The organism is Lysobacter yangpyeongensis (assembly GCF_042655745.1).
Classification (GTDB): domain Bacteria; phylum Pseudomonadota; class Gammaproteobacteria; order Xanthomonadales; family Xanthomonadaceae; genus Agrilutibacter; species Agrilutibacter yangpyeongensis.
In genome coordinates this window covers 112505-169504 of sequence record NZ_JBHSNM010000003.1, presented here as the reverse complement: position 1 = coordinate 169504, position 57000 = coordinate 112505, and the positions used below count along the sequence as shown (strand labels likewise).

Here is a 57000-nt window from a genome sequence, read left to right as displayed (position 1 = left end):
GCCCGTGCAACAGCAGCAGCGCCGGGTACACCACCACGATGTGGAAGGCGCAGGCCGCGTACAGCGCGATCACGAAACTGCCCAGCGGCTTGAGCTGCTCGAAGCCGTAGCCGCCGACCAGCGCCGCGATCAGGCCGAACGTGCCCAGCGGCGTGAACTCCAGCACGAAGCGGGTGACCTGGATCATGGTCTCGCTGGCTTCGCCGACTAGCTTGCGCAGGTTCGCGGTCTTCTCGCCGAGCTTCACCAGCGCAAAACCGATCAGCCCGGCGAAGAAGATCACCTGCAGCACCGTGCCGTTGCGCGGCACCAGCACCTTCATGCCGTCGGCCGTCTTCGCGACGTCGGCGCCCGCCATCGCACCGATCGGATTGGACGGCACGATGTTGAACAGCACGTCGATCAGGCGCGGCGGGGTCTTGGGCACGTAATCCGAGGCGACCTGCAGCGTGCCGACATCGACGCCCGCGCCGGGCTTCACCACCCACCCGGTGAGGAGGCCGACGCCCACCGCCAGCAGGGCGGTGATCGCGAACCACAGGAACGTGCGGCCGCCGAGTGCGGCGATCGACTTCTGCCCGTGCAGGGCGCTGACCGCGTTGATCACCGCGAAGAACACCAGCGGCACCGCGATCATCTTGATCAGGTTGACGTAGACGTCGCCCAGCGGGCCGAACCAGGTTTCCGCGTCCTTGCCGAACAGCCAGCCCGCCAGCGCACCCAGCGCGAAGCCGAGCACGACACGCTGCCAGAACGGGATCCGCAACCAGCCGGAAACCAGCTTCATCATCCGCAAATTCTCCATCGCGCGGGACCGGACCGGTCCGTTACGGAAGCCCGCACCATAGCCGAGCCGATGCGCACGTGGGAGTCCAGGGGCGCAATCCGTTGTTCCAAACGGCAATGTATGCGGCGCAAGTCGGCAAAGTCCGGACGCGGCGGTTCACGGCTCCGGCGCGCGTTTCCGCCATCCGCGCTTGGCATAATCCGGCCCTTTCGAGCCCTCCGGCAGGTCACCATGCACTCATTGCGCATCATCGGCATCGCGCTGGCTTCCACCCTGATTGGCGGCTGCGCGAGCACGGCCGCGCGTCCGTCCGGCGCAACGGCGCCCGCATTCACGGTCGACGTACCGGCGATCGCGCGTCCCGATGGCGAAACGCCCGCATGGTGGTTCCGCGACGGTGCCGCGCAAGCCGCCGCACGCGGTGCGATGGCCGGCCATGCGAAGAACGTGATCCTGTTCGTCGGCGACGGCATGAGCCTGCCCACCGTGGCCGCGGCGCGCATCCTCGAGGGCCAGCGCAAGGGCGGCCCGGGCGAGGAGAACCGCCTGGGCTGGGAGAACTTTCCCGCCACCGCGCTGAGCCGGACCTACAACACCGATTCGCAGACGCCGGATTCGGCCGGCACGATGTCGGCGATGGCCACGGGCGTGAAGACGCGCTTCGGCGTGCTGAGCATCGGCCAGGAGGCGCGACTGGGCGACTGCTCCGCTGGCCTGAAGACGCCGATGCTCACGCTGTGGGAGCTGGCCGCGAGCAGCGGTCTCGCCACCGGCGTGGTCACGACCACGCGCGTGACGCACGCGACGCCGGGCGCCACGTTCTCCCATTCCGCCCACCGTGGCTGGGAAAACGACACCGATCTCGAAGCGAAGGACACGCAGGCCGGTTGCATCGACATCGCGCGGCAGATCGTCGAATCGCCGTTCGGACACGGGCCCGACGTGCTGATGGGCGGCGGCCGCGGAAACTTCATGACCGCCGCGCAACGCGATCCGGAACAGACCGACAGGGCCGGCCAGCGCCGGGATGGCCGCGATCTGATCGCGGAATGGAAGCAGCGTCATCCGGGCGGTGCCTATGTCTGGAACGCCACGCAGCTCGCGCAGGCGCCGGCGGACCAGCCGCTGCTGGGCCTGTTCGACTACGGCCACATGAACTTCGAGCACGAGCGCGCGCAGGACATCGGCGGCGAGCCGTCGCTGGCGGAGATGACGCGCGCCGCCATCGCCCGCCTGCAGCACAACGACAAGGGCTACGTGCTGCTGGTCGAAGGCGGCCGCATCGATCACGCGCACCACGACGGCAACGCCTATCGCGCACTGGACGAAGCGATCGCATTGAGCGATGCAGTGCGCGCGGCCGACGAGATGACCTCGGACCGCGACACGCTGATCCTCGTCACCGCCGACCATTCGCACACGCTCAGCTTCGTCGGCTATCCCGCGCGCGGCAATCCGATCCTGGGCAAGGTGCGCGGCCGCAGCGGCGAGGGATCGGGCGACGGCAGCTACGCGCACGACGCGCTCGGCCTGCCCTACACCACGCTCAACTACAGCAACGGTCCGGGCTATGTCGGCGCGTCATCGACGCAGCCCGAGGGCCCCAAGACGTTCCCGCACCAGGCGAGCGGCATCCAGCAGGCCCGGCACGGCCGACCGGACCTGACGAAGGTGGATACCGAGGCGCCCGACTACATGCAGGAAGTGCTGGTGCCCACGAGCGACGAAACCCACGGCGGCGACGATGTCGGCATCTGGGCGCGCGGCCCCGGGAGCAGCGCGGTGCGCGGCAGTGTCGAGCAGAACGCGATCTTCCATTTCATGCTGCAGGCGATGCCGGCGCTGCGCGCGGCGTTGTGCGCGAAGGGCAACTGCGATGGCAACGGCGTGCCGGTGGAATTGCCGAAGCCGGCGGACTTCAAAACAGCGCGATAAGGCTGCGCTCGTCATCCGGACTGCGTTCGACGTGCCGACCAGAAGTCGTCATCCCGGCGCAAGCCGGGATCCATTTTGACTTTGCTGTTGCGCGTGACCGACGGAAACAAAAGCACGGCAAACTGGATCCCTGCCTTCGCAGGGATGACGATCAAGAGCAGGGAAGTCCGCGGCCTTTAGAACGGCTTCGCCAGCACCAGATACACGATCGCAATCAGCAGGAACACCGGCAGCTCGTTGAACCAGCGCAGCGTGCGCGACGACGGCAACGCGCGACCGGCTTCGACACTTTTCAGCCAGCGTCCGCCGACGATGTAGTGGGCCAGCATCACGGCCACGAGTCCCAGTTTGGCGTGCAGCCAGCCGGGCCGGCCTCCAACCACATCCGGCAGCGCCGTCGAAGCGTGATGACCGAGCCACAACGTCAATCCAAGCAGGAACGCCAACCCGAACATGATGTGGCCGAAGCGATACAGACGCTTCCCCATCAGCACCAGGCGTGCGCGCACGGCGGCATCGTCGCCGGCTTCGGCGAGGTTGACCAGGATCCGCGGGAGGTAGAACACGCCACCCATCCAGGCCATGACGAACACGAGGTGGGCGGTCTTGGTCACGAAGTAGGCTTGCATTGCGGGCTCCGCGAGGGACTCGCGATAGCATGACATGAACGCGTCGGGCTTCGTCCCTTTCCCAACAAGCCGTGCGGGCGACCACGCCGCGGCGCCGACGTCCCCTTCTTTCGTCACGATCCGGTTTTCGTCACCGATTCCTGCCATCGTCATCCCGGCGCAGGCCGGGATCCATTTTGACTTTGTTGTTGCGCTTGGCCGAAGGGAACAAAGCAAAGGCAAAATGGATCCCTGCTTCCGCAGGGATGACGATTTGAATGATCCCTGCTTCCGCAGGGATGACGATTGAATGGCGAAGCCGGGCGAAAGCGACAACACCCAGGTTCCACACCGAAGATCAAAACGAAGTTCCGGCAACCAGGTTCCCAATGACCAAGCATTACGATCAGCACTACTTCGACACCTGGTATCGCCAGCGCGGCATCGGCGACACCGCGCGCCTCGCGCGCAAGGTCGCGATGGCCGTCGCGACAGCGGAGTACCACCTCGAGCGCCCGCTGCGCACCGTGCTCGACATCGGCTGCGGCGAAGGCGTGTGGCGCGCGCCGCTGCTGAAGCTGCGACCCAAGGCGAAGTACCTCGGTTTCGACAGCAGCGAATACGCGATCCGCCGCTTCGGCGCGCGTCGCAATCTGCATCACGCCAGCTTCGGCGACTTCGCGCTGCTGCGCCCCTGCCCGCCCGTGGACCTGCTGGTGTGCAGCGACGTGATGCATTACCTCGATGCGCGCGAACTCGACCGCGGCCTGCCCGGCCTGGCCGAACTGTGCGGCGGCGTGGCCTTCCTCGAGACCTTCGCCCGCGAGGACGGTGCCGAGGGCGACGAGCACGAGTTCCGCAATCGCCCGGCCAGCTTCTACCGTCAGCGCTTCGAGAAGCTCGGCTTCCGGCGCATCGGTTCGCACCTGTGGCTGTCGCCCGCGCTGCGCGACCACGCCACGGCACTCGAAGTCGGACGCTGAAGCCGGGCGCACAAGCGCGGTCCGGGCACCGCAGGGCGCGTTCCGCGACCCGTTTCACAAACCCGCCGGCCCCATCGGCTATGCTGCGGCGCGTCATCTGCGCCTAGCCAGGCGCGCAATGGGGAACAGGGGCCCCGATTGCCCATGCTGCTTTACCACCTGCACGAACTCGGCCGCGCCTGGATGCAGCCGTGGAACTACTGGGCCGAGGCCAACGCGCGCATGTTCGGCGCGCAGGGCAGCTGGCTGTCGTCGCTCCCCGGCGCATCGCGCCTCGCCGCCGGTTACGAGCTCATGTACCGCATCGGCAAGGATTACGAGAAGCCCGAGTTCGGCATCCATGCGATCGAGAAGGACGGCCGGAGTTTTCCCGTCGTCGAGCGCGAAGTGCTGAACAAGCCCTTCTGCCGCCTGCTGCGCTTCAAGCGCTTCGCCGACGATGCCGGCAGCATCACCGAACTCAAGGACGATCCGTCCGTGCTGGTCGTCGCGCCGCTGTCCGGCCACCACGCCACGCTGCTGCGCGACACGGTCAGGACCCTGCTGCAGGACCACAAGGTCTACATCACCGACTGGGTCGATGCGCGCATGGTCCCGCTCGAGGAAGGCGCGTTCCATCTCGACGACTATGTCGCGTACATCGAGGAATTCATCCGCACGATCGGCGCCGACAACCTGCACGTGATCAGCGTGTGCCAGCCCACCGTGCCCACGCTGGCCGCGGTGTCGCTGATGGCGGCGCGCGGCGAGAAGACACCGCGCTCGATGGTGATGTTCGGCGGCCCGATCGACACGCGCGAGAATCCGACCAGGGTCAACGACCTCGCCACGGAGAAGCCGCTGTGGTGGTTCGAGGCCAACCTCGTGCACGCGGTGCCGCCGAACTATCCGGGTCACAACCGCCGCGTGTATCCGGGCTTCCTGCAGCACGGCGGCTTCGTGGCGATGAATCCGGAACGCCACTTCCAGTCGCACTGGGACTTCTACCAGGACCTGGTGAAGGGCGACCTCGACGACGCCGACGCGCACCGCCGCTTCTATGACGAATACAACGCCGTGCTGGACATGCCGGCGGAGTACTACCTGGAAACCGTGGACGTGGTCTTCCAGCGCCACCTGCTGCCCAGGGGCGAGTGGGTGGTGCGCGGTGAACAGGTGAACCCCGCGGCGATCACGGACACGGCGATCATGACGATCGAGGGCGAACTCGACGACATTTCCGGCCAGGGCCAGACGCGTGCGGCGCACAAGCTGTGCACCGGCATCGCCGAAGCGAACCATCGCCACCTTACCGTCGACGGCGCCGGACACTACGGCATCTTCAGCGGCCGCCGCTGGCGCACGCAGGTGTATCCGCAGGTGCGGGAGTTCATTGCGAAGTATTCGGTGGCGTAGGCAGAAGCAAAAGCGCCCCTCATCAGCCCCCGATTAAAGCATTCGGGGGCAGGCTCTTCGGGCCGCTTCTCCCCGCGAGCGGGGAGAAGCGAACAGCCTTTCCTTCATCTGCCCGCTCGCGGAAAGCGGCGACTTCCGCCTTTTCTTCTCCCGCGTTCGCGGAGAAGCCAACAGCCTCTTTGATCTGCCCGCTCGCGGAAAGCGGCGACGTCGCCCTTTCCTTCTCCTCGCATCGCGGGGAGAAGGTGCCGCAGGCGGATGAGGGCGCGAGTGCAGCGAGCACTGCCTGGTTCGCCGAAACCAAAAAGAGCCGGCATTCGCCGGCTCTTCCATCTTCTGCACCGAGTGGCCTCAGTCGTACTGCGACGTCTTCACCAGCATGTGTTTGGCCAGCTGGCCGTGCAGGTAACCGACGCCGCGCGCGATGTGCAGGGTCACGAACAGCAGCGCCACGCCCACGGCGAAGCACAGCGGCAGCGCCCACCAGCCATCGAGACCGATGACGTTGACGTCGTCGATCCAGATCCCGCCCACGTCGCCGCCGAACAGGGCCACGAAAGGCGCGGCGATCAGGCCCAGCGAGGTCGCCAGCCCCGTGACCGCAACCGTGAAGTAGGCGATGCCCAGCGGCAGCATCAACAGGAAATACAGCTGCGTGGCCCAGGTGCGCGGATCGGTGAACAACTCCTTGATCCGCTCCATCAGCGGCTTGCCGCGCGTGGAGTACAGCGGCCGGCGCGGCATGCGCTCGCCGAGCATGGTCTCCACGATGCGGCCTTCGACCAGCGACAGGATCCGCACCGAACCGAAATACAGGATCACGAACGGCACGCCGATGATCAGCACCGCCAGACCGCCCGACAGCGACACGCCGGTGACGACCCAGGTGAAGTAGAAGATGCCCGTCGCCAGCGCCAGCAGCATGTAGAACAGCGACGCGTACGTGCGCGGCTCGGCGATGACGCCGAAAAAGCGCGACGCCCACGAGCGCTGGATCGCCTGCGGACGCGTGGTCGGCGTGCGCAGCGCGCTCTGCACCTTCACCTCGGTGTCGCGGTAGATGTCGGCCACCTCGTCCGGCGCGCCGTAGCTGCCGGCTACCGAGGCGATGACCTCGGCCTCGGATTTGCCCGGGTTCTCGGCCAGTTCCGAGCGCAGGTATTCCTCCGCGTCGTACAGGGCGTCCTGGACCAGTGCCGGGTCGGCGCCGGCCAGCGAACGTCGCAATTGTTCGAGGTACGCGGGAATGGTGGTGGGCAGGACGGTGGCGTTCATTTGGCTTCCCCAGGCAGATGCGGGGCATAGGCGCCCTGCAGGACGGCGTCGACGGAATCGCGGGTGGCGCGCCAGGCGGCGGACCATTCGCGCAGCGCGTCGCGCCCGGTATCGGTGATGCGGTAGTAACGGCGCGGCGGGCCGGCGACGGACGGCTCGACGAAGCTGTCGAGCAGGCCGCCGCCTTCCAGGTTGCGCAGGACGGGGTAAAGGGCGCTCTGCTTGCCGCTGAGCACGCCCTCGCCTTCCTGCTCCAGGCGCTTGGCGATCTGGTAGCCGTACATCGGTTCGGCGGCCGCACCCAGGACGGCGAGCAGGGCCAGCGAAACCGTGCCGGCACTGAGCTCCTTCTGGAACTTGCGCAGGTGGCTGTCGAGGTCGGTCATGGGGGGCGTCCGGTAGCTTGAAGCAAACACTACTGCGAACTTCGCTATACCGGCTCTGCCATTAGTCACGGGAGGCCGTTGGTCATGGCCGACCGCCCAACGGCCGCTGTCGCTCCGCGTCCACCGGGCCGCTGTTAAAGCGACCGTACGCCGCCCCGGTCGGCGGCGGGAGAACATCCATGCCCCGTGGAGACAAGTCCGCCTATTCCAGCAAGCAGAAGCGGCAGGCCGAACACATCGAGGAGAGCGTGCGCGAGCGCGGCGGCTCGGAGGAGGACGCCGAACGCATCGGCTGGGCGACGGTGAACAAGCGCACGGGTGGCGCGCGCGGACGCAAGAAGTCGACGAAGAAGAGCGCACGCAAGTCGTCGTCGCGCAAGTCGCCTGCAAAGAAGACCGCTCGCAAATCGACACGCAAATCCCCGGCGAAGAAGACCGCCCGAAAATCGACACGCAAATCCCCGGCGAAGAAGACTGCCCGAAAATCGACGCGGAAATCGCCGGCGAAGAAGACGGCCCGCAAATCCACGCGCAAATCGCCGGCGAAGAAGAGTGCTCGCAAGTCCACGCGCAAATCGCCGGCGAAGAAGGCGGCCCGCAAGTCCACGCGCAAGTCGCCCGCGAAGAAGACGGCTCGCAAGTCGACACGCAAGTCTTCGTCGAAAAAGACCGCACGCAAATCCGGCGTGCGGAAGTCGTCGCGATAACGCCACCCTCTTCGCTCTTCGCAGCGTGGAGAACGCGTCTGGAGAACCTGCCGCTGCATGCAGTTGGCGGAGAGGCAGATGGCTTGCCGCTCGCTGCGATCACCTCCCCTCACCCTGCATCGCTTCGCAACGCGGTCTCTCGCTCTGCCCCCAGCCCTCGCGCGTGGCGCGAGGGCGTTCAGTGGGACATGCGCCAGTGGCGCATAAACGTCCGCCTTCACCCCGCAAGCGGGGGGTGCAACTCGCCGCGCCTTTGACGTCCTCTTCTCCCCGCATCGCGGGGAGAAGATGCCCGAAGGGCAGATGAGGGGCGGCGAGCGCAGCGAGCTGCCTTTTCCCGCATACGCAGCAGAACACAGCAGCTCGCAGCGCACGCGCGCTTCACCCCTTTGGCAGCTGACGCCGCCTGGTCGCCCCGATACGAGCAGCCCCTTCGCCCATTCGCGCCGCAGCAACCACCAGCCGCTTTCGCTATCCTCGGCCTCCCGTCAGACGGAAGCCTTCCATGGACATGCCACGTCCCGGCGCCGCGCATGAGCGCCTGTTCTCGCGCCTGCAGGGCCGCTGGTTCGGCGACGAACAACTCGCGCCCTCGCCGTGGGGCGAAGGCGGCACCGCCATTGGCCGCACGCACTGCCGCGTCTCGCTCGACGGCATGGCGCTGATCCAGGAATACGAGGAGGAGAAGGACGATCGCATCTGTTTCCGCGGCCACGGCGTCTTCCTGGTCGAAGCGGACAGCGGCGACGTGCTGTGGTGGTGGTTCGACAGCATGGGTTTTCCGCCGGATCCCGCGCGCGGTCGCTGGGAGGGCGAGACGCTGCTGTTCGAGAAGAAGACGCCGCGCGGCGAAGCGCGCTACCGCTACGAATTTACCGGCGACGATCGCTACCGCTTCGTCATCGAGAACCGCTTTCCCGGCCAGGCCGACTTCACCGAATTCATGCGCGGCGATTACCGGCGCGAATGAAACCCGCGCGTGCCCTTCAACGGCACCGCCTGCATCCCAGAGGAGACTCCATGCACGTCCATCGCGTATTCCTGCTCTCCGCCCTGCTGGGGCTGGCCTGCTCGGCGCAGGCAGCCAAGCCGCATGCGAAGAAGCCTGCCGCGAAACCCACGGCGAAGACCGCCGCGCACAAGGCGGCGGCCAGCCCGGCCCGGAGCGAAGCGGCGAAACCCCGCTCCATGCAGGAAATCCTCGACGCGACGACCCCCGCCGACTGGCGCAAGCTCGATCCGGCCAACACGCTCTATCTCGATCTCGCTTCCGGCCGCGTGGTGATCGAACTCGCACCTGGCTTCGCGCCCGCGCATGTCGGCAACATCCGCACGCTCGCGAAGGAGGGCTACTGGAACGGGCTAAGCATCAACCGCTCGCAGGACAACTTCGTCGTGCAATGGGGCGATGCCGCCGAGGACGAGAAGCAGCGCAAGCCGTTGGGCAGTGCGCAGGCGAAGCTGCCGGCCGAGTTCGAACGCGCCAGCAAGGGCGTGCAGTTCAGCCGCCTGCCCGACCGCGACGGCTGGGCGCCGCAGGTCGGCTTCGCCGACGGTTTTCCGGCCGCGCGCGATCCGCAGGCGGACAAGGCATGGCTCGCGCACTGCTACGGCGCGGTGGGCGCCGGCCGCGATGTCGCGGCCGATTCCAGCAACGGCACCGAGCTCTACGTGGTGACCGGCCAGTCGCCGCGCCAGCTCGATCGCAACATCACCGTCGTCGGCCGCGTCGTGCAGGGCATGGAATATCTATCCGTGTTGCCGCGCGGCACCGGCCCGCTGGGCTTCTATGAGAAGCCCGAGCAGCGCACGCCGATCAAGGCGATCCGCCTAGCCTCCGAAGTGCCGGAAAACGACCGCGTGCCGCTGGAGCTGCTGCGCACGGATTCGACCGCCTTCACCGAACTGGTCGAAGCGCGCCGCAATCGCCGCGACGAGTGGTACAAGCGTCCCGCCGGCCATATCGACCTGTGCAACGTGCCACTGCCGGTGCGCACGCCGAAGTAGCCACGCGTCGCCGTACACGACATCGCAGGCATGCAGCGAGGCCGCCTCCGGGCGGCCTTCGCTTTCTCCCGGCCGCATCGCCGTCACATGCTCTTGCGGCGCCTCCGCCTAGCCTGAACCGGCCCAAGGCGGAGGCCGTTCCATGCCCCAACTGCGTATGCGGATCACTGGTAGCGACGACGATGCACGCGCGATCAGCAACCTGCTGGCGAGCATCGAAGGCATCGAGCATGTCGAGGAAGTGGCCGACCTGATGGACCACCTCGACGATGACGATTCCAGCTCCGCGGGCCTGCCCGACGACCAGGGACCGGGCATGCACGAGATCGAGATCGACGCGCCCAACGACGCCACCGCGCGCAAGGTGCGCACGGCGGTGGAAGCGCTGGCATTCGAACTGGACGTGATCGTCGAGTTCGAGTCCGACGAGGAATGGGGCGAATAGGATCGCGGCGATGCGATGGCGGGTCGCGGCGGCACGCTTCCTCCTCTGCGCCCTTCCGGCCACGACGATGGCCGCGCCGCGCGCGACGCAATGCCAGGACATTCCGGTCGTCGGCATGGAAGGCGACACTTCGTTCGCCAACGTGCAGACGCGCGCGCCGATTCCGCTGCGCGACGCGCAACCGGTGGCGCGCTACGAGATCGGCGCGCGCCTGGATCCGGCGACGCGCACCGTCCGCGGCAAGTTGCGTCTGCACTGGCGCAACCGCAGCGCGGCCACGGTATGCGCGCTGTACCTGCACCAGGATTTCAATGCCTTCGAAAACCGCGGCACGGCCTACATGGCGCGGCTGCGCGAGCGCGGCGTGGAGCCGCGGGTGGCGCGCGGCGAATGGGGTTACGCGCAGATCAGCGGCGTGCGCCAGGACGGACTGGCGGCATCGTGGACGTATGCGGCGACCGGCGACAGTGGGTTGACCGATCGCAGCGTCGTCCGCATCGACCTGCCGGAACCCGTCGCCGCCGGCGGGACTGCCACGCTCGACATGGATTTCCTCGCGCGCCTGCCGGGGACCTGGGCCGCATCGGGACAGGCGGGCGGCTTCCACTTCGCCGGACGCTGGTTCCCGCAGGTCGCATTGCTGCAGTTGCCGGGCGAACGCGGCGCACCGGCGCTGCGCTGGAACGCGCCGGCATTCGCGGGCGATCCGGTCGAGCGCGAACGCGCCGATTTCGACGTGCACCTGGAAGTGCCCTACGGCTACGTGGCGGTTTCCAGCGGCGAAACGCGCGACGTCGCCCGCACGCGCAATGGCCGGCGCAATTTCCATTTCGTGCAGGACGATGCCACCACGCTGGCGTGGGCCGCCGATCCGCACTTCTTCGCGCAGCCGCTCGAATACGTGTACGTGCCGGGAGAAGGCGAGCCGGTGAAGCTGCGCGTGTACTACGGACCGGGCGACACGGCCGTCGCGGTGCGGGTGCTCGGCGCGATGAGCGAAGCGCTCGCCGGCTACGGTACGGCACTGGGCGCGGCGCGCGTGCCGGCGCTGACCGCAGTGGTCGGCGAGCGCAGCGCGGGCCGCTTCGCGGTGGAACCTGTGGCGGGCCTGTTTGCGGTCGGCGCGGATCCTGCCGCGGACACCGCGACACCCGAACAGCAGGTGCTCGCCGCGATCGGCGCGGCCTATTTGCCCGAGGGCACCAGCGGCCCGTTCCGTGCCGGCGTGCAGCGCTACTGGAGCGAACGCTTCCTGCCTGCCCGCAACGACGCGCCGGAGACACGCGGCTGGCTGCGGCGGCTGCTCGCGCCGTGGCGCCTGGCCTTTGCCGCCGTGCGCGAACGCTGGCGCACGCGCGCGGATGCGGACGCCACGCGCGCTGCGCACGTCGCGCGCGTGCTGCGCGATCTCGAAGCCCGCATCGGCGCGCCCGCCGTCGATCGCGCCTTCCGCGCCTGGCGCCGCAGCGCGCGCGCCGGCTATCCCGATACCGGTCAGGTGCGCTGGCTGATGGCGGATGCGAGCGGCGATGCCGAAGTGTTCCAGCGCGCGTTCGCCATCATCGACGCAGGCCTGCCCGTCGACGACCGCATCGTCCGCTTCACCAGCGAGGAACTGCTGCCGCAGCCGGGCTACGTGCTGCGCGGCGAGGCCCGCGTCGAAATGAGCGCGGCCGACGTGCGCCGCGCGGTGCGCGAGCGACGACGCCAGTGGATGCAGTCCACCCACGGCAGCGGCAGCCCCTTCGGCTATCGCACCGAAGTGATCGTGCAACGCGACGGCGCGCTGCTGCCGCAGACGCTGACCGTGACGTTCGCCGATGGCAGCACCCGGCAACTGGCGTGGGACGACACGCGCAATCCCGTGCGCTTCGCTTGGACGACGAAGGCGCCGGCGACGACCGCGCAACTCGACCCGGCGCAACGCGGGCAACTGGAGCGCAACCGCCTCGACGACGGCCGCACCGTGCACGCGGACCTGCAGCCGGTCGCGGACTGGAGCGGGGAAGTCGCGACGTTCGTGCAGTTCGCCACTGCATGGCTGGTGCAGCTGTGAACGTGCAGACCGCGCCACGCACGCCGGCCGGCCTGTCGCCGCGGGTGCATCCCGCCGTCACGCCGCCGCGCCCGACCGAAGCGGTGGCTGCGCGCAGCGGCTGGCTCGCACTGTTCGTCGGCTTGCGCCGCGGCTTGCATCCGCCGCTGCTGCTGGCGTGGATGGTGCTGCTGTGGCTGCCCGCGGCCGTGGCGGCATTGCCTGCCGCGCTATGGCTCTACCTCGAGATCGGTCATGCACCGCCGGCCACGGGCACGGCCGCGACGACATCGGTCGCCTTCCTGGCGCAGGCGGTGGACGCGATGCGCACCGACGGCGTCCTGCTCGCGGCCTGCGCCGGTTTCGCGATGCTGCTTTCCGCGCTGCTCTCGCCGTGGCTGGCTGGAATGGTCGTGGCGCAGATCCGCACCGGGCAGCGACCGGGATTCGGCGCGACCTTGCGCGCGGGACTGCGCGAATACCCGCGCCTGCTGCGCATGCTGGGCTGGTCGCTGCTGCTGGTAGCAGTCGCTGCCAGTGCCGGCGTTGCGGCAAAGCTGTCGTTCGAAAGCTTCGCGCTGCGCTACGTGACCGACGAAGCAGCATCGCTGGCCGCGCCGCTCGGTTGGTTCGTGCCGTTGCTGTGCGTGCTGTTCGTCCACGTCACCGTCGAAGCCGGGCGCGCCTGGCTGGGCGCGGACCCGGCGCTGAAATCGGTGCTCGTCGCGTGGCGGCGCGGCCTGCAACTGCTGCGGCAACGGCCCGGTCCAACACTCCTGGTCTATGCCGGCGCCAGCCTCGCCGGTGGCGGGCTGGCTCTGGCGTGCCTGCGCCTGCGCACGCTGGCGGAACTGGATGGCTGGCCGGCCTGGGGACTGGACCTGGCGTGCGCACAACTGGCAGTGCTGTCGCTGGCTTGGGCACGCAGCGCGCGACTTCACGCCCTGGCCGATCTCGCAGCGCATGCGCAGGGTCCTGCGCGCGTGGCCCGGGTCCCGCATCGACCGCATCGCGAAGCCGCGCAGGACACCGCCTGACTTTGCCGCTCGTGTCCTGCTTCGCGCGGCGTGCAGAGGGCGATCCATCCGGGACCAACGGCCCGCGCATCGCGGCGGGCATGGCGATATCCTCGGGAAATCGCGGCTCTGCCGCCCCTCCGAGATGCACACTTCCCATGCGCCTGCGTCCGATTCCTTCCGCCCTCGCCCTCGCCCTCCTCATCGCCACGTCCGCCTGCCAGAAGCAGGAAACCGCATCGCCCGCAGGCACGCCGGCCGCCACGCAGGCCGCCAGCGCCGAAGCGGACGCAAAATTCGCCGACCTGTCCAAGCGCTGGCTCGACGGCTGGCTGGAACTGCAACCGGTCAGCGCCACGCAGACCGGCCGGCACGACTTCGACGACCGCGTCGACGACCTGAGCGCCGCGGGCCGCCAGGCCTTCGTCGACTTCAGCAAGAAGATGCTGGCCGAAGTCGATGCATTCGATGCGGGCAAGCTCTCGCGCGAGAACCAGGTCGACCTCGCCATCCTGCGCAACCAGATTCGCTACGACATCTGGCAGATGGAAACGCTGCAGAGCTGGGCGTGGGATCCGCAGGTCTACAACAGCCTGGCCGGCGGCGCGCTGTACACGCTGATGGCGCGCGAGTTCGCGCCGATGCCGCAGCGCCTGAAGGCCGCGACCGCGCGCATGGAGAAGATCCCGACGCTGCTCGCGCAGATGCGCGAAAACCTCGACCCCGCGCGCGTGCCGAAGATCCACGCCGAGACCGTGGCCAAGCAGAACGCCGGCATCACCAGTATCGTCGACGGCATGATCCTGCCGCATGCGGGCGAACTGAGCGGCGATGACCGCAAGCGCCTGGAAGCCGCCGCCGACGCGCTGAAGAAGGCCGTCGCCGAAAACCAGACCTGGCTCGACAAGACCCTGGTGCCGAACGCCAGGGGCGACTTCCGCCTCGGCCAGAAGCTGTACGACGAAAAGCTCGCGTTTGCGCTGAATTCGCCCCTCACGCGCCAGGAAATCCGTACCCGCGCCGAAGCCGCGATCAAGCAGACCCGCGCCGAGATGTACGACATCGCGCGCAAGGTGCTGGCCGACAAAGCGGATGCGCCGAAGGAAATGCCCGACGCGCCCAGCGACGAACAGCAGCAGAAGACCATCGAGGCCGCGCTCGAACTCGCCTATGCCGATCGTCCCGCGCGCGACAAGGTCGTCGAACTCGCCAAGGCTTCCACCGCGCAGGCGACCGCGTTCGTGAAGGAGAAGCAACTGGTGTCCGTGCCGGATGCGCCGGTGCAGATCATCCTGATGCCGGAATTCCAGCGCGGCGTCGCCGTCGCCTACTGCGACTCGCCGGGTCCTCTCGACAAGGGCCTGGACACCTTCTACGCCGTGTCGCCGATCCCGGACGACTGGAGCAAGGAACAGGTCGACTCGTTCCTGCGCGAATACAACACGCGCTCGATCCACGAGCTGAGCATCCACGAGGCGATGCCGGGCCACTACCTGCAGCTGTGGCATTCCAACAAGTACCCGTCGACGCTGCGCGCGGTGCTTGGCTCCGGCTCGTTCATCGAAGGCTGGGCGATGTACGGCGAGAAGGTCATGGCCGACGCCGGCTACATGGACAACGATCCGCTGATGCAACTGATCCAGCGCAAGTGGGCGCTGCGCGCGATGGCCAATGCGATCCTCGACCAGGCCATCCACGTCGACGGCATGAGCCGCGACGACGCGATGAAGCTGATGACCGTCACCACCTTCCAGCAGGAGCGCGAAGCCGCCGGCAAGTGGGTGCGCGCGCAGCTCACCTCGGCGCAGCTGCCGAGCTACTTCGTCGGCTACAGCGAGCATCTGGACCTGCGCAACGAAGTGCAGAAGCGCGAAGGCGACAAGTTCAACCTCAAGGCCTACCACGACAAGCTGCTGTCGTTCGGTTCGCCCCCGGGCCGCTTCGCCCGCGAACTGATGCTGGACGAACCGATCCAGTGACGCACCGGTCCGGGCGCGACATCGCGCCCGGACCTCGCTGCGGCGCTGTGTGCGCACAGCGACTGGCTCGCTACATGCGGTTGATGATTGTTGCTCCGGGGCGCCCAGGTCGCGCCCTTGTCGTTCACGGACAGCGTGTCCGCGGCCCGCTTCGACCACGCTTGCCCGGCGCGGACCGGCTTGTGCGTTCTCACGGATGACGGCCTCGGCCGGTTACGATCGGCAACCCCCTCCCGACGCCCCCGCATGAGCCGCAAAGCCGCCCTCCCCGACACCTGGTCCGGTTCCTCGGTGCCTGCCATCGACGGCATCCGCGTGGGCATCGGCGGCTGGACCTTCGCGCCGTGGCGCGACAACTTCTACCCGGCCGGCCTGGTGCAGCGGCGCGAGCTGGAATACGCCTCGCGCCACCTGAGCGCGATCGAGATCAACGGCACCTACTACGGCGCGCAGAAGCCGGCGACGTATGCGAAGTGGGCGGCGGAAACGCCGGAGGGTTTCGTGTTCTCGCTCAAGGCGCCGATGCGGATCATGCAATCGCGCGTGCTGGCGAAGACCGGCACGCAGATCGAGGATTTCCTCGGCGGCATCGTCGCGATGGGCGACCGGCTCGGCCCGGTGGTGTGGCAGTTCGACATCGGCCGCAAGCTGGAGCGCGAGGATTTCACCGCCTTCCTCGATCTGTTGCCGGACGAAGTCGAGGGCCGCCGGATGCGCCACGTGCTCGACGTGCGCGATTCCGCCTTCGTCGACGGACGCTTCATCGCGCTGATGCGCGAACGCAACCTCGGCACGGTGTTCACCGACTCGCGCGAATACCCGTCGTTCGCCGACATCACCACCGATTTCGTCTACGCGCGGCTGATGCGCTCGCGCAGCGAGATCGACAGCGGCTACTCGACGGAAGAGTTGCAGCACTGGGCGCAGCGTGCGCACCAGTGGGCGCGCGGCCAGCATCCCGGCGACCTGCCGTACATCACCCCCAACGGCACGCCGCCGGCGGAGCGCCGCGACGTCTATGTGTTCTTCATCAGCGCGGCGAAGGAGCGCAATCCCGCCGCGGCGATGGCGATGATCCGGCAGCTGGGCGGGCAGTAGCCGGGCATCACGCGAGACTGCAGCGCCGTGTGTGGGCGCGCTGGACCTTATGGCCACGAAGCGCTTTCGCACGGCTTCGCATCAAACGCGGCGTGAAGCCGCATCCGGTGCCCGCCGAACGTGTCCCGCTGCTCGATGCGGCTCAGCGCCGCAGCGACGCCAATCGTTGCGCCAGCTTCTTCGGCGACACGCCGCCGCGCGCGCCCAGTTCCTGGGCGAACAGCGACACGCGCAGTTCTTCCAGGTCCCAGCGCAACGCCTGCCATTCGGGCTGACCGGCGACGCCTTCCGCCTCCGCTTCGGCCAGTGCATCCGCGAACGGCCCCAGTTCGAGCATGCGCGACTGGTCGCGCGTGGGATCGCGCAAGGCGCGTTCCCCGCGCAGCGAGAGCGCCTTGAGGTAGCGCGGGTACTCGCGCAGCGCATCGGCCGGCACATCGCGCAGGAAGCCCGGCGGCGTCAGCGCGGCCAGATGTGCGCGCATGTCGTCGAGGTTGCCGCTGGCCCAGCCCATCAGCGGCGATTCGAGCTTCGCCCGCACCTCGGCCACCGCGGCGAGGATGACCTCGGCCTGGCGCAGGCGCTCCATCGCTTCGGGGAACAGCTGCTTTGCCACCGCATCGCGGCGCGCGGCGAAGGCGGCGGCCTCGCGGATCTCTTCCACGCCATCGCGGGTGAGCGCGTCGAAGGCGCCGTCCACGAGATCGGCACGCAGGCGGTCGCCGTCCTTCAAACCGTCCGCGCGCGGCGCTGCCGATTCGATCGCGGCATACAACAGCCCGGTCTTCGGCGCGACCGGCAGCTGCTTGCGCGCCTGCTTGAGCTTGTCGGCGAGCGCGATGGCGAGCAGGCGGCGCACGCCGCGCGGGTGTTCGCGCCGGGCGACGTCGCGTTCGGCATGCACGCGCAGCGATGCGCTGTCGCCATCGTCGTGCAGGGCCGGATAGGCGGGCACGCCGCCCGCACCGGCGACCGAAGCGGGAATCGGCGTCTCCGGGAAAGCAGTAAGGCCGGTCTGTGCGAGGCCATCGGCGGCCTTCGCCGCGAACGCCGCCGCCGCGCGCTCGCCGAAACGGCGGCGCAGTTCGTCCAGATCGCGGGATTCGGCCAGCACGGTGCGCGCATCACCATTCTTCGCCGCGGCATCGAGCAGGCGCAGGTTCATGCGCAGATGCGGCTCGAGCGTCGATTCGTCGAAGTCGGTGGCCGCCACGTCCACGCCACCGAGCTTGCGCAGGAAACGCGCGAGCTCGCCGGTGATGGAATCGGCCGACGGCTGCGGATGCGCCTCGTGGAAGGCGCGGGCGAAATCCGGCGCGGGCACGAAATTGCGTCGCAACGTCTTCGGCAAGGACCTGATCAGCGCCGCCGCCTTGTCGGCGACGAAGCCGGGCGCCAGCCACGACAGGCGTGCCGCATCGAGCGCATTGAGCAGGTGCAGCGGCACCACGACGGTCATGCCGTCGTCGGGTGCACCCGGTTCGAAGCGGTACTTCACCGCCAGCTTCGCGTTGCCGAGCGTGAGATAAGGCGGGAAACGCGCGGCCTCGGTCTCGCCGCCGACCATCAGGTCGTCGAAGGACCATTCCAGTTTCACCTTCTCCGCCGGCGGCAGCTTGCCGTACCAGGCATCCAGCGCCTGCGCGTTGTGCACGTGCGGCGGCAGGCGGTCGAGGTACCACTGCGCCATCCATTCCTCGTCGACGACGAGGCCGGCACGACGCTGCTTGGCTTCCTCTTCCTTCGCCTTCGCCAGCGTGGCGAGGTTGCGCGGCAGGAACGCGCAGCGCGTGTTGATCTCGCCGGTCACCAGCGCATCGCGCGCGAAGATGACGCGGCTCTCCTCAGGAAAGAGCGCGCCGTAATGCACGGGACGTTTCGGCGCGAGCACCAGGCCGAACAGGCTGATCTGCTCGCTGCCGACGACGCGTCCCTGCGAACGCGCCCAATGCGGATCGTGGTGGCGACGCGAGAGCAGGTGCGGCAGTTCGCTGATCGCCCAGTCCGGTTCGATCGCCGCGTTGGTGAGCGACCACACGCGCTCGGTGTCGAGCAGGGTCGCGGCGAGCACCCACGGCGGCGGCTTCCTGGCCAGCGGCGAACCCGGGAACAGCTGGAACTTGCGCCCGCGCGGACCGTCGTAGAAGCCCTTGTCGCCGCGCTGGCCGAGCTGGGTGGGCAGGCCGGCGAGCAGGGCGCGGTGCAGCGTCGCGTACGACTTCGCATCGACGCTTTCGTGGGACTGCGCCTGGCCCACCGGCGGCGATCCGGCGCGTGCGGATGGCGGGTCGACATCCACCCGGCGCATCACCGCTTCGTTCTGCTTCCAGCCCAGCTCGTCGCACAACACCTTCAACTGCCGGTGCAGTTCGCGCCATTCGCGCATGCGCAGGAAGCCGAGGAAGTGTCTGTCGCACCACGCGTGCAACTTCGATTGGGTCAGCTCTTCATGCGCGGCCTGGTGGGCATCCCACAGCCGCAGGATGCCCACGAATTCCGAACGCGGATCGGCGAACAGCGCGTGCGCATTGTCGGCCGCGGCCCGCTGGTCCGCCGGACGCTCGCGCGGGTCCTGGATGCCCAGGAACGCGGCGATCGCCAGCATCTCGCGCAGGCAACCGTGCGTGTTGGCGGCGACGAGCATGCGCGCCAGCTTCACGTCGACCGGCAGGCGCGCCATCAGCTTGCCGGTCGGCGTCATGCGGCGCTGCTCGTCGATCGCGCCCAGTTCGGTCAGCTGCTGCCAGCCATCGGCGATCGCGCGCGGATCGGGCGGCTCGAGGAACGGAAAATCCTCGATGCGTCCCAGTCCCAGCGACAGCATGCGCAGGATCACGCCGGCGAGCGCGGCGCGGCGGATTTCCGGATCGGTGTAGCGCGGGCGCGCTTCGAAGTCGGCTTCCGAATACAGGCGATAGCACGTGCCTTCCGCGATGCGGCCGCAGCGGCCCTTGCGCTGGTCGGCGCTGGCCTGCGAGATGTCCTCGATGTGCAGGCGATCGAGCTTGCCGCGCGGGCTGTAGCGTTTCACCCGTGCCAGGCCGGGATCCACCACGTAGCGGATCCGCGGCACCGTCAGCGAGGTCTCGGCGACGTTGGTCGCCAGCACGATGCGGCGCTTCGGCCCGGGATTGAACACGCGGTCCTGGTCACGCACCGACAGGCGCGCGTACAGCGGCAGCACTTCGGTCTCGCGGTACTTGCGGCGCTCCAGCGCCTGGTGCGCGTCGCGGATCTCGCGTTCGCCCGGCAGGAAGATCAGCACGTCGCCGCGCGGATCCTCGCGGGTGATCTCGTCGCAGGCGCCGACGATGCCGTCGTTGATGGTGCGGTCGCCGTCGTCTTCGCCCTCACCTTCCAGCGGCCGGTAGCGCACATGCACCGGATAGCTGCGGCCTTCCACGTTCACCACCGGCGCGTCGCCGAAGTGCGCGGCGAAGCGTTCGGTGTCGATCGTCGCCGAGGTGACGATGACCTTGAGATCACGGCGCTTCTGCAGCAGCTGTCTCAGATAGCCGAGCAGGAAGTCGATGTTGAGGCTGCGCTCGTGCGCCTCGTCGATCAGGATCGTGTCGTACTGCGACAGCCAGCGGTCGGACTGGATCTCGGCCAGCAGGATGCCGTCGGTCATGAACTTCACCGCGGTCTGCTCGCCGACGTTCTCGGTGAAGCGCACCTGGTAGCCGACCGCGCCGCCCAGCGTCGTGTTCAGTTCCTCCGCCACGCGTCGCGCCACCGCGCGCGCGGCGATGCGGCGCGGCTGGGTGCAGCCGATTATGCCGGCAGCGCCGCGTCCGGCGGCCAGGCACAGCTTGGGCAGCTGCGTGGTCTTGCCCGATCCGGTTTCGCCCGCGATCACCACCACCGGATGCCGGCGGATCAGTTCGACGATGCGCTCGGCCTCGCCCGCGATCGGCAGCGCGGGATCGACCGGTGCCTGCGGCAAAGCGGCGACACGCGCCTCACGCTGCGTCAACGAGGCGGACAATGCCTGCACGAACGCCGCGCGCGCCTGCTCGTCCGCGGGCCTGGCGCTCCAGCGCGACCACAGCCCATGCAGGCGACCGCGATCGCGGCTCAGGGCCCCGTCGATGGCCTGGCGTGCCTGGCGCAGGGCGGCCTGGTGCGCGGGGTCGACCGCGGAATCGTCCGCGGCGCGGACAGCGTCCCGGCGGCGGCGCCGTGACGCGGCCTTAGCGTTTGCATCGATAGGGTTCATCTATCCAACTGAAAGAAACAATTCACTTCAAACCGGCTTCGTGCAGGCCTATTGTCGCCTGCAACTGCCCCAGGGAGACGAGCATGGCCAAGAACAAGCCCACGAAGTCCGGTCCGTCCCGGTCCGCCCCGAAGCCGGTGGAAACGCCGACAGGCAACGCGCCCGCGATCGATATCGGGATCAGCGGCGGCGATCGCAAGAAGATCGCCGAGGGACTCGCGCGGTTTCTCTCGGACAGCTTCACCCTCTACCTGAAGACCCACAACTTCCACTGGAACGTCACCGGGCCGATGTTCAACACCCTGCACGTGATGTTCGAGACGCAGTACAACGAGCAGTGGATGGCCCTGGACGAAACCGCCGAGCGCATCCGCGCGCTGGGCTACAACGCGCCGGGCTCGTATGCCGAATTCATCCGCCTCAGCTCGATTCCCGAGGAGCCGGGCCTGAGCGATACCGCGGCGTGGCGGGAGATGGTCCGCCAGCTGGTCGTGGGCAACGAAGCGGTCGCGCGCACCGCGCGCAAGGTGCTCAAGATCGCCGACGACGCCGGCGACGACCCGACCGTGGACCTGATGACGCAGCGGCTGCAGGTGCACGAGAAGAACGCGTGGATGCTGCGTTCGCTGCTCGAATGACGCGCCCGCATACCGCATGACCTCACGAAAGCCCCGCTTCTGCGGGGCTTTCGCATGGTGCGGCCGCAGAATGGGAAAAATCGCCGCGAACGTGGCGGCGATTTCCGACCGGCCTGCCGGTTGCGCCCAGTAGAATGACGGCATGTCCGACACCGCTCTCGACCTGCTCCATCGCATCTTCGGCCACCGCGAATTCCGCGGCGAACAGGCGCAGATCGTCGCGCAGGTCGCCGACGGCGGCGACGCGCTGGTGTTGATGCCCACCGGCGGCGGCAAGTCGCTGTGCTACCAGCTGCCGGCGCTGCTGCGCGAGGGCTGCGGCATCGTGGTCTCGCCGCTGATCGCGCTGATGCAGGACCAGGTCGAGGCGCTGCGGCAACTGGGCGTGCGCGCGGCGTTCCTGAACTCCGCGCTCGACGCGACCGAAGCCGCCGACGTCGAACGCCGCCTGCTCGCGGGCGAGCTGGACCTGCTCTACGTCGCCCCCGAACGCCTGCTCACGCCACGCTTCCTCTCGCTGCTCGATCGCGCGCGCATCGCGTTGTTCGCCATCGACGAGGCGCACTGCGTCTCGCAATGGGGCCACGACTTCCGTCCGGAATACCGCCAGCTCACCGTGCTGCACGAGCGCTGGCCGCAGATACCGCGCATCGCCCTGACCGCCACCGCGGACGAGCCGACGCGGCAGGAAATCGCCGAGCGCCTCGCTCTGGAGGATGCGCGCCGCTTCGTCAGTTCCTTCGACCGCCCCAACATCCGCTACCGCGTGGTGCAGAAGGACAACACGCTGCGGCAGTTGCGCGACTTCCTGCATGCGCACCGCGGCCACAGCGGCATCGTCTACGCCTTCTCGCGCAAGCGCGTCGACAGCATCGCCATGCAGCTGTGCGAACTGGGCATCGATGCCCTGCCCTACCACGCCGGCATGGACGCGGCCACGCGCGCCGCGCACCAGCGCCGCTTCCTGCAGGAAGACGGCATCGTGATGGTGGCGACGATCGCGTTCGGCATGGGCATCGACAAGCCGGACGTCCGCTTCGTCGCGCACGTCGATCTGCCCAAGTCGGTGGAGGGCTACTACCAGGAAACCGGCCGCGCCGGCCGCGACGGCGAACCGGCGGAAGCCTGGCTCTGCTACGGCCTGGGCGACACCATCAACCTGCGCCAGCTGATCCTGCAGTCCGAAGCCGGCGAGGAACGCAAGCGCCTGGAGCTGCGCAAGCTCGACGCGCTGCTGGGTTACTGCGAATCGACCACGTGCCGGCGGCAGTCGCTGCTGGGCTGGTTCGGTGAGGCGCACGCGGGCCAGTGCGGCAATTGCGACAGCTGCCTGGAGCCGCCGCAGAGCTGGGACGGCACCGTGGCCGCGCGCAAGGCGCTGTCGTGCGTGTACCGCAGCGGCCAGCGCTTCGGCGCAGCGCACGTCATCGACATCCTGCGCGGAGTGAGCACCGAGCGGGTGCTGCAGTTCGGCCACGACCAGCTGAGCACCTGGGCGATCGGCAGCGACCTGGACGAACGCCAGTGGCGCAGCGTGTTCCGCCAGCTGGTGGCACAGGGCCTGCTCGAAGCCGACGCGCACGGCGCGCTGCATCTCACCGACGCCGCCGGCCCGGTATTACGCGGCGAACGCAGCCTGCATTTCCGTGCCGAACAACCCAAGCCGCCGCGACGCCGTCGCGATCGCGGCGACACGGCGAGCGACCAGGATTTCGACCTCTCGCCCGATGCGCTGGTGCGCTTCAACGCCCTGCGCGTGTGGCGGGCGAACACGGCGCGCGAGCAGAACGTGCCGGCCTACGTGATCTTTCACGACAGCACCCTGCGCGCGATCGCGACGAATGCGCCCGAAGACATGGACGAACTCGCGCGCATCCCGGGCATCGGCGCGAGCAAGCTCGATCGCTACGGCGAGGACGTGCTGCAGCAGTTGTTCGACGCGGCCTGATCGCTGCGAGCGCGCTACATCCGCGCCGACCGGTAACGCGAGCGACGCCTCGGCTATCCGGCGATCACTTCGCGCGGCTGCGCGTGTGGGCCGGTTGCGGTGGCCGCACCGCGCGCTGGTTCCTGATCGCGCGCACTGCAGGCGCCGCGGTGGCGCCCGTCGCGACGCCGCCGGGCTCGCGCAGATCGCACACCATCGGTTTCCCCCGGTTCGGATTGACCGTGAAGACCGTCGTGCGGGTCACGCCGGCATAGGTCGCGGACAGGGTGCCGGCGGCGGACACCGTGGGGTAGCCGGCGGTGATGGTGAACTCCGCGCGGCTCGCACCCGCGGGCACCTGCACGCTCGCCGGCACCGAGAAGGCACCGCCTGCGCCGGACAACGTCACCGTCGCGCCACCGGCCGGAGCGGGCGCGGTCAACGTGACCGTGCCGGTGGCGGTCTGGCCGCCCGGGACGGTGGACGGATTCGCGCTCACGGCGGACAGGGCCACCGCGGTGGGCTTCCAGCCCAGCTTGACCACTTCGAAGTCGTTCGCGGTGAGCGTGCCGAATGCGGGGTTGAGCACGTCGTTGTTCCAGCGCACGTCGAAGGTGCCGGAGATGTACATGTCCGAACCGTTGTCGGCGACGATCAGGCCGTACTTCTGCATCGCGCGGAAGATCTTGCGTGCCGCCGGATCGCTGGTGCGCAACGCCGGGTCGGCGCCATTGACGCTGCTCTTCAGCCGCAGCCGTGCGCCCATCGGCAAGGCGCCGGACGTGCTGCCCGCAGTATGCGAGGCGGGATAGACATGCCCGTTGCTGGCGCGGACGGTAACGCGGAAGGCATGGCGGATCTCGCTCACCGCGGGATCGGCGGCCTCGTCGTAACGCACCAGTCCTGGAAAGATCGCCAGTCCCGCCGCGTCGGCGGACGTCCAGCCTTCCGGACGGCGATCGTTGCGGGTCAGGTCGAAATACGCGCCCGAACCGCCGTACCAGCGCGCCTCCGCCTGCGAATACCAGACGTTGTACAGCTCGTAGAGACGGCGGTTCTCGCAATCGATGATCAGCAGGTGCCGGTCCGAATCCGAACGATCGTCGACCGTGCCGCGCGCGCCGCCCTCGATCCAGTGCGCCTGCGTGATCGCCTGCGTCGGAATCGGATAGAACGGCACGCCCAGTGTCGTGTTGTAGTCGACGCCGTCGCTCTCGTCCCAGTAATCGAAGGTCACCGCCTGCTTCGCCTGCGTGCCATCGACGACGGCGTAGGGAAAGCCGTAGATCGCCGTGCTGCCCGGCGACTCCTCGCCGCCGAAGTCCGGATGCAGTTTGCGCGTGCCGCCGTTGTTGATGAAGGCGATGTAGTTCGCCGACGCGGGATCGACGGGCGCAGCACTGATGTCCGTGTTCCACCAGTTGTCTGCCGGGAACAACGGCAGCGGCCCGGGCGGCGCCGCGCCCTGCACCGGCAACGCGGCGGGACACTGCGCGAAGGCCGTGGACGCCAGCAGCAGGAAACCGGCGACGCCCGTCAGCCAGCGTGCGGCGACTCGGAACATGCGTTGCTCCCCGGAACTGGCAAAGGCGCCCCGATGGTCAGGACGCTCTGCATGCGCGTCAATCGCGCTACGCGCGCAGTGAAACGGCAGTCACAGTTGCAGGCGACGGACGGCGCGTGGGCCGCAGTCATGCTTCGGGAAGCGCCCACGGAATCGCCCACCTCGGGAGGATTCATCCGGAAAGCAAGGCTTCCCGAAACCGGCGGCGACGATCAAAAACCGGAGCCGCGATCGCGGCGGCCCGCTCGCCCGCTCGCCCGCTCGCCCACTCGCCCGCTCGCTCGCTCGCACGCACGCACGCACGCACGCACGCGGGAGTGTGGCGAAGTTATCGCCAACGCGGCGCGAGGTCTGACGGAACGGTTGGTGGGTCGTGTCGGAATCGAACCGACGACCAGCGGATTAAAAGTCCGATGCTCTACCGACTGAGCTAACGACCCACGTGAAGGCGCAACGCGGCATTCGTTGCGATCCCGGCCTTGCGCCGGGGTGCGCATTCTAGCGCAGGCCTGCGAATTCCTGCAGGCCAGGAACGACCCGACCCGTTCAGACGTAACGGGTGGGATCGGCAACGCCGGCCGCGGCGAAGCCTTCCGCGCGCAGGCGGCAGGCGTCGCAATGGCCGCAGGCACGCCCTTCGGCGTCGGCCTGGTAGCACGAAACGGTCTGGCTGAAATCCACGCCCAGGCGCAGGCCTTCGCGCACGATGTCGGCCTTGCTGAGGAACTGCAGCGGCGCATGCACGCGCAGGCCCGCGCCTTCCACGCCGGCCTTGGTCGCGAGATTGGCGAGATTCTGGAAGGCGGCGATGAACTCCGGCCGGCAATCCGGATACCCCGAGTAGTCGACCGCATTGACACCGCAGAAGATGTCGCGGGCCCCCAGCACTTCGGCCCAGCCCAGCGCCACCGACAGCATGATCGTGTTGCGCGCCGGCACGTAGGTCACCGGGATCGCATCCTTCGGCGCCGCCGCGCCGACGGCATGCCCGTCCGCATCGGTCGGGACCGCGATGTCGTCGGTCAGCGCGGAGCCACCGATGCTGCGCAGGTCGACGTTCACGGTCTTATGCGCCACGGCGCCGAGCGAGCGCGAAATGCGATCGGCGGCATCGAGCTCGGAGGTGTGGCGCTGGCCGTAACGCACGCTCAGCGCATGCACGTCGAATCCCTGCTCGCGCGCGATGGCGATGACGACGGCGGAGTCCATGCCACCCGAGACGAGTACGACGGCCTTCTTCATGATTTCGGCGCTTGTTGCTGTTTCGATGGAGGGAGCGACCGGATGCGGCATCAACGCCCGCGTTCGTCGTTCCACAGGATCTTGTGGAGCTGCATCTGGAATCGCACCGGCAAGCGGTCCGCGACGATCCAGTCGGCGAGTTCGCGCGAGGACACCTGCGTGTAACTGGGCGAGAACAGCACTTCGCAAACATCGGCCAGGCCGTGCTCGGCCACGACCGACTTCGCCCAGTCGTAGTCCTCGCGCGAGCAGATCACGAACTTCACCTGGTCGCGCGGCGTGAGCAGCGGGAGGTTCGACCACAGGTTGCGATGCACTTCGGCCGAGCCGGGCGTCTTGATGTCGAGCACGCGCGAGACGCGCGGATCGACTTCGCCGATATCGATCGCGCCCGAAGTTTCCAGCGAAACCTCGTAGCCGGCGTCGCACAGGCGCTGCAGCAGGCCGATGCAGCGCTTCTGCGACAGCGGTTCGCCGCCGGTGACGCAGACGTGGCGGACGCCATGACGCGCCACTTCCGCGAGAATGTCGTCGACATGCCACCAGTCGCCGCCGTGGAAGGCGTAGGCGGTGTCGCAGTACTGGCAGCGCAGCGGGCAACCGGTGAGTCGGACGAACACGGTAGGCCAGCCCACCTGGCGGGCTTCGCCCTGCAGGGAGAGGAAGATTTCGGTGATCTTGAGGCGATCCGCGGAGGCGGCCGCCTCGTGCGAAGTCGCTTCCGGAGCGGCATTCATGCCGCCATTGTAGCGTGCGGCTCCCGACGGTCCGGCGGCTGTTCCGGCGTCCGGCTACTTGTTATTGAGCCGGCCCAGCTGGATGGCGTTGAGGCGATCGGCGGCGGTGCGCGCGGCATCCGTGCCCGGGTAGCGGCTGGTCACCTGGCTGAGCGTGCGCTGCGCCTCGTCGTACCGATGCGCGCCGTATTGCGAGAGGCCGACCTTGAGCAGCGCGCCCGGTGCCTTGTCGTGGGTGGGATAGCGGTCCAGCAGGGCCTGGAACTGCTCCTGCGCCAGCGCGTAGTTCTGGGTGACGTAGTAGCTCTCGCCCAGCCAGTACAGCGCGTTGGGCGCGTAGGTTCCGTTCGGATACTGCTGCAGGAAATCCTGGAATCGCTCGGCCGACTGCGCGTACTGGCCGGCCTTGAGCGCATCGAATGCGGAGTCGTAGGCCGCGCGCTCCCCGGCGCCCTGGGCGATCGCGCCCTTGTCGCCGTAGACCGCGGGAGCCGGGTCCTGCACCGCCGGCGCGACGGCCGATGCGTTCGGACTGGGCGGCGTCGGCGAGGAGGTCGCAGGCGGCGGCACGATCGGGCCGGTGCCCTCCAGCCGGTTCAGGCGACCGTCGAGATCGAGATACTGGGCCTTCGACGTCGACTGCAACTGCTGGTTCTGCCGCTGCAGTTCCTCGACCTGAGCCTGCAGCGCCTGCACCTGGGAACGCAGCTGGGTCAGCTGGTTCAGCAGATCGACGTTGGCCTCGGGGTTGTTCGCCCGTGCCTCGAGCGCGGCCACGCGGTCGGCCAGGCTGACGCGCGCGGCCAGGGCGGGAGCCGACATCACGGAAGCAGCAAGCAGCAGCGGGATCAGGAGTCTGGATCGCATGTCGGTTGGACCGGCTGAAACGAAAAAGTTCGCGCCCTTCCCCGGCAGGCGGGGAAGGGCGCGCAGACAGGCTTACTTCGCGGTGTAGACGATTTCGACGCGGCGGTTCTTGGCCCAGCAATCCTCGGTCGATTCGGTGCAGGTCGGACGCTCTTCGCCGTAGCTGACCACCGTGATCTGGCTGCCCGAGCCGCCGTTGGCCTGGATCGCCGACGAAACCGCATTGCCGCGGCGCTCGCCGAGGCCCTGGTTGTATTCACGGCTGCCGCGCTCGTCGGCGTTGCCTTCCAGGGTCATGCGCGAGGACGGACGGTCGCGCAGGTACTTGGCATGGCAGGCGACGATGTTCTGGAACTCCGGACGCAGCGCATCCTGGTCGAAGTCGAAGTACACCACGCGCTGGCGCAGGCAGGCATCGGTGTCCAGGTCTTCCGGACCGTAGGCGCCCGGGGTGGTCGGCGGGGTTTCGGTGACCGGCGCGGTGGTCGGGCCGGTGTCGGCCGGCGGGACTTCCTTCACCTTCTTCGAGCAGGCAACGGCCGTAGCGCACAGGAGCGCTGCGACAAGAATGCGGCTGGTGTTGTTCATGGTTATTCCTCGTCTGTGAGCTTGGGGCGGGGCGGAGATGTCACGTACAGCTGAACGGGCATCCGGATCGGTACTACCTAGACTAGCAGTCAACATGAACAGGGGAGCGTGACGGGATTTGCATGGCGGTCCGAGCCGCCTGCCGCCCACCGCCTCACCTGTGGGTGCGATAGGGCCCCCACGCCGGCTCGCGCACGTCGCCGTCGGCCAGCACCAGGCGCTGGCGGACGCGCGCATCCGAGGACACGGCATAGAGCACGTCGCGGCGTCCCTCGCGCGCGGCGTAGAGCAGCATCATTCCGTTCGGCGCGAAGCTCGGCGATTCGTCCAGCGAGCCCGGCGACAGATTGCTCCAGGAACCACCAATGCTGCGGTCCATCATCGCGATGCGGTAACCACCGCCGTTCTGCTGGGTCGTCGCCAGCTTCTTGCCGTCGCTCGAGATGGTCGGATCGGCGTTGTAGCTACCCTGGAAGGTGACGCGCGTGGCGCCGCCGCCGGACGACGGCACCTGATAGATCTGCGGCTTGCCGCCGCGGTCCGAGGTGAAGTACAGGGTGCTGCCGTCCGCGCTCCACACCGCCGAGGTGTCGATCGCGAAGTGGTTGGTGATCTGGGTCAGCGCGCGGCTGCCCAGATCCATCACGTAGATCTCGGGATTGCCGGTCTTGGACAGCGTCAGCGCGAGCTTGCGCCCGTCCGGCGAGAACGACGGCGCGCCGTTGATGCCGCGGAACTTGGCGATGAGCTCGCGTGCGCCCGAGGTGATGGTCTGGATGTAGATCGTGGAATTGTGGCCTTCGCCTTCGTAGCTCACGTACGCGAGCCGGTTACCGTCCGGGCTCCAGGCCGGCGACAGCAGCGGCTCGGACGAACGCACCACCGTCTGCGGGTTGTAGCCGTCGCTGTCGGCGACCATCAGCGCGTAACGCATCGCCTTGCCGCTGCCGGTCGCGGTGACGTAGGCGATGCGGGTGAAGAAGGCGCCGCGGATGCCGGTGACCTTCTCGTACACCGCATCGGCGATCTGATGGGCAATATCGCGCATCGCACTGCTGGGCCCGGTCAACGCAAAGCCGAGCAGGCGCTCCTTGCGCGCCACGTCGAACAGTTCGTATTCGACGCGATAGGTGCCCTCGCCCGCCTCGAGCACGCGGCCGACCAGGATGTAGTCCTGGTTGAGCGCGGACCAGGTCGGGAAGTTGATTTCGTTGCCGCGCGTCGGCCGCTCGACGATGTCCTTGTCCGGCAGGCTGCGGAAGGAGCCCGAGCGGTTCAGGTCGCTCGCCACCACCTTCGCCACGTCGGTCTGCAACGTAGTCGGCCCCTGCATCGGGATCACGGCGATGGGCACCGCCGAGGCGTTGCCGCCGACGATGTCGATCTCCAGTCCCTGTTGCTGGGCCGTGGCGGCCAAGGGAAGCAGCAGCGCGAACAACGCGCCCAGCCAGCGCAGCGGGAAACGGGGCAGGCCATGCGGCGAGGATGGATTCATCAGCGCTCCGGAGCAGACAGGGGGAAGTGGCGCAGCGGGGAGGCCGGATCCGGCCTCGTTCAGTTTCATCATTCTTAACAACAGTTTGGTTAACACCGGCTCAAGCCCCGGTCGGGAGGCCTGAAGGGGCAAATCGGCGGTCAGCGCTCTTCTGCGCGGAAATTGAGGGTCAGATTGCGCGAGAAGACTGCCTCGAAGCCGGCATACGGCAACGGCTGTGCCTTCAGGACCGCCGCCTCGATGGAGCGGCGGCCCTGTTCGTCGTACGAGCACGGCGAGGCCACTTCGACGCCCATCACCTGCCCACCCGGCAGTTGCCGGATGCTCAGGCGGCACGTGGCGCCCAGGGGCACGGTGTCGGGGCGCGTCCACTTCGCGAGGATCGCGGCCTGCAACGCGGCGGCGTAGCGCGCCTTGAGGCCGTCGTCCACGCCATTCGCCCCGGTCGCCACCGCATCGGTCTGCGCGGCGGCTTCGGCGGCGTTGCGCGAACGGGCACTGGCGAGCTGGGCCAGCCGCTGTTCGGCTAGCGCGGCTTCGTGCGCGGCGGCGGCGCGGCGGCGGCGGATGTCTTCCAGTTGCTTCTGCCGCTGGATGTCCTGCTCGACCAGGCGCTGGTTGCGCTGCACGGCCTGTTGCCGTTCCTGCTCGGTCAGGTCGACCTGCTCCTGCTTCTGTCTGGCTTCCTGCGGCTTTTTTTCTTCCGCAGGCGTGGGCGTCGGTTGCTCGACGACGGCTTCCTGATTGACCTCGTCCGGAACCGGAATGAAGTCCTGCGGCTTGGGCTGGGGCTCGACCGGCTCGGGCAGCGGTTCCGGCAAGGGTTCCGGTTCGGGTTCGACGTCCTCCACCGGCAACGATTCCTGCCGAAGCGCACGGCGCATCGCGGACGACAGTTGGCTGGCGTCCACGAGCTCGGCAGAAATCGCGCCGGCTGCCGGGGGCGTCGCGCTGCGCGTCCACCACAGGCCCAAGAAAAGCACGGCGAACAACGCCAGGTGAAACACCAGGGCCAGTACGAGGGCCTGCGCGGTATCGGCAGGGGTTTCCCTCATCTGCGGGTGCCCGTGCCGCTGGTGGATTTGGGATCGCTCATCAGGCCGATCTTCTTCACGTTGGCGCGCTGGAGCAGCGCCATGGCATCCATCACGTCCTGGTACTTGCCCTCGCCCCTGGCGGCAACAAGGAACGAGGCGTCCTTGTTCTGGCTGACGATCGCACGCACCCGCGCTTCCAGCATTTTCGGCGTCATTGATCGGGGCGTGGGGTCATCCTTCGTGACCAGCGCATAAGATCCATTCGGATCGACCCTGACAACGATAGTGTCTTCCTTCGGATTGATCGACTTCGCATTGGTCTGCGGCAGGTCGACATCCACGCCGAGCGTCAGCAGCGGCGCGGTAACCATGAAGATCACCAGCAGCACCAGCATCACGTCGATGTAAGGCACGACATTGATTTCGGCCTTGAGCTTGCGCTTGCGATGGCGGCGCATGGAAAGGGCAGTCATGGCGACTCTCGTATTCGTTCGACCTTCCGGCGCCGCGTTCAACGCGCCGCGCCGGACAATGGGGCTTCACTCGTCCGCGTGCGCCTGGCGCTGCAGGATCGAGGAGAACTCTTCGGAGAAGGCGTCGTAGCGCACGGCCAGCCGCTCCACGCCATTGGCGAAGCGGTTGTAGGCCCACACCGCGGGAATGGCGACGAACAGGCCCATCGCCGTGGCCAGCAGCGCCTCGGAGATGCCCGGCGCCACGTCCTTGATGCCGACCTGCGCACCGCTGGCGAGCAGTCCGTGCATGGTCACCATGATGCCGAACACGGTGCCCACCAGACCGATGTAGGGCGCGGTGGAGCCGATGTTGGCGAGCAGTTCGAGGTTGTGCTCCAGTCCGTCGATCTCGCGCGAGCCGGTCGCGCGCATGGCGCGCTGCGCGCCCTCGAGCTGCACGCGCGCATCGACGCCCTTGCGCTGGCGCAGGCGACCGAATTCGCGGAAACCGGCTTCGAAGATCGCTTCCATGCCGCCGGACGGGCCCCGGCCCTGCGTGGCGCCGGCATACAGCTTGGTCAGTTCCGCGCCGGACCAGAAGCGCTCCTCGAAGCGTTCGGCTTCCTTGTGCGCGCGTGAGATCACGCTGCGTTTGCGGAAGATGATCACCCACGACACGATCGAAGCCACGATCAGCAGCGCCATGATCAGCTGCACCGGCAGGCTGGCATCGAGCACCAGCCGCACCAGGTCGAGGTTGGCGTTGGCCGCCGCGACGGCACCGGAGTTGGCGGCCGTCTCCGCCAGGGCCGAAGCCTGGGCCGGCGCGTTTTCCGGGAGGGCTTCGACGGTGGCCTGCATCGCCACGAGGGTTGCGGGGGTCATGCGTCTTTCTCCACCAGTGCGTTCAATTCGTCGTACAGCGGTTGGGGGATGGGCGTCGGCCGGAAGTCCGTGCCCAGCGCGGCGACACGCACCGTCGCGGTGAGCAGCACGTCGTCGCCGCGGCGGATCTGCTGCCGGAAGACCACGCTGGCGCGGCGGCATTCGTGCAATGCCGCGGTGACATCGAGCGCATCGTCCAGCCGTGCCGGCTTGAGGAAATCGAGCTGCATCGCGCGCACCGCGAACAGCAGACCGTGATCGCGTCGCAACAGTTCCTGCCCGTATCCCTGCGCACGCATCCATTCGCTGCGTGCACGTTCGAGGAAGGCCAGGTATTGCGCGTGATACACGACGCCGCCTGCGTCGGTATCTTCCCAGTAAATGCGGACGGGGTGGCTGAACATGCGTTAAGAATTCGCGGGAATGGGGAACAGGGTATGGGGAACAGGAACGGGCGATGGCCGCCGCGCGGATTGTGCCGCGCGAGCAAGCTGTTCGACGGGTCGCGGACCATGCCGGATGAAGCGGGGCCGGCAAAGTGCGGGGGAACTCACATTCCCTGTTCCCCGTTCCCCGTTCCCGCGCTTTCGGCAAACAGGTCCGACGGCCCCGTCTTCGGCTTGAAACCCATGTGCCGGTACGCCTTGTGCGTGGCCATGCGACCGCGTGCAGTGCGCACCAGATAGCCCTGCTGGATGAGGTACGGCTCGATCACGTCCTCGAGGGTGCCGCGCTCCTCGCTGAGTGCGGCCGCCAGCGATTCCACACCCACCGGGCCGCCATCGAAGGCATCGATGATCGTCGTGAGCAGGCGACGGTCGAGGTCGTCGAATCCCTCCGGGTCGACCTTGAGCATCTTCATCGCCGCATCGGCGACTTCACGGCTGATCGCGCCGGCGGCCTTCACCTGCGCGTAGTCGCGCACGCGGCGCAGCAGGCGGTTGGCGATGCGCGGGGTGCCGCGCGAGCGCCGGGCGATTTCGGCGGCGCCATCGGCATCGCAGTGGATGCCCAGGATCTGCGCGGAGCGACGCACGATGCGGGTCAGCTCTTCGGCGCTGTAGAACTCCAGCCGTTGCACGATCCCGAAGCGATCGCGCAGCGGCGCCGTGAGCAGGCCGGCGCGCGTGGTGGCGCCGATCAGCGTGAACGGCGGCAGGTCGAGCTTGATCGAACGCGCCGCGGGGCCCTCGCCGATCATGATGTCGATCTGGTAGTCCTCCATCGCCGGATACAGCACCTCCTCGACCACGGGCGAGAGGCGATGGATCTCGTCGACGAACAGCACGTCGTGCGGTTGCAGGTTGGTGAGCAACGCCGCCAGATCGCCGGCCTTCTCGATCACCGGTCCCGAAGTCTGTCGCAGGTTGACGCCGAGTTCATTGGCGATGACATGACTGAGCGTGGTCTTGCCCAGGCCGGGCGGGCCGAAGATGAGCACGTGGTCGAGCGCTTCGCCGCGCTGCTTCGCCGCCTCGATGTAGATCTGCATCTGTTCGCGCACCGGCGCCTGGCCGAGGTATTCGTCCAGGCGCTTGGGACGGATGGACGCCTCGATGGCGTCCTCTTCGCGCGTGGCGGCGGGGGAAACGATGCGATCGGTCATGGGGCCGGAATTCGGGAGGGGGGATTCGGGATTAGTGAAAAGACTAACAGGCGCAGGCCACCGATTCGCTCCTGCGAATCCCTAATCCCGAATCCCCAATCCCGGCACCATCAGATCTCCACCTGCGCGCCCAGCTCCACCAGCCGGTTGCCCGGGATGCGGAAGAAGCCCGTCGCCGGTGCCGCGTTGCGGTGCATGACCGCGAACAGCTTGTCGCGCCACACCGGCATGCCGCGGTGGCGGCTGGCGACGACGGTTTCGCGGCTGGCGAAGTACGTCGTTTCCATCGGATCGAAATGGATGCCGCCCAGGTCGCAGCTGCGCATCAGCGCCAGCGGCACGTCGGGGGTTTCCATGAAGCCGAACTTGATGACCACACGATAGAAGTCCTCGCCGCCGATCGAATCGATCTTCAGGCGCTTCTCCTTCGGCGCGTAGGGCACGTTGAGCGTTTCCACCGTGAGGAAGACGTTGCGTTCGTGCAGCACCTTGTTGTGCTTGAGGTTGTGCAGCAACGCGTGCGGCACCACGCCGGTCTGCGCGGTCATGAACACCGCCGTGCCCGGCACGCGCACCGGCGGCGCAAGCATCAGGCCGGGCAGGAAGGTGTCGATCTGGATGCCTTCCTTGCGGATCTCGGCGTGCAGCAGTTCGCGTCCGCGACGCCAGGTGCGCAGCACGGTGAACACCAGCAGGCCCAGCACCACCGGGAACCAGGCGCCGTCGAGGAACTTGGAGCCGTTGGCGATCAGGAACGCCACTTCGACGATCGCGAACAACAGGCACATCGGCAGCACCCAGGCCCGAGCCCGCGGCCAGGTGCTGCGCGCGACCAGCGCAAGCAGCAGCGTGTCGATCAGCATCGTGCCGGACACCGACACGCCGTAGGCCGAGGCCAGCGCGGTGGAGGTGCGGAACGTCAGCACCAGCGCGATCACCGCGATCATCAGCGTCCAGTTGATGCCCGGCACGTAGATCTGGCCGATGGTTTCCTTCGAGGTGTGCTTGATCAGCATGCGCGGGATGTAGCCCAGCTGCATCGCCTGCCGCGCCACCGAATAGGCGCCGGTGATGACCGCCTGCGAGGCGATCACCGCCGCCGCGGTGGCCAGCGCGATCATCGGGAAGCGCGCCCATTCCGGCACGGCGATGTAGAAGGGATTGCGCGCGGCGGCCGGATCTTCCAGCACCAACGAGCCCTGGCCGAAGTAGTTCAGCATCAACGCCGGCAGCACGAACCAGTACCACGCATGCCGGATCGGCCGCGCGCCGAAGTGGCCCATGTCGGCATACAGCGCCTCGCCGCCGGTCACCGCGAGCACCACGGCGCCGAGGATGAAGATGCCGTGCCACCCGTGCTCCATGAAGAAGCGCATCGCCCAGACCGGGTTGAGCGCATGGAAGACTTCGGGGTTGTGGCCGATGTTCCAGATGCCGATCGCGGCCAGCGACAGGAACCACACCACCATCACCGGCCCGAACACCTTGCCCACGCGCTCGGTGCCGAAACGCTGCGAGCAGAACAGCAGCACCAGCACGGCCAGCGTCATCGGCACGATCCACATGTGCAGTTGCGGCGCCGCGACTTCCAGGCCCTCGATGGCCGACAGCGTGGTGATCGCCGGGGTGATCACGCCATCGCCGAAGAACAGCGACGCGCCGAAGATGCCGAGGATGCCGACTGCATAGGCCGAGCGCGAGCCCTTGGCGAGGGTGCGCTGCGCCAGCGCCATCAGCGCCATGATCCCGCCCTCGCCTTCGTTGTCGGCGCGCATGATGATGGTGACGTACTTGGACGTCACCACGATCATCAGCGCCCAGAAGATCAGCGACAGGATGCCGAGCACCGTCGCGTGATCCGGTGTCAGGCCGTAGTGCGGAATGAAGGCTTCCTTGATCGTGTACAGCGGGCTGGTGCCGATGTCGCCGAAGACGACGCCGATGGCACCGACGATCAGGCCGAACAGGCCCACGTTGCCATGGCCGTTGTGGCCGTGCGCGTGGGAATTGGTGTTGCTCGTGACGGCCATGGGCCTTCCCTGTTCTGAAGACGCGGTGCGGCGGCGTCAGCGGAGCGCGGACTTTAGCGCTTTGCGGATGATGGTGGCAGCGTCGTCGCCGGCCGCCGTGGCGGCCGCGGCCATGCGCGCGGCCTCGGCCGGCTTGTAGCCGAGCTGCTGCAGGGCGACCACCGCCTCGGACTGAGGATCGGCCGGGGCACCGGACAGGTTCAGGGTCGCGCCGGCGCCCGCGAGGTCGGCGGCGCGGTCGCGCAGTTCCACGACCATGCGCTCGGCGGTCTTCTTGCCGATGCCGGGAATGCGCGTCAGCGCGGTGACATCGCCGGCCTGCACCAAACGCGCGAATTCGTCCACGCTGACGCCGGAGAGCACGGCGAGCGCGATCTTCGCGCCGATGCCGCTGACCTTCTGCACGTCGCGGAACAGCCGGCGTTCGCCTTCGCGCAGGAAGCCGTACAGCGAAACGCTGTCCTCCTTCTGCGCGTAATGGGTGAACAGCGATACCTCGCGACCGAGTTCGGGCAGGTCGTAGAACGTGCTCATCGGCGCTTCGAGCTCGTAGCCGACGCCGTTGACGTCGACCACCAGCCACGGCGGCTGCTTGTGCACCAACGTACCCTTCAAGCGTCCGATCATCGCGGCGACTCCATGGATCGCAGGTCACGAAGCCGTCCATGGCGCAACGTCATGGACTGCCCTGCCATCCATGTCCGGGCGCTCACCGACGTGCGAGCCAGTGGCTCGCAAGCATGTCGCTTCGCCCACGGCAGCTGCCTGTACACGAGGATGCCTTTCAGGCGACCGATCATTTGCGTCCCCAAGCCTGTTTCGTGGTCACACCCAGCCGCTGCGCGGTCGAGCGCACGTGCGCGTGCGTGATGGCGACCGCGAGCGCGTCGGCCGCGTCGGCCTGCAGCTTGCCCTGCAGGTTCAGCATCACGCCGACCATGTGCTGGATCTGCACCTTGTCCGCACCGCCCTGCCCGACCACGGCCAGCTTGATTTCCTTGGCGGCATATTCGTGCACGGGCAGATCGCGCATCACCGCGGCGCACAGGGCCGCGCCGCGCGCGTGCCCGAGCTTCAGCGCGGCATCGGCACTCTTGCCCATGAAGACCTTTTCGATCGCGACCTCGTCCGGCCGGTAGGTTTCGATGATGTCGGCCAGTCCGTCGAGCAGCCGCTTGAGGCGCTGCGGGAATTCGCCCTCGCCCAGCAGCACGAGCGGAGCATGGAAAACGTAACGCGGACGCCCCGTCGCATCGGCGTCGACGATGCCGACGCCGGTGCGTTGCGAGCCGGGGTCAATACCCAGAATGCGGGTCACGAGCGACCTGCTCCGCCGACAGCGAACGCCGACCGCCGTGAGCGCAGTGCGCGAAGCGCGCGGAGACGAAGGGTTCCCAGGATTCGGGTCACGTCGACAGCTTACGCCGGTCAGGCGTAGGCATCCTCGCCCAGGTCGGCATTCGAATAGACGTTCTGCACGTCGTCCATGTCTTCCAGCCAGCGCAGCATCTTCACGACCTGCTGCGCGGCCTCGCCGCTGACGGCGACGTCGTTGTCGGCGCGCATCGTGACTTCGGCGAGGTCGGGCGCCAGGCCGGCCGCTTCCATCGCCGCCTTCACTTCGTTGAAGGATTCGGGCGAGGTGATGACGTCGATCGCACCGTCTTCGGGATAGACGACGATATCGTCCGCGCCGGCTTCGATCGCCGCTTCGGTGATCTTTTCCTCGTTCGCGCCCGGCGCATACGAGAGCACGCCGAGCTTCTTGAACATGAAGGACACCGAGCCGTCGGTGCCGAGGTTGCCGCCGAACTTGCCGAAGGCATGGCGCACGTCGGCGACGGTGCGGACCTTGTTGTCGGTGAGGCAGTCGACGATCACCGCGACGCCGCCCGGCGCGTAGCCTTCGTAGCGGATTTCCTCGTAGGTCACGCCTTCCAGTTCGCCGGTGGCCTTCTTGATCGCGCGCTCGATCACGTCCTTGGACATGTTGACCGACAGCGCCTTGTCCACGGCCGAACGCAGGCGCGGATTGCCGGACGGATCGCCGCCGCCGGCGCGTGCCGCGACGCTGATCTCGCGAATGATCTTGGTGAAGATCTTGCCGCGCTGCGCGTCGACCGCGTTCTTGCGGGCCTCGATGGAAGGGCCTCTACCCATGGATGTTCCGTGCGTAACCTGTGACGAAGGCGGAATTTTACCCCGCCCCGGCGCCGGCGGGCGGACAGCCCCGGGCCCTGCCGGAACGGATCAGAGGAAGCGGCCTTCGCGGAAGAACGCGATGGCAAGCCGGGCCGCTTCGGGCGAAAACAGCATGCCGCTGTGGCTGGCGCGGATGACGGCGTGGTCGGCCATGCCCGGCAGGCGGGTTTCGGCGACGGCGACGGAACCGTCGTGCTCGTCGCGGAAACCGCCGAAGACATGCCCCAGACCATGCGGCAGCGTGCCGGCGATCGAGCCGAGCTCGCCCGGCCCCGGCCACCGCTCGAAGCCGCGCTCGAGCAGGTCCGCGGCCTGCCCCAGCATCGCCGCGGCCCAGGGCCGCTGGCGCATGCCGTGCGCCGCGCCGCTGCCGCGCAGGGGTGAACCCAGGCACACCACGCGTTCGACCGGAATCTGCGGTTGCCCGCGCAACGCCTCCAGTGTCACCAGCCCGCCCAGGCTGTGCGCCAGCACGTGCGCCGGGCCGGCAGACAGCATCTCGCGCAGACGTCCGACGGCTTCCTCTGGTCCGCGCGTCACGCCGTGGTAGCTGAAGGTTTCGCAGGCGAATCCCGCTTCGCGCAGGCGGGCCGCCATCCAGGCCATGACGGTGGCGGGCATCCAGATGCCGTGGATGAGGACGACGCGTGGTGACATGCGAAAAAGGCGCTTTGGGGTGCGGCCTTTTTACCCGCGCGGAATGCGCCGGTACATGAATTCGCGGTCGCGCTGCTGACCGACGATGAATTCGTATTCCCCCGCCTTCTCGAAGCCGTAGCGCGCATAGAAGCGCTGCGCGCCGTAGTTCTCCGACCACACGCTGATCCACAGCGTGCGCGGCCCGTCGCGTTCCAGCCACGCCAGCGCTTCCTCGAACAGTCGCGCGCCGACGCCGCCGCCCTGCGCGCGCCCGGTCACGTACAGGCGCTTGAGTTCGCCGTCTCCGGGCCGCGCGTCTTCATGCGGCAGGCCGCAAGGTCCGGCCAGGGCATAGCCGATCGGCTCGCCGTCCGCCTCGGCCAGCCACAGCGCGTAGAGCGGGCTGGCCAGCAGCTTCTCGTACGCGGACACCGCGTGCGACTCGTCGATGAAGGCCTGCAGGTCCTGCGACGAATACAGGTGCCCGAACGCGTCGGTGAACGTGCGCGCGCCCAGCTCCGCCAGCACGGCTGCGTCGAAGGGCGTGGCGCGGCGCACGAGCATCGCTCAGTTGTCCTCTTCTTCGTCTTCGTCCTCTTCGTCGGACTCCTCGTCCTCCTCGTCGGACTCTTCCTCGTCCTCTTCGTACTCGTAGTCGTCCTCGCCGAAATCCTCGCCGTCCCAGCGGCCTTCGCCGTCCGGAACGAAGGCCAGCGTCATCGCCGCCGGCGCGGTGCCGACGCGCACCAGCCACCCGCCGAACACGCGGGCGCGTTCGGTCACCAGGTTGGCGTCGCTGCCTTCATTGGCGAGTTTTTCCCACTGCAGGGCGAATGCGGGTTCGGTCATTGTCTTGAATTCCCGTTGCTGTTTCTGGATGTTCATGGGCGGGGAACCCGGAACGAGGCGGTACCACCGTTCCGTGTTCCCGCAGGATCATTCCCGGCTTTCCGCCTTCGGCCGCACCTGCACGTGCACTTCCGCCAGCTGCGCATCCGGCACCGGCGAGGGTGCGCCGGTCATCAGGCACTGCGCGGTGGTGGTCTTGGGGAAGGCGATCACGTCGCGGATCGAGTCGGTGCCGGCCATCAGCGCGGCGATGCGGTCGATGCCGAAGGCAATGCCGCCGTGCGGGGGCGCGCCGTACTTCAACGCGTCGAGCAGGAAGCCGAACTTGCCTTCCGCCTCTTCCGCGCCGATGCCGAGCAGCTCGAACACCGCCGACTGCATCTGCGAATTGTGGATGCGGATCGAACCGCCGCCGATCTCGTTGCCGTTGAGCACCATGTCGTAGCCGCGCGACACCGCGGTCTTCGCATTCGCGCGCAGATCCTCGATCGAATCCACGGCAGGCGCGGTGAAGGGATGATGCAGGGCGACGTAGCGCTTTTCCTCGTCGTCCCACTCGAACATCGGGAAATCGGTGACCCACAGCGGACGCCAGCCGTCGGCGACGAGATTGAAGTCCTTGCCGGCCTTCAGGCGCACGGCGCCCATGAAGTCGCTGACCTTGTTGTAGGCGCCCGCACCGAAGAACACGATGTCGCCATTGCCGGCGCCGACGTGCCTGAGCAGCGCGGCGAAGGCGTCTTCGGCGAAGAACTTGGCGACCGGCGAATTCACCGCGCCGTTCTCGTCGATCTTCGCGTAGGCGAGGCCCTTGGCGCCGAACTTCGCGGCGTGCGCGGCGTACTCGTCGATCTGCTTGCGCGACAGCGCGGCACCGCCGGGGATGCGCAGCGCAGCCACGCGGCCATCGGGATCGTTGGCCGCCGCGGTGAACACGGCGAACTCGCACCCCTTCACCAGCTCGGCGACGTCGGTGAGTTCCAGCGCGATGCGCAGGTCCGGCTTGTCCGAACCGTAGCGGCGCATGGCTTCGGCCCAGGTCATGCGCGGGAACGTCGCGTCGAGTTCGACATCCATCACTTCGCGGAACACCGCGCGGATCATGTCCTCGACGGTGTCCTGCACGTCGCGCTCGGTGACCCACGCGAATTCCATGTCGAGCTGGGTGAATTCGAGCTGGCGGTCGGCGCGCAACGCCTCGTCGCGGAAGCAGCGCGCGATCTGGTAGTAGCGGTCGAAGCCCGCCATCATCAGGATCTGCTTGAACAGCTGCGGCGACTGCGGCAGCGCGTAGAACTCGCCCGGGTGCATGCGCGCCGGCACGAGGAAGTCGCGCGCGCCTTCCGGCGTCGCCTTGGTCAGGATCGGGGTCTCGATGTCCTGGAAGCCGCGCTCGTCGAGGTAGCGGCGCAGCGCCTGCACGAGCCTGATGCGGGTACGCATCTTGCGCTGCATGTCCGGGGTGCGCAGGTCGAGGTAGCGGTATTTGAGGCGGATGTCCTCGCCCGGGTTCTCGTGCGCGTGGAACGGCAGCGGCTCGGCCTTGTTGAGCAGCTCGATCTGCGTGGCGACGACTTCGACCTGGCCGGTGCGGATCTTCGCGTTGACCGACTCGCGCCGGCGCACGACGCCTGTGATGCGCAGGCAGTCCTCGTAGCCCACGTGAGCGGCGGCTGACAGCACTTCGGCATTGCCCGCAACATTGGCGGCGGGTTCAGCGACGACCTGCACGATGCCCTCATGGTCGCGAAGGTCGATGAAGCAAAGGCCGCCGAGGTTGCGGGCAACATCGGCCCAGCCGCACAGGGTCACGGTCTGGCCGATCAGGGCCTCGTCGACGAGGCCGCAGAAGTGGGTACGCATGGAAACTCCGGGAAATACGCGCGATCCGGCCACGGCATGGAGCAGGCGCCGCAGGAGCGGCGGTCCCGTGGGCGGGGAAGACGGCATTTTAACGGCAGTGGCGCATTACTGGCTGCCGGCCTGGCATCGTGCGGACGCTGCGGCGGGCGTTCCGCCGCGTGTTGCAGACAGCCGGTTCAACCATCCGGCGCAACCAACGACAAGGGGAAAGTCATGAAGGCTTTGCTGAAGTCGCTGCTGGCGGCGTTCTGCCTGCTGGCCCTCTCCACGCCGACCCTCGCCCAGGTTTCGTCCCGGGCCTATGCCCCCGAACAGCTGCGAGGCCTGTCGCGCGAGGACCAGGCCCGGGTCATCCGCCTCGAATACCGCGAGCAGTCGGGCGGCCGGGAGATCGCCGACGACCAGCTGCGGTTCTACCTGGACCAGGTGAACCGCTCCAACTGGGGCTTCAGCGACATCAAGCGCGACATCGCGCAGTCGCTGGCCGGCGTCGGTGGCCCCGGCCCCTGGCCCGGCAACGGCCAGGCCATCCGTTGCGAAAGCACCGACAACCGCACGCGCGCCTGCCGGACGCCGTGGAGCGGACCTTCCCGCCTGAGCCGCCAGCTTTCCGACACCCGCTGCGAGGAAGGCCGCAACTGGCAGTCGCGCGAGGGCGAGGTGACCGTGTGGAACGGCTGCCGCGCCGAATTCACGCAGGGCTGGGGCGACGCCGGCCAAGGCGGCACGATCCGCTGCGAAAGCGCCAATAACCGCGTCGCCAACTGCGACACGCCCTGGCGTGGGCGCTCGCAGCTGGTACGCCAGCTCTCCGATACCCGTTGCCGCGAAGGCCAGAACTGGAGCAGCGGCCAGGGCCGGGTGAACGTCTGGGCGGGCTGCCGGGGCGAGTTCGCCCGCGGTGGCAACTGGAGCGGCGGCGGCAGCGGCTACACCGTGACCTGCGCCAGCGAAAACGGCCGCTACACGACCTGCAACTGGCCGCCCGGCCATGGCCGGCCGCGCATGGTCCAGCAGCTGTCCTCGCAATCGTGCATCGAGGGCCGCACCTGGGGCATGGCGGGCAGCAACCGGATCTGGGTCAACGGCGGCTGTCGCGCCCGCTTCGGCGACTGATCCGGGCATCCCGGAAAACACGAACGGCGGCTCGCGCAGGCGGGCCGCCGTTGCTTTGCGACTCCCGCTCGGATCAGGCGGACTTCGCTTCGGGCTTGGCCGGCTCGGACTTCTTCTCCACAGGCTTGTCCGCCTTGGTTTCCGTCGATTTGGCTTCGCCGGCCGTTGCACCCGCGCCGTCGCCGGCGAGATTGCGCTTCCTGTCGCCGTCCTTCTTGAAGTCGGTTTCGTACCAGCCGCCGCCGGCGAGGCGGAACTGCGGCGCGGTGAGCTGGCGGCGGACGCTGCCCTCGTTGCACGCGGGGCAGCTGGCCGGATCCGGATCGGAGAGTTTCTGCAGGCGGTCGAAGCTGTGGCCGCAGGCGGCGCACTCGAAGGCGTAGATCGGCATGGCGGTACGGGTACGGCGGCAGGTCGGGTTCGGATTGTAGGCGGGGAATCCCGCGGGCCGAATGTGGGGCCGGACGCCGGCACCTCAAGTCCGCAGGGGCCTCGCCCGGCTCAGGCGACGTCGTACAGGGCCAGCAGCGCCTCTTCGGCAGTCGCCAGTTCCTGGCTGAGCGCGTCGCGGCGGCGCGAGAGCTCCGCCGCATTGGTGCCACCGTCGGCATAGACGTCCGGATCAGCGAGATCCATGTCGATCGCGTGCAGCTTCGACTCCAGCTCGGCCACGCGGGCTTCGGCCTGGGCGAGCTTGTGCGGATTGGCCGCCTTCTTCTTCGGCGCGGGTGCCGCCACGGCGGGAGCCGGCTCGGCCTTGGCCGGTGCCTTCGGCTTCGCGTCGCCGGCCTCGCGCGTGCGCAGCCACACCGCGTAGGCGTCGAGGTCGCCGTCGAACGGCTGCGCCACACCATCGGCCACGCGCCAGAAGGTGTCGCAGACCAGGCCGATCAGATGGCGATCGTGCGAGACCAGCACGATCGCGCCGTCGAAGTCGCTGAGCGCTTCGGCCAGCGCCTCGCGCATGTCGAGGTCGAGGTGGTTGGTGGGTTCGTCGAGCAGCAGCACGTTCGGCTGGCGCCACGCGATCAGCGCCAGCGCCAGGCGCGCGCGTTCGCCACCGGAGAAGCCGTCGACCGATTCGAAGGCGCGGTCGCCGGGGAAATTCCACTTGCCGAGGAAGTCGCGCAGCTGCTGCGTCGGCACGCCCGGGGCGATGTCGCCGAGGTGGTCGATCGGGCTGCGGCCTTCGTGCAGGGATTCCACCGTGTGCTGGGCGAAGTAGCCGATGCGCAGGTCCGGATGGCCGCCGCGTTCGCCGTCGAGCAGCGGGATCTCGCCGACCAGCGTCTTCACCAGCGTCGACTTGCCGGCGCCGTTGGGTCCGAGCAGCGCGACGCGGTCGCCGGCTTCGAGGATGAAGCTCACCTGCTCCAGCACCTTGTGTTCGCCGTAGCCGCAGTCGGCATGCACCAGGCGCAGCAGCGCGTGCGGCAGTTTCGCCGGCGCGGGGAAATCGATGCGCAGCGAACGCTCGATCCGCACCGCTTCGGTGCCGGCGAGCTTGGCCAGGCGCTTCATGCGACTCTGCGCCTGCTTCGCCTTGGAGGCCTTGGCCTTGAAGCGGTCGATGAAGCCCTGCAGGTGCGCGCGTTCGGCCTGTTCCTTCTCGAAGGCGATCTGCTGTTGACGAAGTTGTTCCGCGCGCTGGCGCTCGAACGCGGTGTAGTCGCCGGTGTAGAGCTTCGCCTTGCCGTCGTGCAGGTGCAGGGTGTGCGTGGACACGCCGTCCAGGAATTCGCGGTCGTGCGAGATCAGCAGCAGCGTGCCCGGGTATTTCAGCAGCCACTGTTCGAGCCAGAGCACCGCGTCGAGGTCGAGGTGGTTGGTCGGTTCGTCGAGCAGCAGCAGGTCCGAGGGCGTCATCAGCGCGCGGGCGAGGTTGAGGCGCACGCGCCAGCCGCCGGAGAACTCCTTCACCGCGCGTTCGTGCGTGTCGGGCGTGAAGCCCAGCCCGTGCAGCAGCTTGCCGGCGCGCGCAGTGGCGTCGTAGCCGCCCAGTTCTTCGAGCTTGTGGTGTGCCTCGGCGACGGCTTCCCAATCCTCGCGCGCCATCGCGGCGCGCTCGGCCTGCAACACCGCGTGCACCGCCGCATCGCCCGACAGCACGAAATCGAGGGCCGCATCGTCCAGTGCCGGCGTTTCCTGCGCGACGCTGGCGATGCGCACGCGCGCGGGCACGTCGATGTCGCCGCGATCTGCTTCCACCTCGCCCTGGATCGCCGCGAACAGCGAGGACTTGCCGGTGCCATTGCGCCCGATCACGCCCACGCGCCAGCCGGCGTGCAGGGCGAGGTCGACGTTGGACAAAAGGAGGCGTTCGCCCCGGCGCAGGGCGAAATCACGGAAGGCGATCATGGGCTGTATTGTACGGGGACGGGTGAGGCTGCCGGCACGTCAGGGCTTCACGGCACATGGCACGGCTGCGCCGCGCGTCCCTCATCCGCCTTCCGGGCACCTTCTCCCCGCCACGCGCGGAGAAGCCCGTGCCGCGGCACCCTCGCTCCCAGCGGACTTCAAGCGGACTGAATGCACCACACCTCACTCATCGCCATCCTCGTCGCCGGCTTCGGCCTGGCCTTCATCTTTGGCGCTATCGCCCAGCGCCTGCGCCTCTCGCCCCTGGTGGGCTACCTGGTGGCCGGCATCTTCGCCGGTCCGTTCACGCCCGGCTTCGTCGGCGACCAGACCCTCGCGCCGCAGCTGGCCGAGATCGGCGTGATCCTGCTGATGTTCGGCGTCGGCCTGCACTTCTCGCTGCGCGATCTGCTCGACGTGAAATCGATCGCCGTGCCCGGGGCGATCACGCAGATCGTGTTCGTCTCGCTGCTGGGCTGGGGCCTGGCGCGCTGGTTCGGCTGGAGCGACGGCGCCGGCCTGGTGTTCGGCCTGGCGCTGTCGGTCGCCAGTACGGTCGTGGTGCTGCGCGCGCTCGAGGAGCGCCGCCTGCTCGAGAGCGGCCGTGGCCGCATCGCGGTCGGCTGGCTGATCGTCGAGGACCTGGTGATGGTGCTCGTGCTGGTGCTGCTGCCGGCCATGGTCGGCATGCTCAAGGGCGACGGCGGCGGCCATGTCGACGTGCTCGGGACACTGTTCAAGACCCTGCTCAAGGTCGGCGCCTTCATCGCGGTGATGCTGCTGGTCGGACGGCGCGTGGTGCCGTGGATCCTCGAACGCGTCGCCGGCACCGGCTCGCGCGAGCTGTTCACGCTGAGCGTGCTCGCGATCGCGCTGGGGGTGGCCTTCGGCTCGGCGGAACTGTTCGGCGTGTCCTTCGCGCTGGGCGCGTTCTTCGCCGGCCTGCTGCTCAACGAATCCGAATTCAGCCACCAGGCCGCGAACGAAACCCTGCCGCTGCGCGATGCCTTCGCGGTGCTGTTCTTCGTCTCCGTCGGCATGCTGTTCAACCCCTCGATCCTGCTCGATCGCCCGCTGCAGGTGCTGGCGACCTTCGCGGTCATCGTGGTCGGCAACGGCATCGCCGCCTGGACGGTGGCGCGGTTGCTGGGCAAGAACGCTGCGACCTCGCTGCTGCTCGCGATCGCGCTTTCGCAGATCGGCGAGTTCTCCTTCATCCTCGCCGGCCTGGGCGTGCAGCTGGACGTGTTGCCGAAGGTGGGACAGGACCTGATCCTCGCCGGCGCGCTGATGTCGATCACCTTCAACCCGGTGATCATGGCCTGGGTGGACAGTCGCAACGCCGCGGAGGAGCGCCGCACGCGCGAGAAGCTCGACCGGGAAGTGCACGTGCCGTCCGGCATCCACGACCACGTGCTGCTGGTGGGCTACGGCCGCGTCGGCCGCGAACTCGCGCGCGTGCTGCACGAGCACCACGTGCCGCTGGTGGTGATCGACGGCGAGTCGCACCTGATCGAACGTGCCCGCGCCGATGGCCTGCCGGCGATCCGCGGCAACGCCGTCAATGCCAACGTGCTGCGCGAAGCCGCACCGGAACGCGCGCACATGGCGCTGCTGGCCATCCCCAACGCGCTGGAAGCCGGCGAGATCATCGCCTCGCTGCGCAAGGTGAATCCGACCTTGAGCATCGTCGCCCGCGGCCACAGCGACACCGAGGTCAAGCACCTGCTGGACCACGGCGCCGACGCCGCGGTGATGGCCGAACGCGAACTCGCCCACAGCTTCGCCGAGATGGTGATGGCCACGCCGCCGTACCGCGGCGGACGCCACCTGCCACCCGCGACGACCTGACACGCCGGAGTCGGACATGACTGAAGAAGCCGCGCACGCAGCCAGCTTGACCCCGGTCGACGCCCGCATCCTCGGTTCGCTGATCGAGAAGGAAGCGACGACGCCGGACGCGTATCCGCTCACGCTCAACGCGATAGTCGTCGCCTGCAACCAGAAGACCGCACGCGAACCGACCATGGAGCTGGAAGCGGACGAAGTCGCGCAGGCCCTGCGCCAGCTGGAGCCCAGGGGCTGGGTGAAATCGCAGCATTCGGCGCGCGCGCAGCGCTATTCGCACCGCGTCGAACGCGTTCTGGAACTGACGCAGCCGCAGTGCGCCGTGCTCGCGCTGCTGATGCTGCGCGGCCCGCAGACCGCGCACGAGTTGCTGGTCCGCAGCGAGCGTATGGCGAAATTCGATTCCGCCGACGACGTGGTGCATGCCCTCGAACGTCTCGCCGCGCGCGGCCTCGCCACCGTGCTGCCGCGCCAGAGCGGCCAGCGCGGCGACCGTTACGCGCATCTGCTGTGCGGCGCGCCGGATCCCGCCGCTCTTTCCGCGGCCCCGGCATCGGCGCCGGCCGGCGGACTGGCCGAACGCGTCGCCGACCTCGAAGCGCGCGTCGCCGCGCTCGAGGCGAGGCTGGCCCGACTGGATGGCGCCGATCCCGACGCCTGATTCCGGAAATCGCGCGCCGTTCGACGGGAACGGCGCGCGCGAGGTTCACTCCACCGGCCGGTAGCGCACGCTGAGCAACCAGGTGCGACCGGGCTGGTTGTAGAACGCGGCCGTTTCGTAGCGCTTGTCGAACACGTTGTCGGCGTTGACCTGCACCGTCCATGCCGGCGTCAGCGCGTAGCCGATGCGCAGGTCGGTGGTGGCATAGCCGCCCATGCGGCGCAGGTTGGCCGGATCGTCGTAGCGCGGGCCCTGCGCGGACACGCTGGCGCCGACATTGAACGCGCCGAAACGGCGATCGGCATCGAGGCGCGCGGAACGGCGCGCGCGACGCGGCAGGACGTTGTCGATGTCGGCGCCGGCATCATCGCGCGGGTCCAGCCACGTCGCCGTGCCGTGCAGGTTCCATCCGGCCAGCGTGGTTTCGCCGCCGAGTTCGACGCCGCGGATGCGTGCGCGGTCGATGTTGGCGGCGCCGCCGAACGGCAGGCCCGGTCGCGGCGTCGGGTCATAGCCGATCAGGTCGTCGACGCGCGTCTGGAACGCGTTGACCGACCAGCTGCCCCACGCGTGCTGGCCACGCAGGCCCAGCTCGGCGCTGCGCGAAGTTTCCGGATCGAGGTCGGGATTGCCGAAGAACGGGAAATACAACTCGTTGAAGCTCGGCGCCTTGTACGCGGTGCCGTAGCTCGCGGTGAAGCGCAGCGTGTCGGTGAGATCCCAGCCCCACAGCGCGGCGCCGGTGGTCTTCCCGCCGAACTGGTCGTCATCGTCGCGACGCACGTTCAGCTGCAGCGACTGCGCGCCGAACGTCTGCTGCCACTGGCCGAACGCGGCACGGTCGACCCGCTGCGTGACCGGATAACCCGCATCGCTGTCGACGCGATCGCGCATCCAGTCGAATCCCACGGTGAACAGGCCGGCACCGGTGGCGATGTCCGCCTGCAGCGCGCCCTGGCGGCGATGCGTGTCGAAGTAGCCCACCGCATTGGCGTCCTTGAAGTCGTCGCTGAGATCGGCGCTGGCACCGGCGTCGAAGGTCAGCGTGAGCGCCTTTACCGGCCGGTAGCGCACGCGCGCGTGGGCGACCTGCTCGACGACGCTGGAACGGTTCTGGAAGTCGCCGTCGTACTCGTTGCGGCCCTCGGCGCGCAGGATCCGCGCTTCGGCTTCCCACTGCTCGTTGAAGGTGTACCCGCCCTGCGCCGACAGCGAGGTGTTGCGATAGGCGTCCTTGTCTGGCTCGACGGTGAAGCAGCCGGCGAAGACGGGGAAGCCCGCGCCGCGGCACGAATCGATGCCCTCGGTGCGCTCGTGCGCAGCATTCACCGAATACCAGCCGTTCGCGCCACGTCCGCCCACGCCCGCGGCGAGGCGCGCGGTGTCATGGCTGCCGACAGCGATGCTGAAGTTCGGCGAGAACGCGCCGCGCGGACGTCGGGTGAAGATCTGGATCACGCCGCCCAGGGCTTCGGAGCCGTACAGGCTCGAATACGGTCCGCGCACGATCTCGATGCGCTCGATCTGGTCGACCGGAATGTCCTGCAGCGCCGCCTTGCCCGCGGTGGCCGAGCCGATCTTGATGCCGTCGACCAGCACGATGGTGTGGTCGGATTCGGTGCCGCGCAGGAACAGCGAGCTTTCCTTGCCCATGCCGCCGTTGTTGCTGATCGACAGCCCCGCCTGCCCGCGCAGCAGATCCGGCAGCGATGCCGGCTGCAGGCGATCGATCTCCTCGCGGGTGATGACGCTGACGGACGCCAGCGTGGCGTCCTGCGTCTGCGCGGTGCGCGAGGCGGTGACGATCACGTCGTCGACGTCGGTGGCCTGGACGGAGCCGTCCGCAGCGAGCGCCGGCATGGATGCACCGGCCACGAGCGCGCACAGAAGGCCGGCCGCCAGCGGCGAGCGGCGGAAGGAACGGAAATCGGGGGACTGCATGGAAAACTCCTTGGGACGCGCCTGCCCGCGCGTGTTGTCGGACGTGATGTCGGGAGACAGGCGGAAGGAGTGCGAGACGCCACGCGCAAACGTGGCCCCGCGACATCGCCCACCGCATGTCGGGTCAAGCCAGTGGCCGGTCTCCGGGCTCGTGCGCGGACGCTAGCTCGCGTCCGGGAGCGGCGCCTTCCCGTGCTTTGCGCACAGTGGCATTCGCCGATCCCGAGCCATCCTGGCCCAACACTTACCGTTGCGGGGGCAGCTCCGGAATTGCTCGCCGCATCGACCAGACGCGGGGCGCACCGGATTCCCGTTTCAACCCGCCGGCCACGGCCGTGGGTCACCTCAGGCGGCGCGCAGTCTAGCAGCCCCCACCGGCGGCGGCATGCCGATTCGGCATGAGGACTTATCATGGCTGCGCGTGGCGCGATGCCTCGCCCAATCAACAGATACCGGGGAAACCAAGGACATGAAGCTCATTTTCAAGAGCGCATTGGCTGCGCTCTGCCTGACCGTATGCCAGCTCGCCACCGCCCAGGACGCCGCCGCCCCCGTAGCCGCGCCCGTCACCGTGCCTGCCGGCATGGGCACGCTGGTCGTCGACGTCAACCAGTTCACCAGCGAAAAGGAATTGCCCAAGAAGGTGAACAAGCAGCTCGCCAATGGCGGCCTGGAATGGGGCATCAAGGACAACCAGATCGTGTTCACGATGGTCGGCAAGCAGTTCCTCGACTTCCCCATCAACCACATGACCCGCTACGGCCAGAACGAAAGCCTGCAACTGCCCGCGGGCGAATACCGCATCACCGGCATCGGCCTGGAAGCGGTCGTCGGCTTCAGCGTGCAGAAGATCCTCGACAAGGGCGCCTACGTGAACGAGAACGTCATGACGTTCACGATCGAGCCCGGCAAGACCACCACGCTCAACATCAAGCCGGTGATCTACAAGGACAACGCCATCGTCACCTGGTACATGCCGACCCTGGTCGGCACCACCCGCTCCGAGGCCGGCACGTCGACGGAAGTGCAGATCAACACGCGCACCGACGCTTCGATCGCCTGGCCGCAGTACAACGGGCCGCTGAAGTTCGTCGCCAAGTAAGCGCGTCGTCCACGCAGAACCGCAGCGGCCCGGAATTTCCGGGCCGTTGTCGTTTCCGCTTCCAACGCGGGTCAACGATACCGCTGGCGATCACGCGCGCGAGGTCCGTAGCCCGGGTAAGCGCAGCGCACCCGGGGCGCCCCCACGATGGCGACGTCCGGCGCATCGACGCCTCGGCCCCGGACGATTCGACCGCGCGCTCAGCCTTTCCGGAACACCAGCTGCCCGCCCGCGGCATCGACCTGCACGGTGTCGCCCGTGTTGAATTCGCCGGCCAGGATCCGCTGCGCCAGCGGATTCTCCAGCTGCTGCTGCACCGCGCGCTTGAGCGGACGCGCGCCGTAGACCGGATCGAAGCCGACATTGCCCAGCAGCGCGAGTGCGTCGTCGGACAGCGACAGCTTCAGACCGCGCTCCGCCAGCCGCTTCTCCAGCCCACGCAACTGGATGCGCGCGATCTCGCGGATCTGCGCCTTGTCGAGCGGGTGGAACACGACGATGTCGTCCAGGCGGTTGATGAACTCCGGTCGGAAGTGCGCCTGCACCACGCCCATCACCGCGGCCTTCATCTGCGTGTAGGCCGAGGCCGCGGATGACTTGTCATCCGCGTCCAGCACGCTGTCGCCCGCCATGTCCTGGATCATCTGCGAGCCGAGATTGCTCGTCATGATGATCACGGTGTTGCGGAAGTCGACCGTGCGGCCCTGGCCGTCGGTCAGCCGGCCGTCGTCGAGCACCTGCAGCAGGATGTTGAACACGTCCGGATGCGCCTTCTCCACCTCGTCGAGCAGGATCACGCTGTACGGACGGCGCCGCACCGCCTCGGTCAGGTAACCGCCCTCTTCGTAACCGACATAGCCCGGGGGCGCGCCGACCAGGCGGCTCACCGCGTGCTTCTCCATGAACTCGCTCATGTCGATGCGCACCATCGCATCGCTGCTGTCGAACAGGAATTCGGCCAGCGCCTTGCTCAGTTCGGTCTTGCCCACACCGGTGGGGCCGAGGAACAGGAACGAACCCGACGGACGATTGGGATCGCTCAGGCCCGCGCGCGAACGCCGCACCGCATCGGACACGACCTTGATCGCCTCGTCCTGGCCGACCACGCGCGCGTGCAGCGCATCCTCCATCTTCAACAGCTTCTCGCGCTCGCCTTCGAGCATCTTGCTGACCGGGATGCCGGTCCAGCGCGACACCACTTCGGCGATCTCTTCCGCGGTGACCTTGTCCTGCAGCAGCGAGAAGCCCTTGGTTTCCGCTTCCTGCGCAGCATGCAGCTGCTTTTCCAGCTCGGGAATGCGGCCGTACTGGATCTCGCTCATCTTCGCGAAATCCTGCTTGCGCTGCGCCGCCTCGAGTTCGAGCTTGGCCGCTTCGATCTGTTCCTTGATCTTCGTCGCGCCCTGCAGCGTGGCCTTCTCGGCCTTCCACACTTCCTCGAGATCGTTGAATTCGCGCTCGAGCCTGGCGATCTCGGTTTCGAGATCGGCCAGGCGCTGCCTGGAGGCCTCGTCCTTTTCCTTCTTCAGCGCTTCGCGCTGGATCTTGAGCTGGATCAGGCGGCGCTCCTTGCGATCGAGTTCCTCCGGCTTGGAATCGATCTCCATGCGGATGCGCGAGGCCGCTTCGTCCATCAGGTCGATGGCCTTGTCGGGCAGCTGCCGGTCGGCGATGTAGCGATGCGAGAGCGTGGCCGCGGCGACGATCGCCGGGTCGGTGATCTCCACGCCATGGTGCACGGCGTACTTCTCCTTGAGGCCGCGCAGGATGGCGATGGTGTCCTCGACGCTGGGCTCGCCGACGAAGACCTTCTGGAAGCGACGCTCCAGCGCGGCGTCCTTCTCCACGTACTTGCGGTATTCGTCGAGCGTGGTCGCGCCGATGCAGTGCAGTTCGCCGCGGGCGAGCGCGGGCTTGAGCATGTTGCCGGCATCCATCGCGCCCTCGGCCTTGCCGGCGCCGACCATGGTGTGCAGCTCGTCGATGAAGAGGATCACCTGGCCCTCGTTCTTGGCCAGGTCGTTGAGCACGGCCTTCAGCCGTTCCTCGAATTCGCCGCGGAACTTGGCGCCGGCGATCAGCGCGCCCATGTCGAGCGAGAGCACGCGCTTGCCGCGCAGGCCCTCGGGCACCTCGCCGTTGACGATGCGCTGGGCAAGACCCTCGACAATCGCGGTCTTGCCGACGCCGGGCTCGCCGATCAGCACGGGATTGTTCTTCGTGCGCCGCTGCAGCACCTGCACGGTGCGGCGGATCTCCTCGTCGCGACCGATCACCGGATCGAGCTTGCCGCTCTCGGCGCGCGCGGTGAGGTCGATGGTGTACTTGTCGAGTGCCTGGCGCTGGTCCTCGGCGTTCTCGGACTGAACGGTCTCGCCGCCGCGCACCTTCTCGATCGCGGCTTCGAGTTTCTGCTTCGTCGCGCCGGCGGCCTTCAGCGCACGGCCGACGTCGCCGCTGTCGTCGAGCGCGGCCAGCACGAACAGCTCGGTGGCGATGAAGGCATCGCCGCGCTGCTGCGCGAACTTGTCGGTGACGTTGAGCAGGCGCGCCAGGTCGTTGCCGACGCTGACGTTGCCGGCCTGGCCGGTGACCTTGGGCAGCTTCTCCAGCGCTTCGCCCAGGCGCTCGCGCAGCAGGGGCACGTTGACGCCGGCCTGGGACAGCAGGGGGCGCGTGCTGCCGCCCTGCTGCTCGAGCAGCGCGGTCATCAGGTGCACGGGTTCGATGACGCTGTGGTCGCGACCGACGGCAAGCGACTGCGCGTCGCTCAGGGCCTGCTGGAAGCGCGAAGTGAGCTTGTCCATCCGCATGGGAAACCTCGGGGAACTCAGGGGCGGCCCGGTGGCCGCAATGTCCCGGAAATGCGGTCGCCGCGCGTCCTTTCAAGCACCAATCCGCGGCCCATCCACCTGACGCTTACATATTGGCCATCACAATGGCGTGCATGAGCGCAGACCCCAATCGCCTGCCGCCCCCACCGTTGCCCCAGGCCGGGTGGGCTCTGTTCTTCGATGTCGACGGCACCTTGCTGGACTTCGCGCACACGCCCGAAGGCGTGCACGTGCCCGGCGATCTCGTCGACGACCTGCAACGCCTGCACGAGGCCCTCGACGGCGCGCTGGCACTGGTCAGCGGCCGTCGCATCGAGGATCTCGACGCGCTGTTCGCGCCGCTGCAGCTGCCCGCGATCGGCCTTCACGGCCTGCAACGGCGCGGTCCGCCCGGTGCAGGCCACGCGCCCCCGCACGAGCTGGCCACCGTCCTCGCCGCGGCGCGCGACCTCGTCGCCAAGTACCCCGGCGCGCTGGTGGAAGACAAGGGCATCACCATCGCGCTGCACTGGCGCAATGCGCCCGTGGCGGAGGAACCGCTGCACGAATTCGCCAATTCGGCGCTGATCGACCTGCCGGGTTACGGCCTGCAGCTGGGACGCGACGTGATCGAACTTCGCCCAGACGGCCACGACAAGGGCGATGCGATCGCCGCGCTGCTCGACACCGGCAGCTTCCACGGGCGCCTCCCGGTCTTCATCGGCGACGATTTCACCGACGAACACGGCTTCGACGAAGTCAACGCGCGCCACGGCATCAGCGTGCTGGTGGGCGCGCGCGCCGGCAGCGCGGCGACCCATGCGCTGCACGACCCCGCTGCGGTGCGCGCGTGGCTGCGCGAAGCCGCGTTCGCGTTGGCGGGCGAAGCGGCGGTGACCTGATCACGGCCGGAGCGGCCCACGGCGAAAGGATCCCTGCGCATGTCCACGCTCGACCTCGGCATCATCGGCAACGGCAGCGTCGCCGCACTCGTGGACGCCAGCGCGCGCATCGTCTGGGGCTGCGTGCCGGCGTTCGACGGCGATCCGGCGTTCTGCGCCCTGCTCTCGCCGACCGGCAGCGACGGCGGCGACTTCACCATCGACCTGCAGGACTGCGTCGCGAGCGAGCAGCACTACATTCCCAACACCGCAGTGCTGCGCACCGTGCTGCGCGACGGCAACGGCGGCGCGGTGGAAGTCACCGACTTCGCGCCGCGCTGGCGTCACCACGACCGCTTCTTCCGGCCGATCATGCTGATGCGCCGCGTGCGTCCGCTCTCCGGCAGCCCGCGCATCCGCGTGCTGCTGCGACCACTGGCCGACTACGGCGCGCGCATTCCCGAGATCACCTGGGGCAGCAACCACGTGCGCTTCCTGCTGTCCGGCTACACGTTGCGCCTCACCAGCGACGTGCCGGTACGCATGGTCCGCGACGCGCTGCCGTTCGTGCTCGATCGCGACATGCACCTGGTGCTCGGTCCCGACGAAACCCTCACCCAGCCGGTGGGTCCGTACGTGCGCCTGGCCGAGGAGCGCACGATCGACTACTGGCGCGAATGGACCCGCTACCTGTCGATCCCGCTGGAATGGCAGGAAGCGGTGATCCGCAGCGCGATCACGCTGAAGCTGTGCCAGTACGAGGACACCGGCGCGATAGTCGCGGCGATCACCACCTCCATCCCCGAAGCGCCGCACACCGTGCGCAACTGGGACTACCGCTACTGCTGGCTGCGCGATGCGGCCTTCGTCGTGCGCGCGCTCAACCGCCTGGGCGCGACGCGAACGATGGAGGATTACCTGCGCTATCTGTCGAACCTCGCCACGTTCGAGTCCGGCGCGCTGCAACCGCTGTACGGCATCGGCTTCGAAAGCGAACTCACCGAGGAGGAGGTGCCCTCCCTTGCCGGCTACCGCGGCATGGGGCCGGTGCGGCGCGGCAACCTGGCCTGGCTGCAGAAGCAGCACGACGTCTACGGCAGCGTCGTGCTGGCCTCCACGCAGTTGTTCTTCGACCAGCGCCTCAACCGGCCCGGCGACGCCACCCACTTCGCGCGTCTGGAACCGATCGGCGAGCGCGCGTTCGAGTTCTACGAACAGCCCGATGCCGGCCTGTGGGAGTTCCGCGGCCGCGCCGAAACGCACACCTATTCGTCGGTCATGTGCTGGGCCGCGTGCGACCGCCTCGCCAGGATCGCCCTGCACCTGCACCTGCCCGAGCGTGCCGCCTTCTGGCGCGCGCGCGCCGAACAGATGCACGCGCGCATCATGGCCGCCGCCGTCGATCCCGAACGCGGGCATTTCGTCGATGTGTTCGGCGGCCACCGTCTCGACGCCTCGCTGCTGCTGCTCGCCGACCTGGGCTTCGTCGCCGCGGACGATCCGCGCTTCATCGCCACCGTCGAGGCCATCGGTCGCGAGCTCAAGCGCGGCGATGCACTGTTCCGCTACACCGCGCCGGACGATTTCGGCGTGCCGGAAACCAGCTTCACCATCTGCACCTTCTGGTACATCGATGCGCTGGCGGCCATCGATCGCAAGGATGAGGCGCGCGAGATCTTCGAACGCCTGCTGGCACGCCGCAATCCACTCGGCCTGCTGTCCGAGGACCTGGGCTTCGATGGCGAGGCGTGGGGAAATTTTCCGCAAACCTATTCGCATGTCGGCCTGATCATCGCGGCGATGCGCCTGTCGCGACCCTGGCGCGACGCGGTGTGATGCCTGCCGTTCCACCTTCGCGAAGCCCGCCCGACGATGTCGACGCGCTGCGCACGTGCGCAGCGCGAAGCACCGCACATGCGCGCATCGCTTGCATGCGTGAACTTGTCTTCGCACCGCAATCGTGTTTTCCTGAAAACATGTGCAGCGGATCTTGCGTGCAGCGGATGCACGCGAAAATCGCGCGAAGCCAGGGGATCTCCGGCTTCGTAACCGCCCTGCAGGCCAGGCGAACGAATGCACGCATGCGGCGAAGCCCGCATGCGCGGGCGCTGTCGGGGAGTCCGTCATGAGCCGGCTGGTGATCGTGTCCAATCGCGTCGCGCTGCCGGGCGAAGCGCGCGCGGGCGGCCTCGCCATCGCGCTGAAGGCGGCGGTGGAGGAATGCGGCGGCCTGTGGTTCGGCTGGAGCGGTCGCGTCGCGGAGGAATCCGGACGCGTGCACGAGACCTTCTCCGGCAACATCCGCTACATCACGGTCGATCTGTCCGAGCAGGATCGCGACGACTATTACCACGGCTTCGCCAACCGCACGCTGTGGCCATTGCTGCATTTCCGCATGGACCTGGTCGACTACAGCCGCGAGATGTACGCGGGCTACCTGCGCGTCAATGCGCTATTCGCCGACAGGCTGGCGCCGTTGCTGCAGGACGACGACGTGGTGTGGGTGCACGACTACCACCTCATCCCGCTCGCCCAGCTGCTGCGCGAACGCGGCGTGCGTTGCCGGCTCGGCTTCTTCCTGCACGTGCCGATGCCATCCTCCGATCTGCTGGCCGCCCTGCCCGATCACCGGCGCCTGTTCGAAGGCCTGTCGGCCTACGATCTCGTCGGCTTCCAGACCGAGCGCGACCTGGAGCGCTTCCAGGATTACGTGCGACTGTTCGGCCGCGGCCGCGTGGTCGAGCACGGCGTGCTGGAAACGGCCGAAGGCCGGCGCCTGCG

General features: G+C 68.2%; 49 protein-coding genes, 1 tRNA gene and 1 riboswitch (2 of these 51 only partly in view). Of the genes, 20 read left to right on the top strand and 30 right to left on the bottom strand.

All coding sequences use genetic code 11. The features are described from left to right. Positions 1–787 carry the 5' portion of a dicarboxylate/amino acid:cation symporter gene (locus ACFPN1_RS11065; RefSeq protein ID WP_386755033.1) on the bottom strand. 575 nt of this gene lie to the left of the window's left edge, so 787 of the gene's 1362 nt are visible here — the first part of the coding sequence; it begins with the start codon at positions 785–787; its stop codon lies beyond the left edge, outside the window. Positions 788–1018: 231 nt separating this feature from the next. Here ACFPN1_RS11065 and ACFPN1_RS11060 point away from each other — a divergent pair, with 231 nt between their 5' ends. Continuing rightward, positions 1019–2722 carry an alkaline phosphatase gene (locus tag ACFPN1_RS11060; RefSeq protein WP_386755032.1) on the top strand — a complete coding sequence of 568 codons (1704 nt, stop codon included), beginning with the start codon at positions 1019–1021 and terminating at the stop codon, positions 2720–2722. Positions 2723–2898: 176 nt separating this feature from the next. Here the strand turns inward: ACFPN1_RS11060 and ACFPN1_RS11055 are convergent, their stop codons facing one another. After that, positions 2899–3351 carry a CopD family protein gene (locus ACFPN1_RS11055; RefSeq protein ID WP_386755031.1) on the bottom strand — a complete coding sequence of 151 codons (453 nt, stop codon included), beginning with the start codon at positions 3349–3351 and terminating at the stop codon, positions 2899–2901. A gap of 34 nt (positions 3352–3385) precedes the next feature. Between ACFPN1_RS11055 and ACFPN1_RS11050 the strand changes: the two genes are divergently transcribed. The 3 genes from ACFPN1_RS11050 (at position 3386) to ACFPN1_RS11040 (ending at position 5708) form a co-directional block, all read left to right on the top strand. Beyond that, positions 3386–3640: a hypothetical protein gene (locus ACFPN1_RS11050; RefSeq protein ID WP_386755029.1), complete on the top strand. Its 255-nt coding sequence runs from the start codon at positions 3386–3388 to the stop codon at positions 3638–3640. A 79-nt stretch (positions 3641–3719) separates the two neighbouring features. After that, positions 3720–4313, top strand: coding sequence for a class I SAM-dependent DNA methyltransferase (locus tag ACFPN1_RS11045; RefSeq protein ID WP_386755028.1), 594 nt, complete (start codon positions 3720–3722; stop codon positions 4311–4313). Positions 4314–4457: 144 nt separating this feature from the next. Then, the gene (locus ACFPN1_RS11040) at positions 4458–5708 is read left to right on the top strand and encodes a polyhydroxyalkanoate depolymerase (RefSeq protein ID WP_386755027.1); all 1251 of its coding nucleotides are present in this window, start codon (positions 4458–4460) and stop codon (positions 5706–5708) included. 351 nt (positions 5709–6059) lie between these two features. On the opposite strand, the gene ACFPN1_RS11035 is transcribed toward ACFPN1_RS11040, so the two are convergent. The 3 genes from ACFPN1_RS11035 to ACFPN1_RS11025 form a co-directional block, all read right to left on the bottom strand. Next, complete coding sequence (locus tag ACFPN1_RS11035) at positions 6060–6983, bottom strand: sensor domain-containing protein (protein ID WP_386755025.1); 924 nt, start codon at positions 6981–6983, stop codon at positions 6060–6062. Then, complete coding sequence (locus ACFPN1_RS11030; protein WP_386755024.1) at positions 6980–7369, bottom strand: PadR family transcriptional regulator; 390 nt, start codon at positions 7367–7369, stop codon at positions 6980–6982. Before ACFPN1_RS11030 ends, ACFPN1_RS11035 begins: the two co-directional genes overlap by 4 nt. 202 nt (positions 7370–7571) lie before the next feature. Continuing rightward, complete coding sequence (locus tag ACFPN1_RS11025; protein WP_386755023.1) at positions 7572–8135, bottom strand: hypothetical protein; 564 nt, start codon at positions 8133–8135, stop codon at positions 7572–7574. Between the two features lie 446 nt (positions 8136–8581). On the opposite strand from ACFPN1_RS11025, the gene ACFPN1_RS11020 reads away from it, so the two are divergent. From ACFPN1_RS11020 to ACFPN1_RS10990, 7 genes are all read left to right on the top strand, one after another. Continuing rightward, positions 8582–9046 carry a DUF1579 family protein gene (locus ACFPN1_RS11020; RefSeq protein ID WP_386755021.1) on the top strand — a complete coding sequence of 155 codons (465 nt, stop codon included), beginning with the start codon at positions 8582–8584 and terminating at the stop codon, positions 9044–9046. Positions 9047–9264: 218 nt separating this feature from the next. Further along, positions 9265–10083, top strand: a complete 819-nt coding sequence (locus tag ACFPN1_RS11015; protein ID WP_386755255.1) for a peptidylprolyl isomerase — start codon at positions 9265–9267, stop codon at positions 10081–10083. Positions 10084–10225: 142 nt separating this feature from the next. Further along, positions 10226–10528, top strand: a complete 303-nt coding sequence (locus ACFPN1_RS11010) for a hypothetical protein (protein WP_386755020.1) — start codon at positions 10226–10228, stop codon at positions 10526–10528. A gap of 10 nt (positions 10529–10538) precedes the next feature. Next, positions 10539–12584 (top strand): gluzincin family metallopeptidase, encoded by a 2046-nt coding sequence (locus ACFPN1_RS11005; protein ID WP_386755019.1) that lies wholly within the window; start codon positions 10539–10541, stop codon positions 12582–12584. Then, positions 12566–13600, top strand: a complete 1035-nt coding sequence (locus ACFPN1_RS11000) for a hypothetical protein (protein ID WP_386755018.1) — start codon at positions 12566–12568, stop codon at positions 13598–13600. Before ACFPN1_RS11005 ends, ACFPN1_RS11000 begins: the two co-directional genes overlap by 19 nt. 137 nt (positions 13601–13737) lie before the next feature. Continuing rightward, complete coding sequence (locus ACFPN1_RS10995) at positions 13738–15558, top strand: DUF885 domain-containing protein (protein WP_386755017.1); 1821 nt, start codon at positions 13738–13740, stop codon at positions 15556–15558. 246 nt (positions 15559–15804) lie between these two features. Continuing rightward, positions 15805–16656, top strand: a complete 852-nt coding sequence (locus ACFPN1_RS10990; RefSeq protein WP_386755016.1) for a DUF72 domain-containing protein — start codon at positions 15805–15807, stop codon at positions 16654–16656. A 142-nt stretch (positions 16657–16798) separates the two neighbouring features. Here ACFPN1_RS10990 and hrpA read toward each other — a convergent pair whose 3' ends face one another. Beyond that, positions 16799–20875 carry an ATP-dependent RNA helicase HrpA gene (gene hrpA, locus ACFPN1_RS10985; protein WP_386755015.1) on the bottom strand — a complete coding sequence of 1359 codons (4077 nt, stop codon included), beginning with the start codon at positions 20873–20875 and terminating at the stop codon, positions 16799–16801. Between the two features lie 83 nt (positions 20876–20958). Between hrpA and ACFPN1_RS10980 the strand changes: the two genes are divergently transcribed. Together ACFPN1_RS10980 and recQ are read left to right on the top strand one after the other, a co-directional pair. Next, complete coding sequence (locus tag ACFPN1_RS10980; RefSeq protein ID WP_386755014.1) at positions 20959–21513, top strand: Dps family protein; 555 nt, start codon at positions 20959–20961, stop codon at positions 21511–21513. A 142-nt stretch (positions 21514–21655) separates the two neighbouring features. Beyond that, the gene (recQ, locus tag ACFPN1_RS10975) at positions 21656–23461 is read left to right on the top strand and encodes a DNA helicase RecQ (RefSeq protein WP_386755013.1); all 1806 of its coding nucleotides are present in this window, start codon (positions 21656–21658) and stop codon (positions 23459–23461) included. Positions 23462–23525: 64 nt separating this feature from the next. On the opposite strand, the gene ACFPN1_RS10970 is transcribed toward recQ, so the two are convergent. The 20 genes from ACFPN1_RS10970 to aspS form a co-directional block, all read right to left on the bottom strand. Continuing rightward, positions 23526–25004: a hypothetical protein gene (locus ACFPN1_RS10970; RefSeq protein WP_386755012.1), complete on the bottom strand. Its 1479-nt coding sequence runs from the start codon at positions 25002–25004 to the stop codon at positions 23526–23528. 364 nt (positions 25005–25368) lie between these two features. Continuing rightward, positions 25369–25444 (bottom strand) — tRNA-Lys (locus ACFPN1_RS10965). 106 nt (positions 25445–25550) lie between these two features. After that, the gene (queC, locus tag ACFPN1_RS10960; RefSeq protein ID WP_386755011.1) at positions 25551–26246 is read right to left on the bottom strand and encodes a 7-cyano-7-deazaguanine synthase QueC; all 696 of its coding nucleotides are present in this window, start codon (positions 26244–26246) and stop codon (positions 25551–25553) included. Between the two features lie 50 nt (positions 26247–26296). Then, a complete protein-coding gene (queE, locus tag ACFPN1_RS10955; RefSeq protein WP_386755010.1) occupies positions 26297–26983 on the bottom strand; it encodes a 7-carboxy-7-deazaguanine synthase QueE in 687 nt (228 codons plus the stop codon). Positions 26984–27037: 54 nt separating this feature from the next. Continuing rightward, positions 27038–27850 carry a tol-pal system protein YbgF gene (ybgF, locus tag ACFPN1_RS10950; RefSeq protein WP_386755009.1) on the bottom strand — a complete coding sequence of 271 codons (813 nt, stop codon included), beginning with the start codon at positions 27848–27850 and terminating at the stop codon, positions 27038–27040. A 72-nt stretch (positions 27851–27922) separates the two neighbouring features. Next, positions 27923–28438, bottom strand: coding sequence for a peptidoglycan-associated lipoprotein Pal (pal, locus tag ACFPN1_RS10945; protein ID WP_386755008.1), 516 nt, complete (start codon positions 28436–28438; stop codon positions 27923–27925). A 154-nt stretch (positions 28439–28592) separates the two neighbouring features. Next, positions 28593–29933, bottom strand: coding sequence for a Tol-Pal system beta propeller repeat protein TolB (tolB, locus tag ACFPN1_RS10940; RefSeq protein WP_386755007.1), 1341 nt, complete (start codon positions 29931–29933; stop codon positions 28593–28595). 140 nt (positions 29934–30073) lie between these two features. Then, positions 30074–30988 carry a TonB C-terminal domain-containing protein gene (locus tag ACFPN1_RS10935; protein WP_386755006.1) on the bottom strand — a complete coding sequence of 305 codons (915 nt, stop codon included), beginning with the start codon at positions 30986–30988 and terminating at the stop codon, positions 30074–30076. Then, on the bottom strand, positions 30985–31443 hold the full coding sequence (gene tolR / locus ACFPN1_RS10930) for a protein TolR (protein ID WP_386755005.1): 459 nt from the start codon (positions 31441–31443) through the stop codon (positions 30985–30987). Before tolR ends, ACFPN1_RS10935 begins: the two co-directional genes overlap by 4 nt. A 66-nt stretch (positions 31444–31509) precedes the next feature. After that, positions 31510–32310, bottom strand: a complete 801-nt coding sequence (gene tolQ / locus ACFPN1_RS10925) for a protein TolQ (protein WP_386755004.1) — start codon at positions 32308–32310, stop codon at positions 31510–31512. Then, on the bottom strand, positions 32307–32714 hold the full coding sequence (gene ybgC / locus ACFPN1_RS10920; RefSeq protein ID WP_386755003.1) for a tol-pal system-associated acyl-CoA thioesterase: 408 nt from the start codon (positions 32712–32714) through the stop codon (positions 32307–32309). The genes tolQ and ybgC overlap by 4 nt, the downstream gene beginning before the upstream one ends. Before the next feature lie 146 nt (positions 32715–32860). Then, the gene (gene ruvB, locus ACFPN1_RS10915) at positions 32861–33916 is read right to left on the bottom strand and encodes a Holliday junction branch migration DNA helicase RuvB (RefSeq protein WP_386755001.1); all 1056 of its coding nucleotides are present in this window, start codon (positions 33914–33916) and stop codon (positions 32861–32863) included. A 110-nt stretch (positions 33917–34026) separates the two neighbouring features. Beyond that, positions 34027–35946: a potassium transporter Kup gene (locus ACFPN1_RS10910; protein ID WP_386755000.1), complete on the bottom strand. Its 1920-nt coding sequence runs from the start codon at positions 35944–35946 to the stop codon at positions 34027–34029. A gap of 36 nt (positions 35947–35982) precedes the next feature. Beyond that, positions 35983–36573 carry a Holliday junction branch migration protein RuvA gene (ruvA, locus tag ACFPN1_RS10905; RefSeq protein WP_386754999.1) on the bottom strand — a complete coding sequence of 197 codons (591 nt, stop codon included), beginning with the start codon at positions 36571–36573 and terminating at the stop codon, positions 35983–35985. Between the two features lie 169 nt (positions 36574–36742). Next, complete coding sequence (gene ruvC, locus ACFPN1_RS10900; protein ID WP_386754997.1) at positions 36743–37264, bottom strand: crossover junction endodeoxyribonuclease RuvC; 522 nt, start codon at positions 37262–37264, stop codon at positions 36743–36745. Between the two features lie 110 nt (positions 37265–37374). Further along, positions 37375–38106: a YebC/PmpR family DNA-binding transcriptional regulator gene (locus ACFPN1_RS10895; RefSeq protein ID WP_386754996.1), complete on the bottom strand. Its 732-nt coding sequence runs from the start codon at positions 38104–38106 to the stop codon at positions 37375–37377. Between the two features lie 90 nt (positions 38107–38196). Beyond that, on the bottom strand, positions 38197–38805 hold the full coding sequence (locus ACFPN1_RS10890; RefSeq protein WP_386754995.1) for an esterase/lipase family protein: 609 nt from the start codon (positions 38803–38805) through the stop codon (positions 38197–38199). 30 nt (positions 38806–38835) lie between these two features. After that, positions 38836–39351 (bottom strand): GNAT family N-acetyltransferase, encoded by a 516-nt coding sequence (locus ACFPN1_RS10885; protein WP_386754994.1) that lies wholly within the window; start codon positions 39349–39351, stop codon positions 38836–38838. Positions 39352–39354: 3 nt separating this feature from the next. Further along, a complete protein-coding gene (locus tag ACFPN1_RS10880) occupies positions 39355–39636 on the bottom strand; it encodes a DNA primase (protein ID WP_386755253.1) in 282 nt (93 codons plus the stop codon). Between the two features lie 87 nt (positions 39637–39723). Beyond that, on the bottom strand, positions 39724–41499 hold the full coding sequence (gene aspS, locus ACFPN1_RS10875) for an aspartate--tRNA ligase (protein WP_386754993.1): 1776 nt from the start codon (positions 41497–41499) through the stop codon (positions 39724–39726). Between the two features lie 213 nt (positions 41500–41712). Between aspS and ACFPN1_RS10870 the strand changes: the two genes are divergently transcribed. Further along, complete coding sequence (locus ACFPN1_RS10870; RefSeq protein WP_386754992.1) at positions 41713–42615, top strand: DUF3011 domain-containing protein; 903 nt, start codon at positions 41713–41715, stop codon at positions 42613–42615. Positions 42616–42688: 73 nt separating this feature from the next. On the opposite strand, the gene ACFPN1_RS10865 is transcribed toward ACFPN1_RS10870, so the two are convergent. Together ACFPN1_RS10865 and ACFPN1_RS10860 are read right to left on the bottom strand one after the other, a co-directional pair. Beyond that, complete coding sequence (locus ACFPN1_RS10865; protein ID WP_386754991.1) at positions 42689–43006, bottom strand: FmdB family zinc ribbon protein; 318 nt, start codon at positions 43004–43006, stop codon at positions 42689–42691. Between the two features lie 110 nt (positions 43007–43116). Beyond that, positions 43117–44973: an ABC-F family ATP-binding cassette domain-containing protein gene (locus ACFPN1_RS10860; RefSeq protein ID WP_386754990.1), complete on the bottom strand. Its 1857-nt coding sequence runs from the start codon at positions 44971–44973 to the stop codon at positions 43117–43119. A gap of 171 nt (positions 44974–45144) precedes the next feature. Between ACFPN1_RS10860 and ybaL the strand changes: the two genes are divergently transcribed. Next, positions 45145–46824: a YbaL family putative K(+) efflux transporter gene (gene ybaL / locus ACFPN1_RS10855; protein ID WP_386754989.1), complete on the top strand. Its 1680-nt coding sequence runs from the start codon at positions 45145–45147 to the stop codon at positions 46822–46824. Between the two features lie 16 nt (positions 46825–46840). Further along, positions 46841–47482: a YceH family protein gene (locus tag ACFPN1_RS10850; RefSeq protein WP_386754988.1), complete on the top strand. Its 642-nt coding sequence runs from the start codon at positions 46841–46843 to the stop codon at positions 47480–47482. A gap of 45 nt (positions 47483–47527) precedes the next feature. Here ACFPN1_RS10850 and btuB read toward each other — a convergent pair whose 3' ends face one another. Then, a complete protein-coding gene (gene btuB, locus ACFPN1_RS10845) occupies positions 47528–49423 on the bottom strand; it encodes a TonB-dependent vitamin B12 receptor (protein ID WP_386754987.1) in 1896 nt (631 codons plus the stop codon). Between the two features lie 117 nt (positions 49424–49540). Continuing rightward, a riboswitch (cobalamin riboswitch) is annotated at positions 49541–49786 on the bottom strand. 106 nt (positions 49787–49892) lie between these two features. On the opposite strand from btuB, the gene ACFPN1_RS10840 reads away from it, so the two are divergent. Further along, the gene (locus tag ACFPN1_RS10840) at positions 49893–50525 is read left to right on the top strand and encodes a hypothetical protein (protein ID WP_386754985.1); all 633 of its coding nucleotides are present in this window, start codon (positions 49893–49895) and stop codon (positions 50523–50525) included. Between the two features lie 200 nt (positions 50526–50725). Here the strand turns inward: ACFPN1_RS10840 and clpB are convergent, their stop codons facing one another. Next, entirely contained in the window at positions 50726–53338 is a 2613-nt protein-coding gene (gene clpB, locus ACFPN1_RS10835; RefSeq protein ID WP_386754984.1) for an ATP-dependent chaperone ClpB, read from the bottom strand. A gap of 134 nt (positions 53339–53472) precedes the next feature. Here clpB and otsB point away from each other — a divergent pair, with 134 nt between their 5' ends. The 3 genes from otsB to otsA form a co-directional block, all read left to right on the top strand. Continuing rightward, complete coding sequence (otsB, locus tag ACFPN1_RS10830; RefSeq protein WP_386754983.1) at positions 53473–54240, top strand: trehalose-phosphatase; 768 nt, start codon at positions 53473–53475, stop codon at positions 54238–54240. 39 nt (positions 54241–54279) lie between these two features. Further along, positions 54280–56055: a glycoside hydrolase family 15 protein gene (locus ACFPN1_RS10825; RefSeq protein WP_386754982.1), complete on the top strand. Its 1776-nt coding sequence runs from the start codon at positions 54280–54282 to the stop codon at positions 56053–56055. A gap of 289 nt (positions 56056–56344) precedes the next feature. Then, positions 56345–57000, top strand: the beginning of a protein-coding gene (gene otsA, locus ACFPN1_RS10820; RefSeq protein WP_386754981.1) for an alpha,alpha-trehalose-phosphate synthase (UDP-forming). Its footprint extends 709 nt past the window's final position; only the first 656 of its 1365 coding nucleotides appear in the window; its start codon is at positions 56345–56347; its stop codon lies off the right edge, out of view.

Coding starts and splice junctions, on each gene's coding strand:
- ACFPN1_RS11060 (WP_386755032.1), top strand. CDS start 1,019: ATGCACTCATTGCGCATCATCGGCATCGCGCTGGCTTCCACCCTGATT.
- ACFPN1_RS11055 (WP_386755031.1), bottom strand. CDS start 3,351: ATGCAAGCCTACTTCGTGACCAAGACCGCCCACCTCGTGTTCGTCATG.
- ACFPN1_RS11050 (WP_386755029.1), top strand. CDS start 3,386: ATGAACGCGTCGGGCTTCGTCCCTTTCCCAACAAGCCGTGCGGGCGAC.
- ACFPN1_RS11045 (WP_386755028.1), top strand. CDS start 3,720: ATGACCAAGCATTACGATCAGCACTACTTCGACACCTGGTATCGCCAG.
- ACFPN1_RS11040 (WP_386755027.1), top strand. CDS start 4,458: ATGCTGCTTTACCACCTGCACGAACTCGGCCGCGCCTGGATGCAGCCG.
- ACFPN1_RS11035 (WP_386755025.1), bottom strand. CDS start 6,983: ATGAACGCCACCGTCCTGCCCACCACCATTCCCGCGTACCTCGAACAA.
- ACFPN1_RS11030 (WP_386755024.1), bottom strand. CDS start 7,369: ATGACCGACCTCGACAGCCACCTGCGCAAGTTCCAGAAGGAGCTCAGT.
- ACFPN1_RS11025 (WP_386755023.1), bottom strand. CDS start 8,135: ATGCAGCGGCAGGTTCTCCAGACGCGTTCTCCACGCTGCGAAGAGCGA.
- ACFPN1_RS11020 (WP_386755021.1), top strand. CDS start 8,582: ATGGACATGCCACGTCCCGGCGCCGCGCATGAGCGCCTGTTCTCGCGC.
- ACFPN1_RS11015 (WP_386755255.1), top strand. CDS start 9,265: ATGCAGGAAATCCTCGACGCGACGACCCCCGCCGACTGGCGCAAGCTC.
- ACFPN1_RS11010 (WP_386755020.1), top strand. CDS start 10,226: ATGCCCCAACTGCGTATGCGGATCACTGGTAGCGACGACGATGCACGC.
- ACFPN1_RS11005 (WP_386755019.1), top strand. CDS start 10,539: ATGCGATGGCGGGTCGCGGCGGCACGCTTCCTCCTCTGCGCCCTTCCG.
- ACFPN1_RS11000 (WP_386755018.1), top strand. CDS start 12,566: ATGGCTGGTGCAGCTGTGAACGTGCAGACCGCGCCACGCACGCCGGCC.
- ACFPN1_RS10995 (WP_386755017.1), top strand. CDS start 13,738: ATGCGCCTGCGTCCGATTCCTTCCGCCCTCGCCCTCGCCCTCCTCATC.
- ACFPN1_RS10990 (WP_386755016.1), top strand. CDS start 15,805: ATGAGCCGCAAAGCCGCCCTCCCCGACACCTGGTCCGGTTCCTCGGTG.
- hrpA (WP_386755015.1), bottom strand. CDS start 20,875: ATGAACCCTATCGATGCAAACGCTAAGGCCGCGTCACGGCGCCGCCGC.
- ACFPN1_RS10980 (WP_386755014.1), top strand. CDS start 20,959: ATGGCCAAGAACAAGCCCACGAAGTCCGGTCCGTCCCGGTCCGCCCCG.
- recQ (WP_386755013.1), top strand. CDS start 21,656: ATGTCCGACACCGCTCTCGACCTGCTCCATCGCATCTTCGGCCACCGC.
- ACFPN1_RS10970 (WP_386755012.1), bottom strand. CDS start 25,004: ATGTTCCGAGTCGCCGCACGCTGGCTGACGGGCGTCGCCGGTTTCCTG.
- queC (WP_386755011.1), bottom strand. CDS start 26,246: ATGAAGAAGGCCGTCGTACTCGTCTCGGGTGGCATGGACTCCGCCGTC.
- queE (WP_386755010.1), bottom strand. CDS start 26,983: ATGAATGCCGCTCCGGAAGCGACTTCGCACGAGGCGGCCGCCTCCGCG.
- ybgF (WP_386755009.1), bottom strand. CDS start 27,850: ATGCGATCCAGACTCCTGATCCCGCTGCTGCTTGCTGCTTCCGTGATG.
- pal (WP_386755008.1), bottom strand. CDS start 28,438: ATGAACAACACCAGCCGCATTCTTGTCGCAGCGCTCCTGTGCGCTACG.
- tolB (WP_386755007.1), bottom strand. CDS start 29,933: ATGAATCCATCCTCGCCGCATGGCCTGCCCCGTTTCCCGCTGCGCTGG.
- ACFPN1_RS10935 (WP_386755006.1), bottom strand. CDS start 30,988: ATGAGGGAAACCCCTGCCGATACCGCGCAGGCCCTCGTACTGGCCCTG.
- tolR (WP_386755005.1), bottom strand. CDS start 31,443: ATGACTGCCCTTTCCATGCGCCGCCATCGCAAGCGCAAGCTCAAGGCC.
- tolQ (WP_386755004.1), bottom strand. CDS start 32,310: ATGACCCCCGCAACCCTCGTGGCGATGCAGGCCACCGTCGAAGCCCTC.
- ybgC (WP_386755003.1), bottom strand. CDS start 32,714: ATGTTCAGCCACCCCGTCCGCATTTACTGGGAAGATACCGACGCAGGC.
- ruvB (WP_386755001.1), bottom strand. CDS start 33,916: ATGACCGATCGCATCGTTTCCCCCGCCGCCACGCGCGAAGAGGACGCC.
- ACFPN1_RS10910 (WP_386755000.1), bottom strand. CDS start 35,946: ATGGCCGTCACGAGCAACACCAATTCCCACGCGCACGGCCACAACGGC.
- ruvA (WP_386754999.1), bottom strand. CDS start 36,573: ATGATCGGACGCTTGAAGGGTACGTTGGTGCACAAGCAGCCGCCGTGG.
- ACFPN1_RS10895 (WP_386754996.1), bottom strand. CDS start 38,106: ATGGGTAGAGGCCCTTCCATCGAGGCCCGCAAGAACGCGGTCGACGCG.
- ACFPN1_RS10890 (WP_386754995.1), bottom strand. CDS start 38,805: ATGTCACCACGCGTCGTCCTCATCCACGGCATCTGGATGCCCGCCACC.
- ACFPN1_RS10885 (WP_386754994.1), bottom strand. CDS start 39,351: ATGCTCGTGCGCCGCGCCACGCCCTTCGACGCAGCCGTGCTGGCGGAG.
- ACFPN1_RS10880 (WP_386755253.1), bottom strand. CDS start 39,636: ATGACCGAACCCGCATTCGCCCTGCAGTGGGAAAAACTCGCCAATGAA.
- aspS (WP_386754993.1), bottom strand. CDS start 41,499: ATGCGTACCCACTTCTGCGGCCTCGTCGACGAGGCCCTGATCGGCCAG.
- ACFPN1_RS10870 (WP_386754992.1), top strand. CDS start 41,713: ATGAAGGCTTTGCTGAAGTCGCTGCTGGCGGCGTTCTGCCTGCTGGCC.
- ACFPN1_RS10865 (WP_386754991.1), bottom strand. CDS start 43,006: ATGCCGATCTACGCCTTCGAGTGCGCCGCCTGCGGCCACAGCTTCGAC.
- ACFPN1_RS10860 (WP_386754990.1), bottom strand. CDS start 44,973: ATGATCGCCTTCCGTGATTTCGCCCTGCGCCGGGGCGAACGCCTCCTT.
- ybaL (WP_386754989.1), top strand. CDS start 45,145: ATGCACCACACCTCACTCATCGCCATCCTCGTCGCCGGCTTCGGCCTG.
- ACFPN1_RS10850 (WP_386754988.1), top strand. CDS start 46,841: ATGACTGAAGAAGCCGCGCACGCAGCCAGCTTGACCCCGGTCGACGCC.
- btuB (WP_386754987.1), bottom strand. CDS start 49,423: ATGCAGTCCCCCGATTTCCGTTCCTTCCGCCGCTCGCCGCTGGCGGCC.
- ACFPN1_RS10840 (WP_386754985.1), top strand. CDS start 49,893: ATGAAGCTCATTTTCAAGAGCGCATTGGCTGCGCTCTGCCTGACCGTA.
- clpB (WP_386754984.1), bottom strand. CDS start 53,338: ATGCGGATGGACAAGCTCACTTCGCGCTTCCAGCAGGCCCTGAGCGAC.
- otsB (WP_386754983.1), top strand. CDS start 53,473: ATGAGCGCAGACCCCAATCGCCTGCCGCCCCCACCGTTGCCCCAGGCC.
- ACFPN1_RS10825 (WP_386754982.1), top strand. CDS start 54,280: ATGTCCACGCTCGACCTCGGCATCATCGGCAACGGCAGCGTCGCCGCA.